Annotated in this window: 52 protein-coding genes and 1 tRNA gene (2 of these 53 running past the window's edge); 27 read left to right on the forward strand and 26 right to left on the reverse strand. The window is 39.1% G+C overall.

The genetic code is table 11. The features are described 5' to 3' along the window. The 4 genes in view from ABJG98_RS16705 to ABJG98_RS16720 are tightly spaced (at most 27 nt apart) and all read left to right on the forward strand, a layout consistent with a single transcriptional unit that may run on beyond the window. A protein-coding gene (locus ABJG98_RS16705; RefSeq protein WP_348280687.1) for a cellulose synthase family protein crosses the window boundary here: on the forward strand, positions 1–416 show its 3' portion. It extends 1045 nt beyond the left edge of the window; only the last 416 of its 1461 coding nucleotides appear in the window; its start codon lies beyond the left edge, outside the window; its stop codon occupies positions 414–416. A gap of 27 nt (positions 417–443) precedes the next feature. Continuing rightward, the gene (locus tag ABJG98_RS16710; protein WP_348280688.1) at positions 444–1739 is read left to right on the forward strand and encodes a glycosyltransferase 87 family protein; all 1296 of its coding nucleotides are present in this window, start codon (positions 444–446) and stop codon (positions 1737–1739) included. Next, positions 1736–2227 (forward strand): rhodanese-like domain-containing protein, encoded by a 492-nt coding sequence (locus ABJG98_RS16715; protein ID WP_348280689.1) that lies wholly within the window; start codon positions 1736–1738, stop codon positions 2225–2227. The genes ABJG98_RS16710 and ABJG98_RS16715 overlap by 4 nt, the downstream gene beginning before the upstream one ends. 16 nt (positions 2228–2243) lie before the next feature. After that, positions 2244–2882, forward strand: coding sequence for a TIGR04282 family arsenosugar biosynthesis glycosyltransferase (locus tag ABJG98_RS16720; RefSeq protein WP_348280690.1), 639 nt, complete (start codon positions 2244–2246; stop codon positions 2880–2882). A 20-nt stretch (positions 2883–2902) separates the two neighbouring features. On the opposite strand, the gene ABJG98_RS16725 is transcribed toward ABJG98_RS16720, so the two are convergent. The 5 genes from ABJG98_RS16725 to ABJG98_RS16745 all read right to left on the reverse strand — a co-directional run bounded on the left by ABJG98_RS16725 (position 2903) and on the right by ABJG98_RS16745 (position 8835). After that, the gene (locus ABJG98_RS16725; protein ID WP_348280691.1) at positions 2903–5554 is read right to left on the reverse strand and encodes an ABC transporter permease; all 2652 of its coding nucleotides are present in this window, start codon (positions 5552–5554) and stop codon (positions 2903–2905) included. Then, complete coding sequence (locus ABJG98_RS16730; protein ID WP_348280692.1) at positions 5551–5886, reverse strand: PadR family transcriptional regulator; 336 nt, start codon at positions 5884–5886, stop codon at positions 5551–5553. The genes ABJG98_RS16725 and ABJG98_RS16730 overlap by 4 nt, the downstream gene beginning before the upstream one ends. 77 nt (positions 5887–5963) lie before the next feature. Beyond that, positions 5964–7211, reverse strand: a complete 1248-nt coding sequence (locus ABJG98_RS16735) for a hypothetical protein (protein WP_348280693.1) — start codon at positions 7209–7211, stop codon at positions 5964–5966. Next, positions 7208–8053: a hypothetical protein gene (locus ABJG98_RS16740; RefSeq protein ID WP_348280694.1), complete on the reverse strand. Its 846-nt coding sequence runs from the start codon at positions 8051–8053 to the stop codon at positions 7208–7210. The genes ABJG98_RS16735 and ABJG98_RS16740 overlap by 4 nt, the downstream gene beginning before the upstream one ends. Positions 8054–8154: 101 nt before the next feature. Further along, positions 8155–8835 (reverse strand): Crp/Fnr family transcriptional regulator, encoded by a 681-nt coding sequence (locus ABJG98_RS16745; protein WP_348280695.1) that lies wholly within the window; start codon positions 8833–8835, stop codon positions 8155–8157. A 77-nt stretch (positions 8836–8912) separates the two neighbouring features. Here ABJG98_RS16745 and ABJG98_RS16750 point away from each other — a divergent pair, with 77 nt between their 5' ends. The 3 genes from ABJG98_RS16750 to ABJG98_RS16760 are packed head-to-tail and all read left to right on the forward strand — an operon-like array spanning position 8913 to position 10602. Further along, on the forward strand, positions 8913–9446 hold the full coding sequence (locus ABJG98_RS16750) for a CopD family protein (RefSeq protein WP_348280696.1): 534 nt from the start codon (positions 8913–8915) through the stop codon (positions 9444–9446). Between the two features lie 59 nt (positions 9447–9505). Beyond that, positions 9506–10135, forward strand: a complete 630-nt coding sequence (locus ABJG98_RS16755; RefSeq protein WP_348280697.1) for an SCO family protein — start codon at positions 9506–9508, stop codon at positions 10133–10135. A gap of 5 nt (positions 10136–10140) precedes the next feature. Then, the gene (locus ABJG98_RS16760) at positions 10141–10602 is read left to right on the forward strand and encodes a cytochrome c (protein WP_348280698.1); all 462 of its coding nucleotides are present in this window, start codon (positions 10141–10143) and stop codon (positions 10600–10602) included. Here ABJG98_RS16760 and ABJG98_RS16765 read toward each other — a convergent pair. The 5 genes from ABJG98_RS16765 to ABJG98_RS16785 are packed head-to-tail and all read right to left on the reverse strand — an operon-like array spanning position 10599 to position 13871. Further along, a complete protein-coding gene (locus ABJG98_RS16765) occupies positions 10599–11003 on the reverse strand; it encodes a hypothetical protein (RefSeq protein WP_348280699.1) in 405 nt (134 codons plus the stop codon). The two genes, ABJG98_RS16760 and ABJG98_RS16765, sit on opposite strands and share 4 nt — an antisense overlap. A gap of 33 nt (positions 11004–11036) precedes the next feature. Next, positions 11037–11474 (reverse strand): hypothetical protein, encoded by a 438-nt coding sequence (locus ABJG98_RS16770; protein WP_348280700.1) that lies wholly within the window; start codon positions 11472–11474, stop codon positions 11037–11039. A 5-nt stretch (positions 11475–11479) separates the two neighbouring features. Continuing rightward, positions 11480–12667, reverse strand: a complete 1188-nt coding sequence (locus ABJG98_RS16775) for an FtsX-like permease family protein (RefSeq protein ID WP_348280701.1) — start codon at positions 12665–12667, stop codon at positions 11480–11482. A gap of 53 nt (positions 12668–12720) precedes the next feature. Beyond that, positions 12721–13347 carry an ABC transporter ATP-binding protein gene (locus ABJG98_RS16780; protein WP_348280702.1) on the reverse strand — a complete coding sequence of 209 codons (627 nt, stop codon included), beginning with the start codon at positions 13345–13347 and terminating at the stop codon, positions 12721–12723. Further along, a complete protein-coding gene (locus tag ABJG98_RS16785; protein ID WP_348280703.1) occupies positions 13347–13871 on the reverse strand; it encodes a DinB family protein in 525 nt (174 codons plus the stop codon). The genes ABJG98_RS16780 and ABJG98_RS16785 overlap by 1 nt, the downstream gene beginning before the upstream one ends. Positions 13872–14142: 271 nt before the next feature. On the opposite strand from ABJG98_RS16785, the gene ABJG98_RS16790 reads away from it, so the two are divergent. From ABJG98_RS16790 to ABJG98_RS16800, 3 genes are read left to right on the forward strand one after another with little or no spacing between them, the layout of a single operon-like run. Continuing rightward, positions 14143–15387 (forward strand): sodium:proton antiporter, encoded by a 1245-nt coding sequence (locus tag ABJG98_RS16790; protein WP_348280704.1) that lies wholly within the window; start codon positions 14143–14145, stop codon positions 15385–15387. A 46-nt stretch (positions 15388–15433) separates the two neighbouring features. Further along, on the forward strand, positions 15434–16495 hold the full coding sequence (locus ABJG98_RS16795; protein WP_348280705.1) for a glutaminyl-peptide cyclotransferase: 1062 nt from the start codon (positions 15434–15436) through the stop codon (positions 16493–16495). A gap of 2 nt (positions 16496–16497) precedes the next feature. After that, positions 16498–16794 carry an SCP2 sterol-binding domain-containing protein gene (locus ABJG98_RS16800; RefSeq protein ID WP_348280706.1) on the forward strand — a complete coding sequence of 99 codons (297 nt, stop codon included), beginning with the start codon at positions 16498–16500 and terminating at the stop codon, positions 16792–16794. Between the two features lie 52 nt (positions 16795–16846). Here ABJG98_RS16800 and ABJG98_RS16805 read toward each other — a convergent pair whose 3' ends face one another. Genes ABJG98_RS16805 through ABJG98_RS16815 form a run of 3 tightly spaced genes read right to left on the reverse strand, consistent with a single transcriptional unit; the run spans position 16847 to position 23585 of the window. Continuing rightward, positions 16847–17527, reverse strand: a complete 681-nt coding sequence (locus tag ABJG98_RS16805) for a phosphatase PAP2 family protein (protein ID WP_348280707.1) — start codon at positions 17525–17527, stop codon at positions 16847–16849. Positions 17528–17533: 6 nt separating this feature from the next. Next, positions 17534–22504, reverse strand: a complete 4971-nt coding sequence (locus ABJG98_RS16810) for a C25 family cysteine peptidase (protein WP_348280708.1) — start codon at positions 22502–22504, stop codon at positions 17534–17536. Then, positions 22491–23585 (reverse strand): PorV/PorQ family protein, encoded by a 1095-nt coding sequence (locus ABJG98_RS16815; protein ID WP_348280709.1) that lies wholly within the window; start codon positions 23583–23585, stop codon positions 22491–22493. The genes ABJG98_RS16810 and ABJG98_RS16815 overlap by 14 nt, the downstream gene beginning before the upstream one ends. Before the next feature lie 320 nt (positions 23586–23905). Between ABJG98_RS16815 and ABJG98_RS16820 the strand changes: the two genes are divergently transcribed. Together ABJG98_RS16820 and ABJG98_RS16825 are read left to right on the forward strand one after the other, a co-directional pair. Then, entirely contained in the window at positions 23906–24253 is a 348-nt protein-coding gene (locus ABJG98_RS16820; protein ID WP_348280710.1) for a PadR family transcriptional regulator, read from the forward strand. A gap of 49 nt (positions 24254–24302) precedes the next feature. Next, positions 24303–26753, forward strand: a complete 2451-nt coding sequence (locus tag ABJG98_RS16825; protein WP_348280711.1) for a PspC domain-containing protein — start codon at positions 24303–24305, stop codon at positions 26751–26753. Between the two features lie 85 nt (positions 26754–26838). Here ABJG98_RS16825 and ABJG98_RS16830 read toward each other — a convergent pair whose 3' ends face one another. Both ABJG98_RS16830 and ABJG98_RS16835 read right to left on the reverse strand, forming a co-directional pair. Next, complete coding sequence (locus ABJG98_RS16830; RefSeq protein ID WP_348280712.1) at positions 26839–27123, reverse strand: antibiotic biosynthesis monooxygenase family protein; 285 nt, start codon at positions 27121–27123, stop codon at positions 26839–26841. A gap of 2 nt (positions 27124–27125) precedes the next feature. Then, complete coding sequence (locus ABJG98_RS16835; RefSeq protein WP_348280713.1) at positions 27126–27902, reverse strand: SAM-dependent chlorinase/fluorinase; 777 nt, start codon at positions 27900–27902, stop codon at positions 27126–27128. 75 nt (positions 27903–27977) lie between these two features. Here ABJG98_RS16835 and ABJG98_RS16840 point away from each other — a divergent pair, with 75 nt between their 5' ends. The 3 genes from ABJG98_RS16840 to ABJG98_RS16850 all read left to right on the forward strand — a co-directional run bounded on the left by ABJG98_RS16840 (position 27978) and on the right by ABJG98_RS16850 (position 31673). Beyond that, positions 27978–28940, forward strand: coding sequence for a PhoH family protein (locus ABJG98_RS16840; protein ID WP_348280714.1), 963 nt, complete (start codon positions 27978–27980; stop codon positions 28938–28940). After that, positions 28909–29346 (forward strand): GNAT family N-acetyltransferase, encoded by a 438-nt coding sequence (locus ABJG98_RS16845; RefSeq protein WP_348280715.1) that lies wholly within the window; start codon positions 28909–28911, stop codon positions 29344–29346. The genes ABJG98_RS16840 and ABJG98_RS16845 overlap by 32 nt, the downstream gene beginning before the upstream one ends. A gap of 248 nt (positions 29347–29594) precedes the next feature. After that, entirely contained in the window at positions 29595–31673 is a 2079-nt protein-coding gene (locus tag ABJG98_RS16850; protein WP_348280716.1) for a ComEC/Rec2 family competence protein, read from the forward strand. A 160-nt stretch (positions 31674–31833) separates the two neighbouring features. Here ABJG98_RS16850 and ABJG98_RS16855 read toward each other — a convergent pair whose 3' ends face one another. The 10 genes from ABJG98_RS16855 to ABJG98_RS16900 form a co-directional block, all read right to left on the reverse strand. After that, positions 31834–32796: a ketoacyl-ACP synthase III gene (locus ABJG98_RS16855; RefSeq protein WP_348280717.1), complete on the reverse strand. Its 963-nt coding sequence runs from the start codon at positions 32794–32796 to the stop codon at positions 31834–31836. Between the two features lie 100 nt (positions 32797–32896). Then, positions 32897–34918, reverse strand: a complete 2022-nt coding sequence (uvrB, locus tag ABJG98_RS16860) for an excinuclease ABC subunit UvrB (protein ID WP_348280718.1) — start codon at positions 34916–34918, stop codon at positions 32897–32899. Positions 34919–34921: 3 nt separating this feature from the next. Next, on the reverse strand, positions 34922–35662 hold the full coding sequence (gene aroE / locus ABJG98_RS16865) for a shikimate dehydrogenase (protein ID WP_348280719.1): 741 nt from the start codon (positions 35660–35662) through the stop codon (positions 34922–34924). Between the two features lie 37 nt (positions 35663–35699). Beyond that, positions 35700–36557: a DUF368 domain-containing protein gene (locus ABJG98_RS16870; protein WP_348280720.1), complete on the reverse strand. Its 858-nt coding sequence runs from the start codon at positions 36555–36557 to the stop codon at positions 35700–35702. 42 nt (positions 36558–36599) lie between these two features. Continuing rightward, positions 36600–37355, reverse strand: a complete 756-nt coding sequence (locus ABJG98_RS16875; protein WP_348280721.1) for a phosphosulfolactate synthase — start codon at positions 37353–37355, stop codon at positions 36600–36602. 67 nt (positions 37356–37422) lie between these two features. Beyond that, complete coding sequence (locus tag ABJG98_RS16880; RefSeq protein WP_348280722.1) at positions 37423–38826, reverse strand: tetratricopeptide repeat protein; 1404 nt, start codon at positions 38824–38826, stop codon at positions 37423–37425. Between the two features lie 96 nt (positions 38827–38922). Beyond that, positions 38923–39639 carry a CpsB/CapC family capsule biosynthesis tyrosine phosphatase gene (locus ABJG98_RS16885; protein ID WP_348280723.1) on the reverse strand — a complete coding sequence of 239 codons (717 nt, stop codon included), beginning with the start codon at positions 39637–39639 and terminating at the stop codon, positions 38923–38925. A 1-nt stretch (position 39640) separates the two neighbouring features. Then, on the reverse strand, positions 39641–42013 hold the full coding sequence (locus ABJG98_RS16890) for a polysaccharide biosynthesis tyrosine autokinase (RefSeq protein ID WP_348280724.1): 2373 nt from the start codon (positions 42011–42013) through the stop codon (positions 39641–39643). Then, positions 42013–42696, reverse strand: coding sequence for a polysaccharide biosynthesis/export family protein (locus ABJG98_RS16895; RefSeq protein ID WP_348280725.1), 684 nt, complete (start codon positions 42694–42696; stop codon positions 42013–42015). Before ABJG98_RS16895 ends, ABJG98_RS16890 begins: the two co-directional genes overlap by 1 nt. Positions 42697–42810: 114 nt before the next feature. Next, on the reverse strand, positions 42811–43914 hold the full coding sequence (locus tag ABJG98_RS16900; RefSeq protein WP_348280726.1) for a glycosyltransferase family 4 protein: 1104 nt from the start codon (positions 43912–43914) through the stop codon (positions 42811–42813). A 65-nt stretch (positions 43915–43979) separates the two neighbouring features. Between ABJG98_RS16900 and hflX the strand changes: the two genes are divergently transcribed. The 11 genes from hflX (at position 43980) to ABJG98_RS16955 (ending at position 55659) form a co-directional block, all read left to right on the forward strand. Continuing rightward, positions 43980–45104 (forward strand): GTPase HflX, encoded by a 1125-nt coding sequence (hflX, locus tag ABJG98_RS16905; protein ID WP_348280727.1) that lies wholly within the window; start codon positions 43980–43982, stop codon positions 45102–45104. Between the two features lie 23 nt (positions 45105–45127). Beyond that, positions 45128–45199 (forward strand) — tRNA-Arg (locus tag ABJG98_RS16910). A gap of 249 nt (positions 45200–45448) precedes the next feature. Further along, entirely contained in the window at positions 45449–46363 is a 915-nt protein-coding gene (locus tag ABJG98_RS16915) for a DUF4382 domain-containing protein (protein ID WP_348280728.1), read from the forward strand. A 76-nt stretch (positions 46364–46439) separates the two neighbouring features. Further along, positions 46440–48818: an ATP-binding protein gene (locus ABJG98_RS16920; protein ID WP_348280729.1), complete on the forward strand. Its 2379-nt coding sequence runs from the start codon at positions 46440–46442 to the stop codon at positions 48816–48818. After that, on the forward strand, positions 48815–50173 hold the full coding sequence (locus ABJG98_RS16925) for a sigma-54 dependent transcriptional regulator (protein ID WP_348280730.1): 1359 nt from the start codon (positions 48815–48817) through the stop codon (positions 50171–50173). The genes ABJG98_RS16920 and ABJG98_RS16925 overlap by 4 nt, the downstream gene beginning before the upstream one ends. A gap of 122 nt (positions 50174–50295) precedes the next feature. Further along, positions 50296–50799 carry a hypothetical protein gene (locus tag ABJG98_RS16930; protein WP_348280731.1) on the forward strand — a complete coding sequence of 168 codons (504 nt, stop codon included), beginning with the start codon at positions 50296–50298 and terminating at the stop codon, positions 50797–50799. Positions 50800–50801: 2 nt separating this feature from the next. Further along, complete coding sequence (locus tag ABJG98_RS16935) at positions 50802–50981, forward strand: hypothetical protein (protein ID WP_348280732.1); 180 nt, start codon at positions 50802–50804, stop codon at positions 50979–50981. 11 nt (positions 50982–50992) lie between these two features. Next, entirely contained in the window at positions 50993–51898 is a 906-nt protein-coding gene (locus ABJG98_RS16940; RefSeq protein WP_348280733.1) for a hypothetical protein, read from the forward strand. An 89-nt stretch (positions 51899–51987) separates the two neighbouring features. Further along, entirely contained in the window at positions 51988–52578 is a 591-nt protein-coding gene (locus ABJG98_RS16945; protein ID WP_348280734.1) for a porin family protein, read from the forward strand. 110 nt (positions 52579–52688) lie between these two features. Then, a complete protein-coding gene (locus ABJG98_RS16950; RefSeq protein WP_348280735.1) occupies positions 52689–53021 on the forward strand; it encodes a helix-turn-helix transcriptional regulator in 333 nt (110 codons plus the stop codon). Continuing rightward, on the forward strand, positions 53008–55659 hold the full coding sequence (locus ABJG98_RS16955) for an FtsX-like permease family protein (protein WP_348280736.1): 2652 nt from the start codon (positions 53008–53010) through the stop codon (positions 55657–55659). Before ABJG98_RS16950 ends, ABJG98_RS16955 begins: the two co-directional genes overlap by 14 nt. Here the strand turns inward: ABJG98_RS16955 and ABJG98_RS16960 are convergent, their stop codons facing one another. Further along, the gene (locus tag ABJG98_RS16960; protein ID WP_348280737.1) at positions 55660–56478 is read right to left on the reverse strand and encodes a sterol desaturase family protein; all 819 of its coding nucleotides are present in this window, start codon (positions 56476–56478) and stop codon (positions 55660–55662) included. A 72-nt stretch (positions 56479–56550) separates the two neighbouring features. Between ABJG98_RS16960 and ABJG98_RS16965 the strand changes: the two genes are divergently transcribed. Next, positions 56551–57671, forward strand: partial view of a hypothetical protein gene (locus tag ABJG98_RS16965; RefSeq protein WP_348280738.1) — the 5' portion only. It continues 181 nt past the right edge of the window; the window shows 1121 of its 1302 coding nt (coding positions 1–1121); the start codon lies at positions 56551–56553; its stop codon lies beyond the right edge, outside the window.

Raw genomic sequence — 57671 nt, forward strand, 5'->3', positions numbered from 1 at the left:
GCTTTCTGGCAATGGGCTTTTTCTATTGGGTGGCCGCTAAAGCCACGCATCCTGAGTATACTTTTAGATATTTTATTAAAAACTTTCCAATATTTCTAGCCTTTTCTATGGGTATGGCGTTGCACAATTCCATTGCAGTAGTGGAAGGATATTTAGGCATAAAAACCCCTTTTGTTCGAACACCTAAGTTCAATGTGCAATCAAAAGGAGATTCCTGGAAAGGCAATCAGTACCTGAGCCAAGTCCTAACTCCAGTCACATTCATGGAAGGTTTGTTGTCCATCTATTTCATTTATGGAATTTTTTCTGGCTTTAAGCTGGAAGATTATGGATTAATGCTTTTCCACGGAATGTTGGCCATAGGTTTTGCATACGTTTTTATCTTGTCAGTGAAACCAATGAAATATCCAAGCTAAAGCAGCTTATAAATAGAACCACTAAAAATGCCTAATCAGCACAAAACAGGTTACTACACCTTTCTGGCTGTATATATACTTGCCATTTTCTCTATAGGTAATTGGATTGAACGACACGAAACTCTTGCACTATTACTGGCATATTGCAGTGCATTTTTAGGCTACCTATTTCTTCTCCAAAAACAAGAAAACTTACGGCTACTTTTCAATACTGGTTTAATAATAAGAATACTACTTTTTCTAAGCTTACCACTCTTATCTGATGATCTGTATCGTTTTATCTGGGACGGGACCTTGCTCAAAAACGGCATCCATCCATTCGAAGAATTACCTGGAACATATTTAAATCAGCACATTGAAGGCATTAATCATGAGCTTTACGAGCGCCTCAATTCACGGAATTATTTTACCATTTATCCACCGCTTAACCAGTTCATTTTTTGGGTAAGCGTCACTGTAGGTCAAGGCGATTGGTTGGTTTCTGCAAACACTATTCGTCTAATCCTGTATGGTGCTGATGTAGGATCGTTTTTCTTTCTCAGACGATTACTTATCCATTATGACAAATCGCCAAACCTGGCCTATTGGTATTGGTTAAACCCACTCGTTATCCTAGAATTCACAGGCAATCTTCATTTCGAAGGTCTTGTGATCTTCTTTGTGTTGGCTGGTATTTACTATTATGAGAAAAATAAAAAATGGTTTTCCGCGGCTGGGTTTGGGCTCGCTATAGGAACTAAATTATTACCTCTGATTTACCTGCCATTCCTTTTCTTAAAAGGATTAAAAGAAAGGAAGTGGGTCATCTCTATCCTAGCTGGGATCATTGGTCTCATCACGCTACTTCCATTACTCAATGAGACATTCATCAGTGCCATGAGTGAAAGTCTCGATCTTTACTTCAGATCTTTTGAGTTCAACGCCAGCACTTATTTTATAGCCCGCGCTATCGGCTACTGGATTTACGGTTATAATAACATTGCTTTGATAGGTCCCCTTCTATCTGTTTTCTCAATCGTTTCAATCCTTGTCGTTTCGGCCGTTGGGGTTCGAAAAAATTGGTCCATTTCTAAGACATTATTATTCATCCTAACTATTTATCTCGTATTCGCTACTACTGTACACCCATGGTACATTATTCCGCTGATAGCACTTGGCTTATTATCAGGTTATTGGTATCCACTGATCTGGTCATTTTTAATCTTCCTGACTTACCTAGGATACATGCGCAGCGGATTTGAACTTCCGGTGTTCATTATTGTTATCGAATATGTCTTTACTGGCTTAGTTTTGCTGGTAGAAATGAGATCGAAGAAAAAATGAAAAAACTCATACCGCCGGTCATCTTGCTTTTGGTATCTACGCTCACATCGTGTGGGCAAAAATCATTCGATGAAAAGCTTGAAAGTCTGTATCGAAAAACAGTCCCTCTTATTAAAGCGGATTCTTTGAAACCTCGGATGTCTGAGGTGGTTATTTTAGATACACGTGCAAGGGAAGAATTTGACGTAAGTCACATCCGTGGCGCACGGTTTATAAATTATGATGAATTTGAAATTTTTCAAGTTAAGGACATTCCTAAGGATAAGGAAGTGATCGTTTACTGCTCTGTAGGATACCGTAGCGAGCGGGTTGGAGAGAAACTAAAGAAGGCTGGATACACCAACGTGAAGAATCTTTATGGAGGAATTTTCAGCTGGAAGAATGAAGGCTACGATGTAGTAAGCCATAAAAATATCCCAACTGACAGTGTGCATACGTACAATAAGTCGTGGGGTAAATGGCTGGTAAAAGGAATAAAAGTTTATTAAAAAAGTATAGAATAGAATGAGTGACAGTTTATTAATGATCTTTGTGAAAAACCTGATTCCAGGTATGGTCAAGACCCGTTTGGCTGCTGATATCGGAATAGATAAGGCTTTGGATGTGTATCAGGAATTGGTGCATCATACACACAAAATCACCAAAAAAATTGAAGTAGATAAAGCAGTCTACTATTCAGAATATGTAGAAATCGAAGACATCTGGGACAATGGTGATTACAAGCTCACCTCCCAAAAAGGATTTTCACTTGGGGAGAAAATGTCCAACGCCTTTGATGAAGCTTTTGACTCATACAATAAGGTAGTAATCATCGGAAGCGACTGCTATGATTTGAATTCCAAGATTATCCTATCCGCTTTTGAAATGCTTGAGGAGAATGATGTTGTGGTAGGGCCAGCTAAAGACGGTGGATATTACTTGCTCGGCATGAAAGAATACCTTCCTCAACTTTTTCAAGACAAAGTTTACAGTACTGATTCTGTTTTGAAAGAGCTCCTTGCCGAAGCTGAGGAGCTTGAACTATCTGTACATCAATTGCCTACTCTCAATGATATCGATACCGTTGATGATTTGAAAGAAACAGATATGGACTGGGAAAATCTAGGAGCGGATGCAGCAGAAGATGATGAGGGAGAAGTGTAATAAATCCTCTCCCTCATCATTCATTCATATCTCAAAGACTCAATCGGATTGGCACCCGAAGCTTTCCACACTTTGGCTCCAATAGAAGCAAGTGCTATGATAACTGATACACATCCTCCCAGGGCGTATATCCACCATGAAATATTGGTTTGATAGGCAAAGTCCTCCATCCATTTACTAATGATGTAATAAGAGATCGGTGTTGAAACCAGGAACGCTATCACTATCAATAAGATGAACTCTTTGCTTAGGATAGTTCCTATTTGGAGAATGGATGCTCCCAGCACTTTTCTTATCCCCAGTTCTTTGGACTTTTGAACGATAGTAAATGAAATCAGGCCAAATAGTCCAAGACATGAAATCAGAATTGCTATGCCTGTCGCAGTTGAGGCCAGCTTTGAGGCTTGACGTTCTGTTTTATAAAATTGCTCAATCGTTTCATCCATGAAGTATACCGTCAATGGATAGTCTGGATAGATTTCCGTCCACTTGTCTGTCAGCTTATCAATGGTTTGCTCTAGGTGTCCGCCTTCTACTTTCAGCGCAAAACATCTTGAATTTTCCTGATACCGATAAAGCATCGGTTCGATCGGATGATGCAAAGATCTAAAGTGAAAGTCCTTAATGACCCCAACAACTGTATGATCATCCGAATTGAAATCGAAGGAGGCTCCTAAAGCTTCTCTAGGGTCATCAAAACCAAGATCTTTCATGAATGTTTCATTAATCAAAAGCTCAGTGAGTGTATCATTTGGGAGTAGATTTCGCCCTGCCAGGAGCTTAATATCATAAAATCGCAAGTAAGTCGTATCCCCAGATTTATTGTGTGCGCTGGTTACTACCTCACCCTTTTCTGATTGATACTTTACCGTTGATGTGGAGTAACCTCTTTGTGCCGGAGGTGTATTTTGAAGTGCATACTCCATTACTTCAGGCATTTCATTCAAATAATTTTTGATCAATTCAGACTTACTGTATTGCTCATAATATGGGGTATAGAAGTAGATAATACCATCTTCTTTGAATCCCAGATCTTTATCCAGCATAAAGGAAATCTGCCATGCAATCGCAATTGTTCCCACAATAAGCAGTTGAGAGAACAAAAATTGAAAAAGAATGAGTGTTTTTCTAATAAATGAACCTCCCGGATTGTTTGAACTTGCTCCTGGACTTAAGGCTTTAATGGGTCGAAATGAAGATATAACCCAAGAAGGATAGATACCTGCAATCACTCCAACGATCAAGGTAAGGCCTATAATAACCATCCAAAATATTGGACTATCATATTCCAGAGCGACACCCGCTGGGATAAATTCTTCAAAGAAGACAAATCCATAATGAGCGATAGGAATCGCCAACAAAACTGCAAAAAAAGAAATGAGAACACTCTCAGTCAAGAATCTACCAACCAGATGTCTTTTAGGACTTCCCAGTACTTTCCGTACACCAACTTCTTTAGATTTTGTAGTGGATTGTGCTGTTTCCAGATTTACGAAGTTAAAAATGGCGATTAATAAAATAGCCAGGGCGACAATACCCAAAATGGTTAGAGTAGGTGCGTGAGCAGGATTCCTGCCATTGTCAAATATTCCGATATCCGGGCTGAAATGAACAGCTGATAACGGTTGCAGTTGATAACTTTGAATCCAATCAGCATCCTCAGTTTGCTCAGCTACATGCTCATCCAGTGCTTCCAACTGAAGCAAAATATCTGCCCTATTTACCTTGTCAGAAGTTTTAATCCACAGCTGCGAAGAGCTGTTGGTACTGCCCCAATCATCACTAAATCGATCCTTTAGCCATGAATTTTCAATGGTAGCGTAAGAAATGAAATCAGTGAAATCAAAATCTGTATTATAATCCGGCTGTCTGACAATCCCAGAAACTGAAACTTTAAGTGAGTCTTGATAAACAATCGTTCGATTGATCATGTCCAGCCAATCTTCGTTCCCGAAATATTTTAACGCCTGATCACTGGTCAAGACCACTTTGTTTGGCTCAGTCAATGCATTTTCAGCATTGCCCGCCAGCCACTTATATTGACCCACCAATTGGAAATAGGTGTTACCTGCCAATAATAAATTACTCTGTCGCTCAAAATCCTTCTTTCCTTCATCACCTTCTACTTCCACAGCAGCAGAATATGTATAAAAATAGGCAACAGCATCTACGCCTGAAAAATTCTCCTTTACATAGGGTCCAATTGGAGTTGCTACTCCCTTGTTGGTCTGTGTAAAAGAGCCCGTAAATGATGTAAAGATTCGATGGATATTTTCTTTCTCGGGAATCTCGGTGTTGAAGCTGAGTTCAAACCTTACAATGCTAAGAATAGCAAGAAAAGCGCCTACACCAATGGCTAAACCAAGTATATTAATTGCAGCCGTAGTTTTGTTTTTAAGCAGGTTCCGCCAGGCGATAACCAGATTGTGTCTTAAAAAAGTAAGTGACGTGTTAACCCTGTTGTTTTTCATTTTAGTCCTTTTAAGTGCATATGATCTAAAGCTTCTGATAACCAGCCACCAATAGAAGAGATTAGCAAATCTTACGCCTCGATCCTGTACAAACTCGGCATAAACTTCATGGAGATCGCCCTCCAGCTCTTCCAATCGCTCATCTGAGCAATAAAATTGAAAGATTCTCAAAGGAAGTTTCGGTGGTTGTTTTGGACTCATCCCAGATTCTCAAACGCGATTTTTGGTATTTGATTTCTCATTCTATTTCGGAGCTCATTTGCCGTTTCTAGCGCAACCTTTCCTGCATGGGAAATGCTAAACAGGCGTTTTCGTTTACCTCCTCGTTCACTCGACATTTCACCCATTCTGGATTTCAATAGTCCCTTTTCCTCCAGACGATAGACCGCAGCATGAACCGAACTTATGCTAACCTTACGATCAGTTTGCTTATTTAATTCACGCTGAATAGCAACACTGTAGGCATTGTCATACAAGATGCCAACTGTCAACAATACCAGCTCTTCAAACTCTCCAAGATTGGTTCCCTTCATTTTTTGAAATATTAATTTCGTAAATGTAAGTATTATACCCGAAAAGTAAATTTTGGTTACAAAATCTTTACTTTTTTTTAGAAATACTGGCCTATACCAAGCACAAATCCACTAATTGATGGCTCTTGTAGATTAACTCCATAATCTATTCTTAGAATGGCATTATAGATTCTTTTGTGAATGAATCTCAATCCTCCGCCGGCAAAAATTACGGCGTTACTCTTTTCAGCAAAATCAGAAAAATCTCCTCCAGGATTTCTCCAAGATCCGGAATCAGAGAACAAAACACCTTGTACAGCTACTTTTTCTAAGTGGATAAAAGAATGACGATATTCTGCATTAAAAATGATAGCCCCTGTGCCACGATCCACTCTATTTCCTACGCCACGAATGTTGAGGTAGCTGTCTAGCACGAATGGTGCAAATGGGCTTACCTCATTGGAACTTAGGCCCAAACGCAATCGGGTAGCGAAGTTTCCCTTGTCGCCACTTCTCCAAAATTTTTTTAGATCATTGAAGACAATGTAAAATGCCGGATCATCATTCAGAGATTGCACAGTTTGAATGTTTAGCTGATTGTGCAATCCCTCTTGATAAAAGAAAAAATAGTTGACTCTATTCCAGACAAATGTTGCCTTGCCTAGAAGTTTCTTCTTGCTGACTTTTTCAGGAGCTCCTTCAAAACTTCCGTTGGTGAATTTTCGATAATCTTCGGTGAAAAATGCACCGCCAATTTCCACCCGATCTTTAAAATTAAAATGCCGTATCACGTCGGCGCCAAACGTGTAATTATCATACTCGTACTCTACAGTTTGTCCACCAAAGAAAAGTGGCTCTAGGGTAGACCATTTGATCAGGTTTACATTGACTCCCCAATTGGATTGCTTGATGCGATCAAAAGTTAGATGCGCGGCAAAAGAGCTACGATCATAGTATTGATAGTAAGAAGTAAGCTTATTTCCCTTCCCTGCAAGATTTGCTTCTGATGCTCCTATCTGAATCCAAAAATTTTCCTCTATTCCTCCAAAACTAAAGATCGGCAAGAGCGTGAATAGCTCTTGAAATACAAAAGTCACTTCAACACCGCTTCCAACATTACTGATACTAAATTGTACATCTGAAAACATTTCCAGATTTACCAGTTGCTGACGGGTAGCTTCGAGTTTTACGGAATCTAGTCTATCACCAATCCTGAAAGAGAGAAATTGATCGACAAATACTGTCTTTGTTTTATTTAATCCTTCATAGTTTATTGCAACAATTTCCTGTGAAAAACACTGGACGGCTAGGCATAAGGTGCATATGATCAATAGATTTTTTTTCACTTCTGGCGAATCACTCGGATACCCAAATTTATGGTTTCTCCTGCTCCTGCTCCTTCACTACCTAACCAAAAGTTGGTATAGAGAAACTCGAGTTCGATGAAGTTGGGTATCAGCTGATATTTAGTTCCAATACCAGATTGCACGAAGTAAGAGAAAAATGCTTCTCCTGTTTGACGCTGATCATTGTAATGAGTTGGGAAATATTCCGACATCCCATATATGGTCCATCTTGTATTCGGAAAGTAGCTAAAGAATATACTGGTTTGCGTTTGGAGGTAATTGTTTTCGCGAAAGGAATCGCGTGTCAGATTATACCAAAATGCTTGCTGGAAGAATAGTTGCGTTTTTTCAGATAATGGAAGGTCATAAAAGATTTGATTCAGCCACAGGCTGCCATCCGGATGCAGAAAGGCGTCTGACGATGTTTGATTTTCTAAATCTTCTGCAAGTGGAAAAAGAAATGTAGACTGAATAGAAAGCTTTTTCAAATCATTGAAGGGGGCAATCTTTATTTTCGGTCCAAATCCAACTACAGCTGTCCGTGATCCTTGATCATCACTCGTGTTTACATTTTTTATCCATACATCTGCCCCAACATTGATCTTATCGTTTAGTCCAAAGAGGAATTGATTAATGGAAGTGAAATAGTTTTCCCTCCTTCCATTGTCTACTTTTCCTCCACTCCCATCAAACGATTTTGTTTGGGTATATAAATTTTGAAAACTTTTAATCTCCCAGTCACCTTTTCCAAAGAGAATAGATGGTGTGTAGTTCTGGAGATTGTTTTGTGCTGAGCTTAAGAAAAAAGCTGAAACAAATATGGTAAATACTACGATCCTCATGTTTTTCATTTTCATCAAAGAACGCAGATCAATCATCAAATGACGGTCAATCAAGAGACAATTTAGATTTTGTGATAAATTGATTAACTCCTCGTGATAAATCAGGCCAGTTTATCCAAATCTCGAATCAAAATTCTCCGTCTGTCAAAATTGATTAGGTTCTTTTCTCTCAGTTCATTCATTACAGTAGTCACTGTCTGTCTGGATGTGCCAGTCAGCGAGGCGATATCCTTGTGAGTGAGGTGATTTTTTATCATCATTTCAAATCCTACTTTCTGTCCTTTCTCTTCTGCCATCTCTCTCAGAAAGTCTACGATGCGCGTACGAGCATCTTTAAAAACCAGTGATTCAATCTTTCGCTCAGTTTTTCTCAAACGAAACCCAACGATCTTCAATATTTTCAAATTAAGATCTTTATTATCCACCATTAGGTTTTGAAGATCCTCAATCGTCATAGAGCATACATGCGTATCATTGTCCATAGCTTGAGCAAAATCCTGGCGTTTTTCTTCACCTGCCAGAGCTAGCTCACCAAATATTTCACCGCGTGTAAGGATTGCTTTTACAATCTCTTTGCCATCCGGACCGTACGTTCCAATTTTCACTCGACCACTGGAGACCATATAAATATTCTCGGAGGACTGATCTTTGAAATAGATAAAGTCATCTTTCTTATATACTCCAGGCAAGTGTCTCTCTTCTAAATAAGGAGTCTTTTTGGGACATAATACTTCGAAGAGATCTGTGTCTTCAAAGTACCATAAATTTCTTTCTTCGCTCATGATCTTAGGATGTATGGATTTAATGCAAATTTGCAAACAACCACGGTTAACAACAATTATAACTAAAAAGCTCCTTCATGGATTATTTATATCTGAAAGCTCTACATATCATATTCGTAATTACCTGGTTTGCCGGATTGTTTTATATCGTAAGACTTTTTATTTATCATACTGAAGCGTTGGAAAAAACTGAGCCAGAGCGGACCATTCTTTCAAGCCAACTTGCTGTAATGAGTAAGAAACTTTGGTACATCATCACCTGGCCCTCGGCGGTTATAACAATCGCGATAGGAACGTCCCTCCTAATAAGCCAGCCATCATGGCTTAAAATGCCTTTTATGCACATAAAGCTAGGTTTTGTTGTTTTGCTCCTTCTCTATCATGTGGGCTGTCATAAGATTTTCCGACAGCTTCAAAAAGGAAAGGCTCAATATTCTTCTATCCAACTTCGCGTGTTCAATGAAGTGGCAACAGTCCTTCTTTTTGCGATTGTTTTTCTAATCGTATTAAAGAATGAACTGAGTTGGATATGGGGAACCATCGGACTTGTTAGCTTTGCCGTGATCCTTATGATCGCTACAAAACTTTATAAAAAATTTAGAAAAATGTGATAATTACTACTCCGCTGAACGTGATTATTGGCGGCAGTGTTAATATTGAAGTTTAGACTATGAAAAACCTCACCTTACTCTTTTCTGTTTTGATCTTTATTGCATGTGATCAACAGAAATCTTCAGAAAGACTGCCCTTTCTGGGCAATACGATTTATGAAGAAAATGATACGACTTACCACACCATTCAAGACTTTCAGTTGGTAGACCAGGACAGTAGCATTGTTACCAATGAGACATTTGCAGATAAGGTATATGTCGCTGATTTTTTCTTTACCTCTTGCCCGACCATCTGCCCTAAGATGAAAGCACAGATGTTGCGCGTCTATGAAAAATTTGAGAATAACGATCAGGTGGCAATTTTGTCTCATACCATTGATCCAACCTATGATACGGTAGCGTTACTAAAAGACTATGCGGACCGTTTGGGTGTAAAATCTTTTAAATGGAAATTCGTAACAGGCGATCAAGATTATATTTATGACTTGGCCGAGAAAAGCTACATATCTCTGGCCGATGAAGATGGAAATGCACCGGGCGGATTTGTACATTCTGGAGCGTTTTTATTGGTAGATAAAGGTCGTAGGATCAGAGGCTTTTATGATGGGACCGTCCCAGAACAAGTGGATGTGCTGATGAACGATATTGAAAAACTATTAAAGGAATATCAGCCAAGTGCTGGAAAGTAGAAATTATGAAAAAACTAACCTATCTCTTCTTTGCTGCTACTCTTATTGTCGCATGTAGCAGTGGCTCAGGTGAAAAGTCTCAGACTGAAGAATCCTCTATGAGTTCTCGAGATGAGATCCGGCTGAAGCAATATCAGGTGCAAGGTGCTAAAGTGTATGCAACCTACTGCGCCAATTGTCACCAGCAGGATGGCAAAGGACTTGCTTCACTTTATCCACCGCTTGCCGAATCAGATTACCTTTTGGAAGACATGGCTCGCGCGGCATGTATAGTAAAAAATGGACAAAGCAAAGAGATTGTTGTGAACGGCGTGACTTATAATCAGATGATGCCTGGCAACCCCATTACTAATTTGGAGATTGCTGAAGTGCTTACCTTCATAGGTAATGCCTGGGGCAATGAAGCAGGTCTTATTGGTGTGAAAGACGTGGATAAGTGGATTAGTGAGTGTGGGGAGGGATATTAATCCTTTAAAGCTTCTTTCCCTTTAGCAAGGGATCCATTCATATCTTCTTTCACTTTCTGAACGGCTACTTTTTGTTCTTTAAAGTATTTCATGCGCTCTTCCTCAGTGCCTTCGAATTCAGGTTCAAATGCACGCATCCACTGCCTCATGCCTTCATTGGCATTGGAGATATCTGATGCCAATGAACCGAACATTGTCGCACGTGTACTATCTGATTCCATCAAAGAATCAGCAAGTGCTTCCAGGGTCATTCGGGTTTTACGCAGTTCGCCCATTTTAGGCATAACCTCATCATGAATTGCGATTACTTCATCTTTGAGTGTTTGCAGTTCTGCTTTTTTTGAAGGCTCACAGGCCAAAAGCGTAGCAATGAGGCCAGTTAATAGAATAAAATTCTTCATAGATATAATCAATAATTACATCCCCAGAGGGGATTAGTCAATTTTTACCTCAGCATCTTTCAGGACATACATGAGCTGATCATAATCGGTATCGTTCAATTCCAATCGTCCCGTTACTGTTACTGGCTTTGCCGTATATTTTACTTCCTCCTTTAGATAAGCTTCAGCCACCGTTTCTGGTCCGCTTCCTCCACAGAAAAAACATGCAGCAATCGGCAATGAAGAAATGATTATATGTTTCGGCTCAAACATACCTTCAAAGGGAATTATGAATCCCTTGAGGGAAACTACTTTCCCATTCATTTTTTGCACATCATCTCCAAACTTAGGAACGTAGATTTCTCCATATTCATCCTGAGATTTTTCATACTTCACGTCGGCCATGGTTTCCCAGTTTTTGCCGGAATCTGTAAACTGAGCAGAAGCTCCGAATGAAAGTGTTAATGCAAGAAGAACGTATGTGTGTTTCATGTCTATTAAGCTTTTGAAAGCGTTTCCGAAATATCTGACTTATACGCAAGAAATGCCGGAATGATTGAGGCAAAAATACCCACTGCAAGGCTTCCAAGCATTACGTAATATTCATCAGGCACAAAAAACATTCCGCTTGCTTGAATTTGTTCCATCGTGCCAACTAAAATTACAAATCCCATGTGCGCCAATCCAAAACCACACATACTCCCAATGATGGTTAAGACGATTCCCTCTGTCATGATTAGCAAGAAAATCTTAACCTGACTTGCTCCCATCGATCGCATGATTGCCAGTTCATATTTGCGCTCCTTCAAAGAGTTAATCAAAGCGATGAATACACTAGTGGCACTGAGAATAATGATGACCAGTCCCAATACGTTTACCACATCTACACCAACTCCAATAATATTAAATAATCGAGCCGTCTCATAGGGTGGGGAAGCAGCCTGTAGATTGCTCGTTCCATTTACAATGCGAGGTAGCTGTACTGCTGCCATTGGCGAGCGATACTTAAGAAGCAGTGAGGTGATATCTTCGGTAGCCAATTGCTCTTTCGTCACTTCAATACCCAAGCGCTCCAAAGCGATTGTTTCATGCATATCACTGTTTTCATCGTGATTGTGCTCCTCATGGCCAGCATGAACCTCCCACACGCTTTGGATAGAAACCAAAATAAGCTGATCTAATACCGAGCCAGTCTGCTCCATGATCCCAACCACCTTAAACGGATGCTCTTCGTGGCCACCTGCACCTTCAGCAAGACCATGTGCACTTTCTAGTTCATCACCTAGAGATATCCCTAAGTTCTTTGCTACAGTAGCTCCTGCTGTTGCAGTCATTTCATCACTAAACCATTCCCCTGACAATAATTGTGCTCCGTAAAGATCTGCATACCCCGAGGATGTACCTACTATTCTGTAACCCTGATAACTGTCGCCCAAAGACAATGGAATTGCCGACTTCACTAATCTATTCTTAGTCAGATTATTAGCGTCTTCCAAGGATATGTTCCCTGTGGGAAAATCAATATGGAATATACTAGCCAGAATGATCTGCAGCGGACTTCCTTTTGCTCCCACTACTAAATCAACTCCCTGAGCGTTCTTGCTGATTTCGCCCTTCAGGAATGTACTGGTAAGTAATATGGCTACAATAATAGCAACACCAAATCCAAATAGTAGGACGCTCAAAATTGAGCTCAGTGGTTTAGCAAATACATTTTTGATACTTAGAGAAAATAAATTCATAGTGCTAGCTGGTTTTTGAATTCATTTTTTACCCGATGATCATGTGTCGCAACAATTAATGTCGCTCCGGTTTCTTCTGCTTGAGATTTAAGTAAATCAATTACTTTTTTACAGTTATCATCATCCAAACTTGCGGTAGGCTCATCAGCTAAAAGTAGCTTAGGAGAGTTAATTACCGCCCGGGCAATAGATACTCGCTGTGCCTGTCCCTGACTGATTTGATGTACTTTCCGATTCGCCAATTCTTCAATTCCAAGGCGTGAAAGAACCTCATCTACGCGTTTACTATCTGTTTGCTTGTGACTGAGATATTGAGATAAATAAAGATTTTCCTTCACCGTAAGTGATCGAACCAAATGTGGTTTTTGAAATACGATTCCTATATTTTCACCACGAAAACGATCCAATTTAGCATTGCTCTTTGCACTTAAGTCTTCGCCTGCAACTTTAAGTATGCCTTCCTTTGGCGCCATCAATCCACCAATAAGGTGCAGAAGTGTGGTTTTGCCGCTGCCCGAATTGCCTAGAATAATTGCATGATTACCCTTCTCTACAGTCCAGTCTGGATAGGTTATAGTCATCTGTCCATCATAGGAATGCCTTAGTGCCTTAATGTTTAACATTAAACTCCCAGTTGTTTTCTAATTCTATTGATTTGATGGATGTGATGAATCTGATCATACACAAATGAATCAACAGCTCGATCAAGATTTTGTCGTCCACCAAGTGGATGTTTATAAACCAGCTTGTTTAGCCATTGTTCAGGATAATCCATTACAAACTTTTCAATATCGTTACGTGTGGCTGCCCAAAGTGACTTCATTTCTTCATATTCAAAGGTTGCCGGATTTGATATATAAGAAGGAGCTTTCCACTTCAGTGAGCTTTTTAGAGCTCCATTACATAAGTACATCCGTAGCGCATTGACGGGACCATAATTCTCCATTTTATCCCCTGCTTGTACTTTCTTTTGCATGTATTTCAATGACGCTGTTTCAGCAGAATTTAGATGCGAAAGCACTTGAATGATACTCCATCCGTAGCTTGGATCACCCAATTTTTCGACCGGAATTCCCTCCAGGGAATCATAAATTTCCTGCGTGTCTGCTTTTAGCCTTTTCAGCTTTTCGAGTATCTCCTTTTTCACCAGTATTAATTTTTTGCTAAAAAATATAAAAAAAGTTATCTTCGTTCCTGTAAATCAGCCTTTTATAAAGGTATAACCCACCACTTAGACCCGATAAAACGGGTTAGGTACTTAAAGAGGTACCAAATTATAAAGTATTTGCACAACAGCCTGATGTATTCAGGCAATGGATCAAATACGAAAAATGCACTCTCATACGCTTGTAATATTAGTTCGTACTGTTAGTTTTTAAAATTAATATTGCGTAAGATCACCCTTAAATTACACTGAAGTGAGTATTCTTGACATCATCGCCTTGTTTATCTTCCTTTCAGGAGCGTTTATTTTCATAAACACATTCTACCTAAAGTTGCCCTCATCCATTGGATTGATGATAATGGCACTTGTACTCTCCTTCTTCGTGTTAATCATAGGAAATGTTTTCCCTGAGTTGCACCTGGCCGAGCATGTGAAGGAATATGAATTTGAAGAGGTTCTGTATCAGATTGTACTGAGCTTTATGCTCTTTTCAGGAGCATTAAATATCGATTTTAGAAAATTAAGTAGTCAGCGAAGTTCTGTTTTGGTTTTAGCGATTGTTGGGGTAATCATCTCTACGTTGGTCATAGGTACTGGGGTCTACTATATGCTAGACTTGATGAGTATTCATCTCGAGTATTTATACTGCTTAGTATTCGGTGCCCTCATTTCTCCTACTGATCCAATTGCAGTAACAAAGACAATCAAACGATTTAATCTTTCTAAAGAGCTTGAAATTAAGATTGCTGGTGAATCCCTCTTTAATGATGGAATAGCGGTAGTTCTCGCACTGACATTATTGGATATCGCCCACGCAGGTGAAGATCATACACTTACCTTTTTTGAGACGATATACATTGTAGTAGCAGACATTGGGGGCGGTATTTTCATTGGTCTATTGCTTGGCTACCTGGGCTATCGCTTATTGAAATATGTAGACAATGACGCGGTTGAAGTTGAGGTTTTAATAACCCTCGCTCTGGTCCTTGTAGGATCGCAACTTGCAGACTTTATTCATGTTTCTGCTAAACAGGCTGCAGTTGTAATGGGGCTCGTCGTAGGCAATGAAGGAAAAAGTACACATGTCGCGGGAGCAGCAGGTGATTATGTTTTTAAATTTTGGAAACTTCTGGAAGAAACCTTTAGTGCAATGCTATTCGTGCTTATCGGTCTCGAAATGCTCGTACTTGATCTAAGATTGGATTTTATTTCCGCTGGATTCTTTGCGGTCTGTATTGTACTCTTTGGCCGATGGATGAGTGTATTTGTACCAATAAAGATGATGTCCGTAAAGAATCATTTTGCTCCAAATACCATTTCCGTATTGACCTGGGGTGCGTTGAGAGGAGGTTTACCTATTGCTCTTTCGCTTTCGCTCACAGACTTTACCGGTAAAGATGTGATCGTGACCATGACATACATTGTAGTGGTCTGCTCGGTGCTATATCAGGGACTGACAGTGCCTACCTTGATGAGATCAAGTACGTCAGATTCATAACATTCAAATACAGTTCGTTTTAAGGGTATCTTGCTAAATTTATGGCATGATTAGACTAAGCTATGTGTTTCTCGCCGTGCTACTTCTCGTTTCATGCGGAGATAGTAAGGAAGAAACTGAAAAACCTACCTCACCACGAATTCGGAAGAAAACGAGTATTGCTAATCCTTCTCAGAATCAAAACTTTGTGCGAGGAGCCAAAATATCGGTGACCATCCAGGCATCTGAAGATTTCACCATAGACTCGGTACAATTATCCATAGATGATCAAACCAACACATATTATGAATCGTCTTTCGATGTGACCATTCCTTCACGCCGAGTGGGTTCGTGGAGATTGCTTGCTAAAGTTTTCGATGGAGAAAACTCTGAAACTCACTATCGGACTATTATTGTTTTACCTGAAAATGAGCCAATCGCATATGGCTATGACATTAAAAACACTTATCCCCATAACACGGATGATTACACGCAAGGATTGCTAATAAATGACGGAAGCATGTATGAAAGTAGCGGTCAACGAGGCAAATCCACACTCAAAAAGAAAAGTATTACAACCGGAGAAACCGAAAAAGTTGTTAATCTGTCCGCTGATCTCTTTGGTGAAGGACTAGCCTTGTTCAATGATGAGTTTTATCAACTTACATGGACTTCAGGAATTGGCTTTGTTTATAATGCTCAAATGGAGCAAGTGCGCACCTTCAACTATCAGCTGCAGGGATGGGGATTAACCACTCTTGACAATACTTTGGTCCTTACAGATGAGAGTGAAAAACTTTACTTCGTAGAGCCAACAAGCTTTACCATTCTACGTGAAATAGAGGTCTATGATAACAATGGAAAGGTTGATGCTCTAAATGAGCTAGAGGTTATCGATGGGATGATTTATGCAAATGTTTACCTCGAAGACTACATTGTAGTTATTGATCCAGAAACCGGAGAGGTATTGAGAAAAATCGATTGTACTGGCTTACTCACTGAGCAGGAAGCTCAAGCAGCTGATGTCTTAAATGGCATTGCATACGATGAGACAACTGGCAGCATTTACATCACTGGTAAATGGTGGCCCAAATTATTTGAAGTAACATTTCAACCAAAAACTATATAACAATGACTTTAGAGGAAATAACCGGCAAAATTCAAAAGCTTGCTGATAAGCATAGTGGTCAATTTGCAGGAAAAGCAAATTTCAAATTCGACGAAGGTGTCGTTCACTTGGACGATACAGTTTCGCCAACGGTAGTGGTAAACGAAGAGCGCGAGGCGCCTTTTGCTATTAAAATGTCTGCTGACAATTTCAACAAAATCTTAACCGGTGATTTAAATGTGATGATGGCATTTATGTCTGGAAAGCTAAAAATTGAAGGTGATAAAGGTGCAGCAATGAAGTTGACAGCACTTTTCTAAAAGAATTTTGCTCACAAAATGAGAGCCTCTTTCTGTTTAGGTAGAGGCTTTTTCATTCAATATCTTCCTCCAGATTCATTTCTTCCAAATCTTGGTCCGGCGTATTGACTGACCCAGTTGATTCTTCATTGAGGTACTTTTCGAATGACATATAGAATATGGTCCCGATTGTGACTCCAATCAATGAGCCTGCCATGATGTCGATTAGAAAATGCTGTAATAAATAGACTCGTGATATAGCTGTGAATGTGGCTCCAATAAAGAGAATAGAAGAGTAATTGTTATTCTGTAGCATTAAAGCTACGAAGGAAGTCAACGCAAAAATTGCCATTGAGTGGCCTGAAGGAAAAGAATATTGACTTAGTATAGTTACACCATCTACAAAGTCCAGAACTTCGTATCCTTTGAAATAGATAATTGGGCGCTGTGCTTCAGGAAACAATACATACTTAAAAAAAAGAGAGATCGCTGCTACGCCAATTCCTGACATGCCAAGAATAAGACCAAATCTTCGTTTGAAAATGATCAGCATGATTGCAACAACCCCAAAAAATATCGCATCACCTGTGTGCGTCCAATATTTGAAAAAAAAATCCCAAGCTGGATTGTGTAGGCTATTTAGCCACAAAACAAATTCTCCATGGCTTCTATATAAAAAGAATACTACCGAAAGCGTAAATAGGCACAGGTAGGGAATAAAGAAAAGACTTGTGTTCCTTAAACGATTAATCATGCTGGATTAACGCAAGATATACAGTTTCCCGAATCCGTTTTTGAATGCTCGATCAGCTGAGGTTGACCGTTGTTGCATTGAATTCCCATTGGAATTGATAAATACTTTATAGAAGTAAACGCCATTGGCCAACTGATCTCCATACTCATCTCTACCATCCCATGCATAATTGGTTATGTTATTACCGATTCGAATGGATCCAATTTCATCTTGGGTAATCTCTCTAACTACTCTTCCTGACACAGTCAAAATTTGAATTTTAATCTGATCTGGAATTTCCGTGCCAGTCAATGTAAATACAAATCGACACCTGGTTGAGAAAGGATTAGGGTATGGATAGAAATGCGTAATAGTAGATTCATTTATTACTTCAAAATTGATCTCATACGGCTCTGAACCGGCTTCATTGCCAGATTCATCCTCTGCTTGCACACGTATCGCATGTATTCCATCTTCCAGCGGACCAGGCTGATATTCTACCTGAAAATCCTGACTTTCGGTAGCAGGAGTATACGTCAAACGAGGGTCAGAGAAATTGATTCGCTGAAATTGGCTTTCTTCACCTGGAAGTTTTAATGAAAGATTAACTCCTGTCGTATCCGATTTAGATGCAAATGGGTTGTCATCTCTCATCTTCACGATGATATTTGGGGTTGGTGAGACAATATCTCCATCAAGTATATGATAGCCATCAAATGTCACATCCAATATGGGATTCGTTTCATCTGCTTGAACACTGATAATACCCGTTTGAGTTATTCGATTATTTGATGCATACACTTCATTTTCATTTGCTGAAACTTCAATAATCAAGCTATTCGCCCCATCCATATTGAAAGAAGAAAATGAGGTCTCAATTACAGCAGTATCTCCTGCTAGTGGTGGTGCAATTTTGAAACTCGATTCTGAAATTGTTCCAAAACTTTGGTTGATCAAAGTTGTCATTACGCTCAATGAATCAGTGAAATCAACATCTGAAATATTATAGAAATAATAGTTCCTCGTAATCTGAGCCCCTTCTAGAACTGACGTAACTGATTTGCTTTCTGGAAGAATCAAGCCTTCTGGGGGATATTCATAGTTGAGTTCCCAGAAATTCAATTGAGCAGGCGTCTGATCAGTTTCGTCATCAAAAGAAAATGAAAGCTCAATTTGAGGATATAAAACAGGATCTACTGATGTAACATCAATTGTTTCTGCGCGCGCTCGGGATTCAAGAGTGGAAAGGTTGCCATCCTTGTCTACACCAAATACTTCAATTCCAATGTTATCATTGACCTCTTCTGTGATATTATAAGAGAATGCTTCCCAACTTTTTACTGGTCCAATTCGCCTACTTCTTAGTTCTCCGCTTACAAATTTCCCAATGACATCATCTTGAAAATCGATGCTCTGCTCAGTCACTGGTGTAGCCGACCCATTATTAATAATTGTAGTGGCAGTACCGGGTGCATCTCCTTTTCTTCCAAAGAAAATAATAGGTTGTCCATCAGTTAGGGAATTAATTGTTGCTGTACTTACACCCAATGAGTTCAAGGTAGCCTCGACATCTGTGTCCCAATTCGAATACAAAACATTGCCAATGTTGAACATGACAATCATATCGCCATCTCGCATATTATCCACCAAGACTTGAAATCGCCTATCTACTCCTATCATATCTTGCTCTCTAAACTGATAGATCCGCTGTGGAAGCCTACCACAAACTTCACGATTGAAAACATCTATTTCAGTTGTTACTATTGGCCGATAAGGATCTCCGCTTTCTTTATCAAATGCAATGGCGTTGAACACATCCATCTCACAGACTGGATCAATCGTATTGGAAGTCACAAAAAAGTTGAGCCCACCTATAATTGCCTCCATATCACTGTATGTAAATGTTGGATTATCAGTACCAAAAGTGAAAATATCAATTGGCGTGGTTGTTTCAATAAACTCCCACGTATTGGTCAGCTGATTGTATTGGACACCAGTTACTTTTTCATTTTCAACTTGTTCCGGATCGTATTGACCCCATCCGTCACCAACATTTGTAATGATAGTGAAGCTGCTTTGAACCCATTCATTAGTTTCATCCGGCTCAGGGTTTGAATATCTCGTCCGCCAATAGATGGTAGATGAATCTGGCAGCGAGAATGTCGAAAAATCAAATGATTGCGTTCCCAGAACTTCTGCTGAAACAGTGAACTGTCTGTTGTTAGGCCCTCCAAAATCTGGTTGAGTATCTAACTCCAATGTATAATTTCTTTCATCCTCCAAGAGGTTACTCGATTGCCACATAAATTCAACTTGCGGGCTTGAAACTGTAGCATTATTTAGCGGGTATAAATTGACTGTGTTGCCACTAAAAATGGATACTTCAAGTGTTGCAGAATTATTTGTTTCATTCAGCTCTGCTGTTGAATTGACCGGATCTAGAATAACATTAAACAAGTTCAATCCATCATTATTCTGAATTGGATCATTTGGTATATAAAATGCCAATGTATCTTGCCTTAAAGGCCTTAAAAACTCTCGTGTATATACTTCCTGTCCACCGTCAGGATACGTTCTGTTTATTTGGACGACTAGCGAATCTTGAACAGTTCTTCCAAAGTTTTTTACAATGACATCTATTCGGAATGAATCCTGACTTGACAATATTTCTTCAGCACCTATAGCAGATGCACTGAGTGAATTATTATCAATTTGATAATCTGGACTGTCAGCGCCAAATACACGATAAGCAGGATCACCTTGTAAGGTCATTTGCTGTACTTGAGTCAAATTAATGTCACTGGTACCATATTGACTTATGTATCTGGTGGATACTTCAAGCATGACGTTTCCAATAGTTTCTCCGATGAAAACATCATCTCCAAAACCCAACTCGTAAAATAAATCGCTCCATCTTCTAAGGGTAGTTGAAAGTGCCACATCAGAATGCGCGATAAATCCAACAGCACCTAAATTTGGTGTGGATAGCCAATCTTCCCCAAAAGTAAAGTTGTTTCCAAAAATCTCTCCTGCCTTACATCCGTTCACCAGAAACACGGGATACTTACCTTTATTGGAGAAGCCAAATGAAGGATTACTTACCCTTCCTATCTCAATGTCTGTGACGGTACCACTGGAGTGACCAAAGAATGTAATATAACCGACTCCCTGATTCACCCGATCCGTAACATCTACAAATTCCACCGCATCACCCGTTTCCTTTCCGGTGTTAAATGCTCGTCCACCAATGAAGTCCGTTTCCAAAACTTCCGTGAAGTCTTGAACGATTCCTATGAAATTTGAAATCTCTGATTTGTTGATACCACCGCTTAATTGTAGAAAATCTTTCCTAAATAAATTATCGTATGGCAGAGATTCCATCTCAATGATTTTGTTCAAATATGCTGTAACATCATCAGTATCAAAAGCGTTAAGTCTGCCGATTGCAATTCCAGGAACTTCTGGGTCTGAGCCAATCCCAAAAGTGAATGCTAAATCACTCCCAGGGACACCATAGGTTGGTACATTGATGTCAGTCTGCACACTTCGGTAATAATTAAAATTGGTCGTGAATCCTTTTCCAATAATGAATACATTCTCTATTGGATTTTGATTGTTTGCATCGATAATGAAATTTTTAATAGCCAGTGGAGATGGATCACCGTAACTATACAGGTTGTATAGGTCATCAATATTTGCCGTTTGTACGTTAAAGCTACCTCCCGCTACAGATTCACGATAATTCTCATAATCTGCAACTGGATCTTCCGGGCTTCTTAAATCACTATGAGATATAATAAGGTAGGTTTTATCACTGAGATTGAAATTGGGTAAGTTGATTTGTTCAATTGAACTTACAGCTAAGGTGTTGGTTACAGCTAAGACCTTGTGTCCATCTACAAAATCAGGTATCACTGCTTCAACTCGATCACTAAAGTTTGTAGTAGAAATTCTGATCCCATTGAGAGGATCAGTGACATCAAATATTCGAGTTCCGGTAGCATTTGTGGTTGCTATCTGCATCCATGCTTTTGCTGCACCCGGGTTGTCCAATGTAAATACCTTGTTCTCATCCACACCTAACTCGATCGTTTGTGGGTATTCCACTTTCACGTACGCCACTGAAATACGCTCTGAGGTTTCGGGGAATCCTTCAGCAGTTATTCGAACAACAAATTCTCCGGCAGCTCCTACATTAGCACTTGTAAAAGATCCTGAGAATAATTGCTTTCCCCATCCATCAAACTCAACATTATCCATCAGGCCAAGAGAACCCACATTTTGTCCAATCTGGACGGCTGCCTTATGGTTCAGGCTATTTCCACCAACGATGACAGTTTCTAAGACAGGATTAACTGCAGAAGACTCAAAGTCTATAAGCGTGAAATCAAAATCCTTGAAAGCATTCTTTGACTGAAAACTACCGGTCCATCCTTCTCCATCATCGTATTTACTGAGGCTAAATGCTGACCCAGTTCCAAATCTGCGCCCCGATGCATAATCAGTAGTAAATAGCTGAATGGTATCAGCCATGTGATAGGCTTCAGGTGTCAGCCCGGTGGCATTTTTGTCGGAAGAAAAAGCCATCCTCTTCACAGTATCAGTACCTAATTTATACGTAAGAAAGTAGGTGGCTGTATCAGAAAATAAATTATATAGTGTATGCGGTTGATCACCTGCATCGTACAATGGAATATCACTTTCTCCATTATTTCTTTTCCCATAAAACTCAAGATAATTAAGCGTACCATCCCCATTCGTATTGACATTTAATGCGACTTCCTGACCTCTACGAAAAAGCTGAATTCTACTGGCTGGTACACTACCTATTGGAAATCCAATGGCAGAAAGCTGATCTTGTGTTACGCGATAAAAACCATCTTCAGCTACTTTTATTTTGTAATAAGATTGGGTGAAATCAATCCATTCATTTCCAACCTGACCGAATGCGCCAACGCTGATTAATATTAGAAGGCCAATAAGTTTATTCCTCCACATTGAAATCTACTTTAATTGAGAAAACATGCGAAAACAATCCTGGTGCCAGGTCTCCAATATCAGTAAGCGCGTAATCCACAGTAAGTTCTTTAATATTGACGCCCACACCGAAATTTGGCTGAAATGTCCACGAAGTAGCGCCATCAAAATCTTTGATCTGCTGAAATTGGTTTATCCCCAACCTAAGAAATGCAAGCTTCTTGTAATCCAATTCAACTCCAGCTTTAGGATCTATTGAAATCAAACTTGTTTTGATTAGCGTATTTCTTTTTCCATCAAATGTCATATCCAGATCAAGTGATGCCATAGCGCCAAATTTTTCTGTGATCGTAAAATCCCTTGATCCACCAAGTATCAATCGTGGTAGTGTTACTTCTACTGAATTAACAGGCACGTCATTACCGGTTAGCGCATAAACCTCCTCCACTTCTGATGTGTTGTGAGACCATGCATTGAACGTTCCCAGCATGTCTCGAGCCACCAAACCAAGTTTCCATTTATTGATTTGCTTCTGCGCTCCAAAGTCAAATCCAAAGCCCCAGGCCTTTGAAAAGCTACCCACAGTCCTGTGAATAACTTTAAGATTACCTCCAGCATCAATTCCGCCAAGAATAGGAAGTTTTCGAGCATACGAAACTAGAAATCCATAATCTGCTGAGGAGAAAAATTGGATGTTATCATAGTTAATCGAACCATTCACATCCACAAGAAACCTAGTGTCAGGAATGTCATCCACAGCAAATCGAATAATGGAAATGGCTATTTTACTTTCATCATCCACCGATGTGGCAAACGCCGCATAGTCGTAATTTGCTAATCCTCCAAAATAGGATGAGTGCATAAGCGCAAGCTGATGATCTGAGCCTAGTTTGTTAAGGCCCGCTGGATTCCAATATCCTGCTGTCACATCATCCACAAATGAGACCGCAGTAAATCCCATTCCAAAAGAACGAGCGCTCACACCAATGTTCATGAATTCGTTGCTATACTTGGGCGTATTGTCACGTGAAGCTGACTCGTCCTGAGCCATTAACCCGATACTCACCCCAAACATTAATACGCCAACAACTATGTACTTCATATAGAATAAATCATAGGCAATTTAGCCATAGCCAACGGATTGGAATAACGAACATCGTCGAATAATAGCTTATATACGACAAAGTGTAAATAATTGCATTTAAATGATTAATCTAATATTTAATGTAACTATTTAAAGAATATTGCATTATCAGTACATTTTTTCATAAAGTACTTGGCCATGCCAAGTACCTTTACGTATATAGCACCGAAACCTATCCATGTTATAATGAAAAGTTTGACCGGAAATGAGAGCTAAAATGAAAATGAGCATGCACAAATGCACGTTGCATCTGGCCTTCAAAAAACATAGCAAGACATATGAATATTGAAAACACACAAGTTCAGATGAGAAAGGGGATTTTGGAGTTTTGTATTTTACATATAATCTCCAGGGGAGAAGTTTACGCTTCCGATATGCTGGAAGAGCTGACCTCTGCAAAAATCATGGTAGTAGAAGGGACATTATATCCGCTGTTAACCAGACTAAGAAAAGCTGGCCTGGTTGACTATAAGTGGGTAGAATCGAAATCAGGACCACCACGCAAATACTATACGCTAACTAAGGATGGTGATAAATTCCTCAAAGGATTAAACCAGACTTGGACTGAATTAGTAGGCTCAACTAAAAAAATCATCGCGAATAAAAACACGAAGAAGAAAGCATGAAAAGGCCTGACAACCAACTACATGCGACCTCAATAAAAAGACATAACACATGAAAAAGAATATAAGTATCAACATTGGCGGTATCATATTCCACATCGAAGAAGATGGATATGATAAACTGAAAAGCTACCTCGATTCAGTCAATAAATACTTTTCCTCTTTTGAAGATAGCAAGGAAATCATTGCTGATATAGAAGGACGAATTGCCGAAATATTCCTTTCTAAATTGGATGAAGGAAAGCAAATCATCAATCATGAGGACGTGAATGACCTGATCGCTACTATGGGTACGACCAAGGATTTTGAAGCGACCATCGAAAATGAACCTGAAGAAAAAAGTGAGGAAAAGGTTCATGAAAAAACTGAAGAGCAGAAGGATGATAAAAAAGAAGAAGAGCCAAAAAGTTCTAATGAAAAGTCGAAAAGACTCTATCGCGATTCGAAGCGAAAAGTAATTGGTGGTGTTGCATCTGGTATTGCTAACTACTTCAATATGGATCCTATCTGGATTCGTTTGCTCATGCTAGCTTTCCTTTTCAATATCTTTTTTTGGGGATTAAGTGGTTTCATCTTCCTTACATATATCATCCTATGGATAGCCGTTCCAGCTAGCGATCAACTAGATGATGATAAAGCTGTGAAAAAACTCTTCCGTAGCACAGATGATCGGGTCTTAGGTGGTGTATCAGGAGGAATCGCGTCTTACTTTGGAACTGATCCTGTAGTGATTAGAGTGCTATTCGTAATCTCTATTTTTCTTGGCGGAGCTGGCCTTCTGGTCTATTTAATCCTTTGGATAATCACGCCTGAAGCCAAATCCATAACTGAGAAAATGCAAATGCAGGGCGAACCTGTTACCATTAGCAATATCGAGGAGAATCTGAAAAAGAATCTCAATGTGAAAGAAGGGGAAGAAAATGTGTTTGTGAAAATTCTTTTGTTCCCTTTCAGACTCATCGCCATGATCTTCAAGGCACTTGGAGAGGTGTTAGGCCCACTATTGAAAGTAGGTGTAGAAGTATTAAGAATAGCTGTAGGTGTATTCTTAGTATTCCTTGGCTTTGTTCTAATGATCTGCTTCACAATAACGCTGGCCGTATTACTTGGTGTAGGTGGGGCAATGGACACCTGGGTTCACTTTGGTGAGTTCCCAGCTGAGGAAATATTTGGTTCCTTAAGTACAATCGCTATTATCTCTTGCTACATCGTATCAATGATACCTTCACTGGCAGTCCTTATGCTTGGTTTGGTCATCATTCTTAAGAAAAAAGTGACCAGTGCATTTGTTGCATGGAGCATGTTTGGACTATGGTTACTCGGCATGATAGGACTGGCAATTTCAGTTCCTACAATTATTAGAGACTATAGCACAGAAAGTACATTTAAAGAAGAACGTACCTACCAGGTTTATGATGGAATTGCTCAACTCAAACTCAATGAGTTGGATTGGGACAGGTATAATAGTGTTGATCTGAAAATCCGTGGACATGAAGATTCAACAGCCTACTTATTGGAAATGGATTTCGACTCTCGGGGATACTCCAGAAGCAATGCAAGAGATAATGGTGAAGCGGTAGACTATGTGGTCACTCAAGAGGGCAACACTTTCCTTTTTGATTCTGAAATTGACTTTGGAAATGCACCCTTCCGGTTCCAGGAAGTCTCTGCCACTTTCTATATCCCTTATGGTAAAGTTTTCACTATGGATTATGACTTGAGAAAGATCTTAAGAAATACACTTTGGATACATGACTTCAACTCAAGAGACCTTGGAGACAATGAGTGGATATTTGAGAAAACCGGATTGAAATGTTTGACATGTAATGATTCGGATAGAGGGTATGATAATAGAAACAGTTCGAACGGGTCCGATACTCAAGAATACCAATTTCGAGATTTTGATGAAGTAGAACTTATTTCCCTTTTTGATTTTGAAATTATTCAGGATGATGACTACTCAGTGAGACTTGAAGGCGATGAAGATGATCTGGATGATGTTTATATAAGTCAAAGTGGAGACGAGCTGGAGATTAGATATGGTAGAAATAAAGATTGGTGGAAAAGGCGTAATCGGCGAGATAAAATCAAAGTATTTATTCGAATGCCTGAGCTCGAGTACCTGAGAGCTACAGGAGCATGTGATGGTGAAATTCGCGACTTCAGAAGCGCTGATCTCTCTTTGGATATTGAAGGAGCTTCGAAAGTGTGGGCAAATGTAAACGCAAAGTACCTCCAAGCTGATTTGGCTGGTGCTTCTGAATTGGTTTTGGTAGGTAGTGGCGAAGATCTGGAGGTGGATCTGGTAGGTGCCTCAGAGCTCAATGCATTTAATTATGAAGTTGATGATGCCGACATCAATGCCGTTGGCGCATCTTCCGCAAAAGTTTACGCAAGTAACGAATTACAAGCTTCTGCTACAGGAGCGAGCAAAATTCGCTACCGTGGTAATGCCAGAGTATCATCTAATAGTGCCGGATTGAGCTCCGTTAAAAAAGATTAAAAACATCTAACTGGTCCAGAGCTGACTAAAAGGCTCAGTCATTTAGGTTTTGGTATCCCTTGCTTTTGGTCGAGCAGGGGATTTTTTATTGAGGCAGCAACGAATAAGCCAACGGCTTTCCACCGAAAAGTACCTTTGTCTTGGTCCAGGTGTCACTAAAAAGTTCTGAATTCCGATAGGCCTCCAGATTGCCCTCACTCTCCCATTTACTGAAGGTGTAATAGACATGATCCAACTTGGCGTCTTTGCACAATTCCAAATGTGCGCAACCAGGAAAAGTTGTAATCTTCTCTTTTACTGTTTCAAACAGTGCTAAAAAGTCTTCGACTTTCCCAGGATCAAAATCCATTCGTACAATGCGTATTAACATAATTATCTGGATATAAATTCTATAAGTACTGGCGAGTCAACCGACAAACCCAATAGTTCTGAGGCATTTCCTTTATTAATACCAATTTGTAGCTGACCGGATGAATTGAACAAAACATAGCAATCTCCAGACTCCACATCGCTAAAGAAAGCATGCAACTGCTGAAACTGTTCGCGCCCAAATCGAATGGCGTATTGAACACCCGCTCCGTTGATTTCCAAAATCTTCTCAAATTCTAATTTCTGAATATTGGTAATTAGGTTTCCATACCGGTCCACCGCGATCACATTACCAGCAATCTCACGCTTAGTTACCTTCAATTGGCGCGCATATAGTTCCGTCATCCCATCTACTATGGTGCCCACATCCTTTAAAGGCTTCCCATTTGCAAGCTGCAGAGCAGTTTTCGCCAATACATCTTTTGCTGGAAATGTAGACTTGCCATTCTCCAATACTACAATTTGATCTGGTTTTTTCTCGGTAATCAAGCTGAAGATTCCGGAATCAAAACCTACAAACATATGTCCATCCAATTCAATTGCCAGTGCTTTTGACTTTTCTCGCATCGCATCCACTGCTACGATATGAACCGTTTTTACAGGAAAGTCCTTGTATACATTACGAAGAACATTGGCTGCATGAGAAATATCAAATGGCCTGATATCGTGGGAAATATCCGTTATGGGTTGTGTGGGAGCTTCCGATACAATGGCAGCCTTCACAGCAGCCACGTAATGGTCTACCGTCCCGAAATCAGACATGAAGGTGATTAACGCCATTTTGGGGGAATTCAGCTTACATTTGTTCTTACAAAGCTATATATTTTACCTACTAAGCATTAACTGAAATATCGATTGCTGGAAAAAATAATTACACTCGAAAATGTTTCTCTGGTTGACTTCCTTGGAATAGAAAACCAAAACATCAAAACGATCGCTACGGCCTTCCCTGATAGTCAAATTGTTAGCCGTGGAAATGAGATCAGAATTAAAGGTTCTGCACCACAGATTCTGAAGATCAATGAAATCCTGAATTCATTGCTGACGCACTACCATGAGTATGGAAAGGTCACCGCAGAAAACGTAAAGGACTTTGTGGACAATGAGGAAAACACCATCGATGCAGGTCCAAACGCCAGCGCCCTTGTTCACGGCACACGAGGCAATCGCATCGTCCCTAAGACGATCAACCAGAAGAAACTTGTAACGGCAGTAGAAAAAAATGATCTGGTGTTTGCCATCGGTCCAGCCGGGACAGGTAAAACCTATATCTCTGTTGCTCTTGCCGTACGTGCTTTGAAAAACAAAGAAGTAAAAAAGATTATCATCACCCGACCAGCCGTGGAAGCTGGAGAAAATCTGGGATTCCTTCCGGGTGATTTGAAAGAGAAAATTGATCCGTACCTGCGACCGATCTACGATGCACTGAGTGATATGATTCCGGCGGAAAAACTTCGCTATTACAAGGAGAATGGTATTGTCGAGATTGCACCTTTGGCATACATGCGCGGACGAACGCTCAATGATGCTTACGTCCTTTTGGATGAGGCACAAAATACCACACCTATGCAGATTAAAATGTTTCTGACACGGATGGGGCCGCAATCCAAAGTGATCATCACTGGTGATCAATCGCAGATAGACTTGCCGAAAAAGCAAATCTCTGGCTTGATAGAGACCATGCAAGTACTCAAGGGTGTGAAGGGCATTGGCTTTGTAAACCTGGACGAGCGCGACGTGGTTCGACACAAACTGGTGAAAGCAATTATTAAAGCATATAACAAGTATGACCTACAGAGTACTGGCGGCAACAAGTGAGGAGCTGAGAAAGAAGGCCTTTCAGATTCGTGAGGAAGTGTTTGTGGTGGAGCAAGAAGTAACCTCAGACGAAGAGTTTGATGAATTTGAAGACGAATCTCACCACTATGTAGCCCTGAATGAAAACGATGTACCGATTGGCTCTGCACGCTGGAGATACACAGAAAAAGGAATAAAGCTTGAACGATTCACTGCGAAGAAAACCATGCGTGGCAAAGGGCTAGGCACGGCCATTGTGCAAGCTGTGCTGGACGACATTGCCGAAAAGGCCAGTCCAGGCACCTACCTCTACATGCATGCGCAGCTATCGGCTGTTCCGCTTTACTTAAAGTTTGGTTTCCAAGCGAAAGGCGACCAGTTTGATGAGTGTGGGATTATGCATTATTTGATGTGGAGGGAGTTGTAGTAAATTTTAATATCTACATGAATTTAATATAGGCCTGTTCTTGTATTTGCTTTTCTAAAAACATTCTACACTTTTAGCTTCTAGTCACTTAAATTCATCTCTATATTTTTCTGAAAATTCGTTATCCCTTTCAAACAGGTATACAAATCGTAAACTGAGACCAACAATTAGCTAAAAGTCCATTTGACATCAATACTAGCACCTAGAATGCATGGGTGTTCTTCTGGAATTCATATCCTTTTGTGCGTTTGAGTATCGTTCTAATTCTTGGAGTTGTTTGCTTTGATCAGCTTCCTGAATTGTGGACCTATCCAATTTGGAGCTTCTGCCTCAGTCTAATCTTGTACTCCATCTTTTTAATCATTTCGGAGCGTTCCAGTTTTTATAAGCTTCGCCACCTAAACGGGATACAGGCCTTACTCATCATCTTTTTTGTTGGTGGCTATTTGACAAAACTCAAATATCATGACCAAAAGGAATCTCATTATACAAATTTGAGCGCCAAAATCAGCGGGTTTTCAGGAGTGATTGTTAGCCCCGTCAATGAACGAACGAATCATTTTAGGTACGAGCTTGAATTAACTCAAATAGTGGCTAATGATTCATTGTTACCTACCGAAGGTAAAATTCATTTATATGTGCAAAAAGATACATTGCAAGCTTCATTACGTTATGGTGATCATGTAAATGTATTCGGTAGATTTTATTCCATACCTAAACCAGGAAACCCGGGTGAATTCAATTACAAGCAATACCTGGCCAGGCAAAACATTTATGGACAATCATTTGTAAAAAAAAGAGATTTAGAAATCCGTCAAAATACATCTCTCAATAGAATTCTTGAATGGGCTTATAAGCTTAGAGCGAATGCAAACGCCATCATTGACAAGCACATACCTCAGCCTCGTGAAAATGGCATAGCCAAGGCTCTCCTTCTAGGCATCAAGGATCACCTGGATAACGATCTGAAGGAGGCCTACTCTGCGGCGGGAGCCATGCATGTACTTGCAGTTTCGGGCTTGCATGTCGGAATAGTCTTCTTGATTATCAAACTGATTTTCGGAAGACTTCAAGAAATGGGGAAATGGGGGAAATTCTTTTTTGGAGCCCTTAGTGTAAGTGTCATCTGGCTTTATGCATGTGTGACCGGGCTAAGTCCCTCAGTATTAAGAGCTGCCACCATGTTCTCACTTGTAGCGCTAAGTGAAGCATCTGTTCGCGAAACGAATATTTATAATTCACTGGGGCTTGCTGCTTTCATTCTGCTATTATTTGACCCATATCTGATTTATTCTGTTGGTTTCCAATTGTCATTTTCCGCTGTGATTGGGATTGTTTATCTCCAGCCAAAAATCCTCCAATTGTTAGAATTTCGATTCCTAATTCTTGACAAAGCATGGTCAATTACTTGTGTTTCAATTGCTGCCCAAATAGCAACTTTTCCGCTAACCGCTTATTATTTTCATCAGTTTCCAACTTATTTTCTTGTTTCGAATTTGATAGTAATCCCAGCTTCATTTCTAATGCTTTCGGGAGGATTGACAATGCTCTTGACAGACATTGTTTCTACCACCATTAGCGGATTTGTTGGGTTTCTACTTCAAAAAGCTATATGGCTGCTTAATGAGTTGATCAGTTATGTTCACATTCTACCCAATAGCATGATAGAATGGATCTATATGGATAGGATACAACTAATGTTCACTTATGGCATTGTGTTCACCTTTATCGTTGGCTTACACTACGGAGCATTCCGGACTCTTAAAGTTTCTGGATTTCTAATCTTACTGCTTTTGGTGTGGACGCTGAAGCGCAATGAAACGCAATTCCAAAAGCATGAATTAATTTTCTATGAAATTAAAGGCAAACTAGCAATTGACCACATCCAAGGCTACAGCGCCAAGTTGCATATTGAATCATTAAAAGAGGATGAAGCTGAGTTACTTGCTTATCAAATAAATCCTTATCGGTTATCATCGGGCCTACGACCAATAAGCGAAGGCATAATGACCTTGAAGCGCGCAAACTTTGAAAAAAAGGATGTCATTAGCTTAGGGGTAATTGGAAACAAGAAAATCATAATATTAGACTCAACAACTTTCCATTTAGATTTCAAAAACAGAATTGCTATTGATTATGTGATAGTCAATAAAGGAGCAGTTAAAAGTCTGGAATGGCTAAAGAATAATTTCAGTTTTGATATGATAATAATCGGCAATAGCAACTCGATTTATTATTCAAAAAAAATGAAAAAGCAAGCGGCTAAACTTAATTTGAAAATTCATTCACTTAAAGAGGATGGGGCACTTCGAATTTTATTGGAATAAACAAAAAAAGAGCGGACAATGTAGCCCGCTCTGTTCACCACCAATCCCGACTAGCATCGGGAAAAAACTTACTACCGCCTAGTAGTATCACAAATGTAATACATATAGTGGTTCACCAAAGCAAATTTTAAAAAAACAGCTATCGTGCAAACGACATTTTTCACCACTTTACAATTGCACCTGCAAAAGTTAGCCCTCCGCCAAACCCAATCAATAATAGTGTATCGCCTTTTTTGATACCACCGTTAGCTTCAGACTTAGCAATTGCTAATGGAATAGAGGCAGAAGACGTGTTCCCAAACTCCGTTACACTTTCTGGGATTTTCGTCATTGGGAAGTCCAAATTTTTAGCAATTGCCTCAATAATGCGGAGATTTGCACTATGTGGTACGATGTAATCCAGATCGTCCAATGTCATGCCTGCTTTACCAACAAGCTCTTGGATCTTGATTGGAATGTTTCCCACTGCCCATTTAAATACTGACCGCCCATTCTGCACAATTTTTCCATGTGGGTTGATCCCCACTCCATTGATGCTATTCTTCTTGTGGCTTAAGTATAAATCATGACCTAAATCACCACTTGTGCCTGAATTAAACGCAAGAAAGTGTTCTTCTTCGCTAGGTTCCACTAACGCTGCCCCAGCTGCATCACCAAACAAAATGCAGGAAGTACGATCTTCCATGTCCATAATTTTACTTAAGGTCTCGCTACCAATCACCAACACTTTTTTATAAACTCCCGCGTTTACAAAGCCATGCGCCATCTGAAGCCCATATACAAAGCCAGCGCAAGCAGCATAGATGTCATTGCATCCTGCATTTTCTATACCTAACTTATATTGAACACGTGATGCTGTATTTGGCATCAATTGATCTGGTGATGTGGTGCAGACCACAATAAAGTCAACATCAGAAATATCTGCGCCACTATTTGCAACCAAGTTCTCAACTGCTTTTACTGAGAGGTCACTTGCAAACTCGCCATCTTTTGCAAATCGCCTGGTTTTAATTCCGGTTCGGGAAATAACCCACTCGTCATTCGTATCTATAAACTCCTCGAAGTAATGGTTGTCGACGATCTTTTCGGGTACATAAGTACCAAATGCGGTAATTTTTGACATAATAAGATTTGGGGGGATTTTATTGAAAAAGATTAATCTTTTGGGATGATTGTCTATTTCAAAAGCAAGTTGAATGAGGATATTGGTAAATCCAAAGAAGCTACTTATTTTCTTTCAGCATTTTTTCTACTTCCTGTAGCTCGTCTCTCAATCTGGCCGCTTCCATGAAGTCCAGGTCTTTAGCTGCTTTTTCCATTTTTCTTCTGGTTTCATTCGCTAGTTTGGCCAGTTGCTCATTAGACATATACGAAACCACAGGATCTGCCGCCAAGGATTGTTCCTCCTCGATGTAGTATTTTTTCGCTCCTTTTTTCTTGTCCGCGACACCTGTCTGACGCAGGATTTCTTCCCTATTCTTTTTCAAGGAAACGGGTGTAATCCCATGTTTTTCATTGTATTCCATTTGAATACCTCTTCTGCGGTTGGTTTCATCAATTGCGAGTTTCATTGATCCTGTAACCTTATCGGCATACATAATTACTTTACCATGATCATTTCGAGCAGCTCTACCAATGGTCTGGACCAAAGAACGTTCGTTTCTAAGAAATCCTTCTTTATCTGCATCTAAAATAGCAACCAATGATACTTCGGGCAGATCAAGTCCCTCTCTGAGTAGATTCACTCCAACCAATACGTCAAAGACTCCCAGTCTTAGTTCCCTTAAAATTTCAACACGATCAAGCGTATCAACCTCCGAATGGATATATCTGGTCTTTACTCCGGCATTGAGCAAATACTTGGTGAGTTCTTCTGCCATTCGCTTGGTCAATGTTGTCACCAATATTCGGTCTTCCATTTCAATACGCTGCTGAATTTCCTCCATCAAATCATCGACTTGATTTTGACTTGGACGCACATCTATCACAGGATCGAGCAGTCCGGTTGGCCGGATTAATTGCTCTATAATCACGCCCTCAGATTTTCTCAACTCATAATCACTCGGTGTTGCACTCACAAACACTACCTGATTTAGCATATCCTCAAACTCATTGAAAGTTAATGGACGATTATCCATAGCAGATGGCAGCCTGAAACCGTAATCTACCAGATTCACTTTTCGAGCTCGATCTCCTCCCCACATGCCTCTGACCTGCGGGACTGTCACGTGACTCTCGTCAATAATCATCAGGAAATCATCTGGAAAATAGTCGAGAAGACAGAATGGTCTGCTTCCGGGAGATCGACGATCGAAATACCTGGAATAGTTTTCCACACCTGAGCAATATCCGATCTCACGGATCATTTCGATATCGAATTCGGTTCGTTCTTTCAATCTTTTGGCTTCTAAAAACCTTCTCTCATCTTCAAAAAACTGAACCTGCTCCACCATATCATCTTGAATTTCCTTGATTGCAACTTGCAGTTGATCCTTGTCTGTCACGAATAGGTTTGCTGGAAAAATTGAGATAATACGCTCGTCAGATTGTTTCTCCCCTGTTATCGGATCAATGCGCTGGATCGATTCAATCTCATCGCCCCAGAAAATAAAACGATAGGCAAAATCGGCATATGCTACAAAAACATCGACCGTATCTCCCTTTACACGAAAGGTGCCTCGTTTAAATTCAGCTTCCGTCCTGCTGTAGAGAATATCGACCAGGTTAAAAAGAAACTTATTCCTTGAAACTACATCTCCTTCCTGGACCTTAATGACATTTTTGCCAAACTCTTCAGGGTTGCCTATTCCATAGATGCACGAGACAGAAGCTACAACAATTACGTCTCTTCTACCCGAAAGCAAAGCTGATGACGCACTCAATCTTAATTTTTCGATTTCATCGTTTATTGAAAGATCTTTTTCTATGTACACATTGCTGGTAGGTATATAGGCTTCTGGCTGATAGTAATCGTAATATGAAATGAAATACTCAACAGCATTCTCAGGAAAAAAGCGTTTAAACTCGCCGTAAAGCTGCGCAGCTAGTGTTTTGTTGTGGCTTAAGACAAGTGTTGGCTTTTGAACCTGTTCTACCGCATTAGCCATGGTGAAGGTCTTTCCCGAACCCGTCACTCCAAGAAGTGTTTGAGCAGCTTCGCCACTATTGATCCCTTCTACAATTTGTCGGATGGCTTCTGGCTGATCGCCTGTTGGGCTGTATTCTGAAACGAGTTTAAAATCCATTGACTAGCTATTCCAAATATCCCAGGATCTTTCTGCTTGCAGCTCCAACATCTCCAGGCCATTTTTTATTTCTGCTCCGTACTTCTTCCCCTCTTTCATGAATGCCGTTTCTTCTGGATTATATATCAAATCATAAAAATATGTTCCCTTTTTTATTTGATTATACGGTAAATCGGGAATTGACTCATTATTAGGATACATACCAAGTGGCGTAGTGTTAACAATAAGTTTGAATCGAGTAATGATCTCCGGGTTGGCTTTGATTTGATCGTACGTATAATCACCACCTTTGTTTGTTCTGCTCACTTGGTTGTAAGGGATGTCTAAGTCAGTAAGGCCTGCTTGTACGGCCTTAGATGCTCCTCCAGACCCTAGGATTAAAGCTTCTCCTTTGAAACCATCACCAATCCATGCTTTAAGTGATTCTCGGAAGGCCATGTAGTCTGTATTATATCCAATAAGCTGACCTCCCGTTTTGTAGATAACATTCGCAGCTCCCACCTTGATGGCACTTGCATCTTGCTTATCTAGATACTTTACCACTTTTTCTTTATGCGGAACTGTCACATTTAAGCCATGAAGGTCTGAGTGCTTCAGCCAAAGAGCTGGAAATTCATTCAAGAATTCCATTTCAAACAAATCATAAACATGATCCTTGAGTTTAAGCTTTTTGAATTTCTTGGTGAAGAAATTCTGAGAGTAGCTGTGTCCTACAGGATAACCGATTAATCCAAAGCGCGTCATATTGATTAAAGTTATATCAAGTACTTAACCCAGCCTACTACTTTTCGGAAGTTGATGATTTTCGTTCCATCCAAATGACTAACAAAAAACCGATAATAATGAAGATCAATGAATAGAGAAATTCTATATTTAGTTCAGGTAATTTCCATTTATATCCGACAGCTTTTTCCACTCCACCAAACACTTCTATCAATGTCGCTTTCCATGGCCAAATAATTAATAATGATCCGGCTACAAATCCACTAAGAATCGCAACGGTTACATCTTTAAATTTGCTAAATAGAAAAGATAAAAGCCGGGATAAGACTACCAACCCCAGCACACATCCTATGGCAATGGGAGCAATGATTCTTATTTCTAAGCTAGAAATCGCCTTTAAAACAAGTAAATAGTTGCCCATTAATAATAAAATATAGGACCCTGATAAACCAGGAAGGATCATACTACAAACAGCTGCAACGCCGCATAATATTAAGTAAACAAATGACTCATTGGGTTGTGCTGGTGGCAAGAATGCTATTCCTATCGCAATTGCTGAACCTACGATGAATGAAATTATTACAGCCAGGGAGATTTGACTTATTTGACGAGAAACTGCCAACACCGATGCGACTATCAAACCAAAGAAAAAAGATAGTGTGAGCGTTTCATATTGATCAAATGCAATCTCTAAAAGTTTTGCTAAGCTTAAAATACTTACAAAAACTCCGAGAAAGAGGACAACCAAAAAATAGAAATCTACTTTTTTAGCAAATTCACGGAATCGGCCGCTAAAGAAGAACTTTAAAGCTGCAAGATCAATATTTTTTAAGGCGTTGATCAGGCGCTCGTATATTCCTGTGATAAAAGCAACTGTTCCTCCAGAAACGCCAGGGATTACATTAGCAGCTCCCATAGCCAGTCCTTTCAGGAAAAGTTTGAAATTGATCATTTAGATCTACAAAAAGTGGCTAAATGTATCTCCTCTTAGTCCCAACCTAATAGTTTCTAAAGGTATTACTTCATTTGGAGCAATATTTCCAAGGTTTACGTTAGATCCGCAAAGCTTAATAAACCACACTTGTTGGGCCTTTTGTGGTGCTTCCCATAAGATCTTTTCTGTGGGAATCTGAGTTAAAATCTCCTCTACCAGTCCTTGCCTTACTTCTCCAGAATCTCTAAAAAGACCAACATTTCCACTTTCTCTTGCCTCGCCGATTACTTTCCATGCGCCTGCTTCCAACTCAGTGCTCATTTGCTCGATCCACTTATAAGGAGGAATAATCTTTGCAGCATCTTTCGAACCAACTTCGCTCAAAACAGTTACCTGCTCTGCCAACGTCCTAATGTATTCGCATTTTGTGTCATGATCCATTACTAATGAGCCATCAGAAACCTCAGCATATTCCATTCCATACTTGTCAAGCACTTTTCGATAATCTTCAAATTGTTCTCTGACAATAAATGCTTCAAATAGGGTTCCACCAAAGTAGGTAGGTATTCCTGCTTCTTTATACAAGGCTATTTTTTCTTTCAACTTTGGATAAACAAAGGATGTAGCCCAACCGAATTTTACAATATCGATATACGCTTCACTTGATTCAATCAGGTCTTCAACTTCCCGCAAGCTGAGTCCTTTGTCCATGACCATGGTATAGCCTTCTGTCCTTGGCTTATTCGTTCGTTCGGGTAGGTTGTTTAGATGATAATTCATTTAGGATTTTTGTCGCTCTGAAAAAACAAGCCTCAAAAATCACAAATTATCCTTAGACCGTCAAAGATTATTTTTTATCCTGACGAAACTGATCGATAATTCTATACAAAGCCTTCTGAGTAGGTAGGTTAGGAAAGAAATCAAAAAGCACTTCATGAGCGTCAAAATCAAGTATAAGAGCTGTCTCTAGTCGATTGATTGCATTTTTATAGCTCCCCGATCCAATTAAGTAAACGACACCACGATAATACATTTCTGCATTATCTGGACATTCATCTAATCCTCGCTCCAAAACTGCAATTGCTTCCTCGTAGTTACCTTGCTCATAGTAAACCATTGACCAATCCAGCCAAACTTTTGCATCTTCTGAATCCATCTCACTGGCTTCTCTGTAGGCTTCTATTGAAGATACTAGATTTCCTGTTTTATATTCGGCATCTGCTACTGCTTTCCAGTAGAGGACATTTTCAGCATCAATTTTCAGTGCTTTATTTAAAAAATGAATTGCTTCGTACCACTTTTCCTGAAGTGCTAAGCAAACACCTACTCCATACCAAGCTTCATGATATAGTTGATCTAGTTTGGTTGCTTTCTGATAGTATTTAATTGCCAACTCATGCTGCAGAAGCTTTTCGTACGCAGCTCCTATATGACAATAGGTCTCTGGGGAAGCCCCTTCTTGATCATACGTTTTTAGATAAGCTGCAAGCGCTTGATCATATTTTCCAAGATTCATAAGTGCATTACCCATATTAAACCAGGCACTACTAAATTCTTCGTCAATCGCAGTTGCATATTCATAGGCATCAATAGCTTCATCAAACCGTGAAAGTTTGTTGTAAACTATACCTAGATTATACCAAGCGTATTCTGAATATGGATCCTGGTCAATAAATTTCTGATAATATGAAAGACTACTTTCAAGTTCTCCTGAGACATCTAAACAATAAGCCAGTTCATATAATGCATTTTCATTAAGCATATTAATCTCAATCGCAAGCTTGTATTGCTCTGCTGCTTCTTTGTATTTCGCCATGCCTTGATATGCCATGCCCATGCTGAAATACACTTCATCTTTCTCCTCTACATTCATCAATGCATTTGCGTAGGCTTCAATAGCTTCTTCAAATTCTGATAGGAGACAATGAATAGCTCCTTTTTGAAGAAGTAGTTCTGGATCATTGGGTTGAATATTTAAAGTCTCATCAAGTAGATCTATGGCCTCATCTGACTTTTCCATCTTCACCAGCACATCTGATTTTTCAATCGTCACATCAATGGAATAAGGAAATTGGCCCAAAGCAATATTGGCCGCTTTTAATGCTTGATTCAATTTGTCATGAACGCTATAATAGCATATGATTTGAATCATTGCTTCCTCATCAAAAAAATGATTCTCCCTGTTTTTAAGGAATGCTTCAAACTTTCGAATCAACTCTCTCTCTTCCTTACGTTTATGTTCTTCTGCCATCGTGAAAGATTAATTTGGGCGGTAATTGCTAAAAGGAATTTAGGTGAAAATGTATTTAAATCCTTTGGGATAGGAGCTAAAAAGTTTTCCACACCCTCATAAAAATTGATGATTTTTTATCTTATCTCCATTCAAACTCTTTTGTACTTCTTTGGATTTTAATCCTTTTTCTAGAAAAGTTAAATGTGTGTCTCGATGAAGGTCTGACCCTAAGAAATCAACCATTTCATTCTTTAAGAGAAGCTTTCCAATTTGCTCTGGTTTATTTCCATAGTATCCTCCAATTGATCCCAATGTCACTTGCAACATCACACCCATACTTTTAAGTTCCTCAAGCCACTCAATACTGCCTTCTAAGAAATTATATCGTTCGGGATGAGCCAATACAGGAATATATCCTGCTGACTGAAGGTCAAACATGACTGACTCGAAGAACACAGGCTTATTTAAAAACGATGATTCGACAAGAACATGTTTACCTCCAAATGAAAGGATAAGTCGTTTGCTTTTTACTTGTTGATGGAACCCTTCATCCACAAAGTATTCGGCAGCTGCTTCGATTTCGATTTCAAAGTTATTTTTCGCTATTTCTTTTTGCAAACCTTCCAATCCAGCTAAAATTACTTCAGGCCTGTTTGGATAATTTGGATGAATGTGAGGGGTTGTTATGATTTTCCTGAATCCTAGCACCATCAATTCCTCAATCATCTCAATGCTTTGCTTCATTGATTGAGAGCCGTCATCAATATTGGGAATAAGATGTGAATGAATGTCTACATCCAGTGTAGTGATCTTCCTACTAAAAAAGCTCATCTCAGAAAAGGTTCTTAATCGATGAAGTCACTTTATGCACCTTGGATTCATCATCCGTATAATATCCATATCCATATCCATATCCATATCCATAACCTGGAGTGGAATCTATGGAGTTCAAAATAGTGGTGAGGTTTGAAAATTGACCCGTTGTTTTTAGATCATTCAAAACCTTGATAAAGCTTCTCTTAGAATAGTCTGCCCGAACAATGTAAAGCTGTATATCACAATACTTCATTACCAGTCTTCCATCTGTCACCAATCCGACCGGTGGCGTGTCTAGTATGACAATGTCAAATTTCTTATTCAAGTCGTCCAGCATTTCCTTAAAGGAACTTTGCAGTAATAGCTCAGATGGATTTGGAGGAGTTGGTCCGGCTGCTACAAAGTTCAACCCATCTATAGGAGTTTTTTGAATACTATCCTTAACGGTGCTTTTGCCGGAAAGAATCGTGCTTACTCCATTTGTACTACTTACACCTCCAAATGCCAGGTGGACTTTTGGCTTACGCATGTCTATATCTACTACACAGACCTTTTGACCGGTCATCGCCATAATGGCACCAAGATTAGAGGCTACAAATGTTTTTCCCTCTCCAGAAATAGTAGATGTAACGCTTATGGTAGAATCTGAATTTGAGCTTATAAAATCCATATTGGTTCGTATGGTTCGTAAAGCCTCGCTCAAAGAGCTTTTAGAATCTTTTTTAACCACCAGAGATGTCTGATTCAATGGTTCTTTTTTATACTGTGGAATTGCTCCCAGTACGGGTACAGTCGCAAGTTTTTCCAATTCTCTAACTCCTGCAATCTTGTTATGGGCCAAATATCTTATGAGAAGGAAGGCAATACTCATAATCATTCCGACCATAAAACCAGCTCCCATTATTAACGCTTTTTGTGGCTTAATTGCGTTTTTCGGCAATGATGCAGGAGATAGGATTACATTTTTTGTAACTGTTCCGGCTCTGGTTATCTCTAATTCCATCTTAGAGGTCTGAAGTGAAAGCATAAATTCCTCTTGCAATCCATAAAGCCGTCTGTTTTTGCCATACTCTGTACCCATGGATGGCATTTGAGAGAGGTTGTTTTCAAGAATACTTCTTCTCCTATCTACTTGCGACAGTTGTCCGTCGAGCGTTGCTTCGTATGATTGAAGTAAATCAATCAGTAATGTTTTGGATTTATCAAGCTGGTTATCTAATTGTTCAATGATGTAAGAGGTTTCATTGTAGGAAACCAATTTCAATTCGCGCTGCTGCTGAAGTTTTGAATATTCTGTAATTGACTCACTTAAGGCTTTAGGAAGTTGTTCAAGTAACAGTGGATTGATGGCGATTGCTCCCTTTTTGCTCGCTTTCTTTTGAATTAATTCAAGATCACTGATATTCTTCTTAATACTGTATCGTTGCGAATCCAGTATTGCTAATTGCTCAATGGTGCGATTCAAATCCTCACTTAGATTTGTAGTTCTATTTTCTATCGTGAAATCCTCAAAATAGTCTTCATATTCAGATAATTTTTCTTCCGTGTTCAGAATCTGATTATCCAAAAACTTAATCTTTTGCTCTATGGCTACATTTTTTACTTCACGTGTGTAGTCGAGGTAAAGTGAGTCTATAAGGTTTACCAAGTCACGTGCCTTATACTTGTTAAAATCTAAATATGAGATCTTTATTGTTTTTGCATTGAAATTTTCCGGGACAACTTCCAAATTGGTTTGAATTTCATTTATCAAGGCATCTCGGCTACTGATAATGAAAAAATATTTATTCTCATCTTCTGGAGAATAATTCGTTGTCCTCTCTACAAGCAGATTGAAATCTTCTGTTTTTATTTCCTCTCCAAAGTTGAAGGTCTTTCTCACCTCATTTCCATCTTTATTATAGGAAAGTATAAATGAATCCTCCGCTCCGAATTCCACATCAAATGGGACATCATAGTAGATACTATTAAGTACTTTATATGAAACAATAAAGGGAGAGTTAAGGTAGCGCTCATCTGTCAAATACCGTCCATAAACATGATATGACACATCCATTTTTGCTGCATCAGCTACTTTGGATAAAAATAGTTTGGATTTTATGAGTTCAATTTCTCCTGAAATTTCATTACGCTCTTGAGTGTTTACTACTTCTACAAGCCCTAAAACGTTGGCTTCACTTTCAAACTCTAGCTTTATGATTGATTCAGAGTTGTAAACAGGCTTTGTATATCTAACATATACATACGATAGGGTCGTTAATAATATGACAAATCCAAACAACCAGAATTTGCTTCTTTTGAGGACGTACCAAAATCGTTCGACATCAAAGGACTCTAAGAAATCTTTTTCACTTTCCGTATTTTGTTGTGGTGGTAAGTTTTCTTCCATTACAAATTCTGAACTACTACAATTAGCGTAAGTACACTTGATACAATACTTAATGCTGGCGATATATCACGAAGTGTTTCTAACCACGGTCTCCTCCAAGGTTCGACATAAATAACGTCTCCTGGCTCAACTGACATATTCGTTTCTTTCATACCACTGATAGTACTGAGATTGATTCTATAAACACTTTCTCCACGAATAACTTTAATATTTTGTGCTTTAGCTCCTAGATCAAGTCCTTCTGAAGATGCCAACACCTCTATTAGACTGGTCTTTTCATTTGGAAGCGGAACTACTTTTCCACCAGGAGCACCCAAAACAAAGACGCGTCTATTGGTAATTCTTAGTTTTATGAATGATCCTTTATAAATCTGATCAAACTTTTTTGCGATCGCTTTTTCTGCTTCAAACAAAGTCATTTCAGCAAGTTTCATGTCACCGATCATCGGAAATGTGACCATCCCATCTGATTGAATAATGTATTGGAAGTTGTCTTTAAAGAGCTGCTGCTGCTGACCTGGATTACTTACCATTTCAAGATTTGGGTCAACCAAGCGTTCTCCGTTATTAGTAAAAACATCCAAGAGTAAGGCATCATTTGGCCTAAGTGAGTAATTACTTTCCACGGCTTCAGTGACCTTTGACAAATCTTCTTCAGTAAATTTATCATCAAGCTTAAACATGATGTCCTGTTTGTAGGCTTTACAACTACTTAAAACAGCGATTAAAACAATTAATACTAAACGGTTCACAGATAAGTGTTTATATGTCGTAAAAATAGACGAAATAATTTGGGATCAATGGATGATTCGACGTATAACATCATCGTACATGTTAATTACAATTCTTTCATCATAGGTCTTCTCAACCAATGTACGCGAGTTAACTGCAAGTTCTTTTCTTTCTTGTTTACTCAATGAAAGAAACAACTTTAGCTTACCTAAGAGACTGTTGGCACTTTTTACATCGCATAAAAACCCATTATATCCATCCTTTACTACCTCACGACATCCGGGCACATTTGTAGCGATAAGTGGCCTACCCAAGGCAGCCCCTTCCAATAAAGTCCTTGACATGCCTTCTCTATAAGATGGCAAGACAACTGCATCATGCTTATTGATAACCTGAATTATATCATCGGTATGATCCAGGTATTTAATCCATCCAGATTCGATCCAGCGATTTAGTTCTCTTTTATCAATTGACCTGGAATGTTCCTCATCGAATTTTCCAATGAGAGTAAAAGTCACATTTTTATCAGATTTAAAAAATGATGCGGCCTCCGCATATTCACGCACTCCTTTCTCAATAATAACTCTTGATATCATTACGAAACTGGTCGTCGCCTTTTCCTCAAAAGGTACAGGTTTATATAGCTCTAAATCAATTCCAGATCCAGGAAGAATTCCTGTGTTGGCATTTTCTACTTTTACAATTGATGTAAATAGCTTTTTATCGTCCTCATTTTGAAAAAAAATATGCTTACTAAATCGAAATGCTAGCTTATAAAGCAATAGAGCTATTTTTCCCTTCACCCCCTCGACAAGAAATACAGTACCTAAACCGCTGACATTGCATATTACAGGCACATGATGGAATTTTCCTGCCAAGGATGAATAGATATTAGCTTTTATGGTATAAGCAAGTATTACTTCTGGTTTTTCAGAACTGAAGATTTTACTAAGTTTCCTGAGATAATTTAAATCGCTAAATGGGTTAGCTCCAGTTCCTTGCAACGGAGTATCAATCCATCGAACTCCCCAATCACAAATCTTCCTTGAATACTCGTCCTCTGGAGCAAGAACTAATACATCATCACCATTTGTAAGAAAGTGGTGAACAAGACCTTTCCGAAAATTGTAGATATTCCAACAAGTATTAGCAACAAAAGCAATCTTCACATTGTAAACTCTTTGAGTAGCAAACTTTTGTAAGCTATTGTTAATTCGCAAACTTTGCGAAGAATATGATTGAAACTGCGAAAAAGAACGAACGAGGAATACTTGTAGCTTTAGGCAACAAGTCAGAGTCAGATGAACGTCTAGAGGAAATGATGGATGAGTTAGAATTTCTTTCACAAACACTCAGCATAGATGTCATTGGGAAGTTTACTCAGAAATTGGACCATCCAGATTCGAAAACATTTGTTGGTAAAGGAAAAGTTGAAGAAATAAACACTTTCTGTAAAGTAGAAAAAGTGGATGTTGTGGTTTTCGATGATGACCTTTCACCCTCTCAGTTACGAAACCTGGAAAAGGAACTAAAAGTAAAAATCTATGACAGAAGCTTATTGATATTAGACATATTCTTAAAGCGTGCAAAAACAGCTCAAGCCAAAACCCAGGTAGAACTTGCTCGGTTTCAATATCTTTTACCAAGATTGACCAGAATGTGGACTCACCTGGAGCGGCAAAGAGGGGGCACCGGAACACGAGGTGGCGCAGGAGAAAAAGAGATAGAGACTGATAGAAGGATCATTCGTGATCAAATCAATGTCTTAAAAAAGAAGCTTGAGAAAATAGAAAAGCAATCCAACACTCAGAGAAAATCCAGAGGAGGTATAGTCCGTGTGGCATTGGTAGGTTATACAAATGCTGGTAAATCAACTTTAATGAAAATTTTGAGTAAGGAGAAAGTCTACGCTAAAGATGAATTATTTGCAACAGTAGATTCTACCGTCAGAAAAGTTGTATTGAATAATTTGCCCTTTCTTCTCTCAGATACGGTTGGGTTCATTCGTAAGTTACCACACTCACTGATCGAATCTTTTAAGTCAACATTGGCAGAAGTTATGGAGGCAGATATCTTACTTCATGTAGTTGACGCCTCTAACCCATCTTATGAAGATCACATTCGAGTTGTAGATGAAACCTTAGCTGAAATAGGTGCTGCTGAGATTACAACAATTAAAATTTTTAACAAAATTGACAAAATTGAAGAAGCTCCACCTAAGAATGGAAAAGGCAATTCCATTCAGATCAGTGCAAAAACAGGTATTGGGATTCCTGAACTTAGAGAACTTCTTTCGGAAGAAGTAAAAAAAGTTCATATGAAGATCTATCCTAATTATATGCATCCAGAGGTGTACTAAGTTTTTTAAATTAGCTTTTTTTTGGCCTCTTAGTTCAAGGGATAGAATAGGAGTTTCCTAAACTCTAGATCCAGGTTCGAGTCCTGGAGAGGCCACTATTTTCTGCTTTTTTTGATTCTAAACAAAGATCAAGCATATACTTCATGCCTGATAGACTGATCGTCATCAAAATCCAAGAGTGATTCTCAGAAAAATTTGAAATTTCTCATTTTGAGAATTTTCATATGGCTTTCGATTTCAATAATTAACTGATTATCACATATATACATGTTTTAATATCGTCGTGGCACAACCTTGGCACATCCAAGAGTGAAAATTTATGTTGAATTAAAATTTTACTCGTAATGAAAAAACTAAGTATAGCATCAAAACTTTTAAGCATCGCATTATTAACAGGTTTACTTGCATGCAGTGAAGGAGACTCAGATGTGAGCTCTAATGGGAAAGCTCGAATTTCCGCTACAGATGCGGCAGTCGATGCAGAAAATGTTAGCAAAGTAATGCTATCAGTAAGTGAAGTTAGAGCCACTTCAAATGGTGAAACCCGCACCGTAGCTTCATTCGATACGCCTAAAGAGTTTAACCTGATGGCATATCAGAATGGTGAAACCTATTTCCTTGGTGAAGGAGACCTTGAAGCAGGAACATATTCTGACATTAGATTTATCATTTCTGGAGCCTCTGACGCATATATAGAAATGAAGGATGGCACTAAAGAAGATCTTGAAATCCCAAGCGGAACTACTTCAGGTTATAAAATCAATGGAGTATTTGATGTAGCGGCGAATTCTACAACCGACATTGTAGCAGATGTAGATCTCAGAAAAGCACTGGTGGTGACAGGAAACGGTGATTTTAAATTAAGACCAACTGCACGTCTTGTCGTATCAGACGCAACTGGTGAAATAAAAGGGGAAGTAGAAGGTCAAATAGACGCATCAGAGAGAATTGTAGTTTATGCATATGAAAAAGGAAGCTTCTCAGCCTCAGAAGAAAATGAACCAGCTGAAGGTAGTACGAGGTATGAAGGATCGATTAACTCCGCAATTGTTGCTGAAGATGGATCATACACTCTCGCTTTTATGGAAGAAGGTGAGTATGAAATAATTGTTGCAAAGTATTCAAACCAAGACGCTGATGAAGATCTTGAGTTCGAAGGAAGAGTAGATGCGGATCTAATGATTGATGGTTCATTATTCAATACAATTAATGTGACATCAAATACAACAGTATCAGCAGACATTGTGCTTAACTTATAATACCATCCAAAAAAGGGGCTTGGTGCCCCTTTTTTTGTTACCACAAACTCTTCCAACTTTGCACAAAAAAAAATCGTTGAAAAGAAGTCGATTTCCCTACATTCTGGGTACATCACTTTTGGTCCTTACCATTGGTGCATCGTTCCTGGGTTTTTTTGCTTATAAAAACCTTAACCAAATTATTGGGTCGCTTGAGGATGAAGTAACACCAAATGTCAATCTATTGCTGATAAATAACATCGCAATAGAATTACAAAATGTAGAGTACGCTATGGAGCGATACGTCTATACAAATGAAGAGTCTAATCTCGATGAATTTAGAGATCTCATCGCATCTTCCATAAGGACACTAGATACATTAAGAGACCAGAACAATAATCCAGAGATGATTGCTCGCTTGGATACGCTACAAAATCTTATCCTGAACAAGGGGACAGTCCTTAGTCAGGTTTCGGATCTTGACTATGAATCGATGGAGGAAACATTTGCAAACCTGAAACTTAATCTGAACAATCTTCAAACTAAACAAATATTAGAAGATACAATCCTTCGTAAGAAGAGAGGATTCATCCAAAAACTCTTTGGCCCTAAAGAAGAAGTAATTACCTCAGACACCATAGATATTTACGCTTCAGAGGAATATCAAGGCATTATCAATTCGCGGCTTGATTCAATTGCAAATCAATCCAAGCAACAGGCCTATAGTCAGAAACTCAAGGAATATACTCTTCAGCGAGATCATCAGGACATTCAGGCCAACATTTCAGCACTACTCGTTCGGATGGAAAAAAACGAACTTGATCGTATCAGGAATAGAGCATCTACGGCTAAAAACATTGCTGAAAGTACTAGTAGGTATATCTCAATGTTTAGTGTAGTGATACCAATTTTACTGCTGATCACTTTATCTGTACTTATAATCTATATCCTAAGGACAAAAAAGCACCAGGAAGCACTCGATTCATCCAGAAGAAACGCACTTAAGCTGGCTAAAGAAAAGGAGCAATTCCTGGCCAACATGAGCCATGAAATAAGAACGCCAATGAATGCAATTGGTGGTTTCGCCAAAATTCTTTTAAAAGGGAAGTTGAACAATGAGCAAGTTGAATACCTCAGAATAATTGATAAATCCACTGAACATCTAACACATATACTTAATGATGTCTTGGACTTTTCCAAACTCCAAAGTGGCAAGATAAAGCTGGAGCAAAAAACCTTTAAGCCATACGAACTTATCGCTGACACTATTAAACTATTGGCTGATAAGGCACAGGAAAAAAATTTACACCTGGATTTCGAAGCACCCGATCTCCCTGAGGTTATTTCTGGCGATCCATATCGTCTCCGTCAAATATTGCTTAATCTTATTCATAACGGCATAAAGTTTACAGATAAAGGTGGGGTTTACCTAACTGCCAAACTCGGCAAGAAGACTTCAAGTGGAGTGCAATTAATCTTTGAAGTAATGGACACAGGACACGGAATACCACAAAATAGACAGAAGCATATTTTTAATGAATTCGAACAAATAAACAGAGAAGACAAGAGAAAAGGAACCGGCCTTGGACTATCTATCACTAAAAAATTGGTAACTATTCATAAAGGGTCGATTGCAGTGAAGAGCACCCCAGGCAAAGGGTCAATATTTTCAGTAAAGCTCCCTTATCAACTATCCGATGTAGCCGTCTCAGAAGCTGTCTCCGAATTCGAGAGAGAGCATCGACTTGAACAGATGCATGTCCTCATTGCAGATGATGAGGAATTTAATCGTAAACTTCTTATTGCTATACTGAAGGAACACGATGTAACATTTGATGTTGCTATAGACGGTGCAGAAGCCTACGAGCATTTATCAAAAACTGCATACGACATTGTTCTTCTAGATTTCCGGATGCCCGAAATGGATGGACCAGAAGTTGCTGAAAAAATCAAAAATGAGAATGGAATCAATGCTAATACACCAATAATTGGCCTTACTGCGACTGTCTCTGATCAGGATATGGAAATGGCAAAAAATTCAGGCATACAGCATGTATTAAGAAAACCTTTTGACACAAATGAACTTTTACTACTTATGAACACTGAAAAAGACGCCCAAAATGAAACCTCTATAAATCAATTATTCAGTTTGGAAGGTTTGAAAAAGATGGGCGATAATAATTTTGTGACAGACATGGTAGAAACATTTATTTCAAGTACAAAAGAAAACTTAAGGCAATTAGATGCACTTGTTGAGAATGAAAATTGGAATGAAGTTGGCGAAGTACTTCATAAAATAATAGCACCAGCCAGGCATCTAAAAGCGGACAGTTTGGTCGCACTTTTGAAGGAACATGAACGTAGTGCTCGAACAGGAATACCCATTCCTAAAGAAGCATATAAAAACATCAAATTCTTAACGCTAAATTTGGTCGAATCACTTGAATTACATCTACAGAAAAACGGAATACAATGAGTGAGAAATCCTTTAAAATCTTTGTTGTAGAGGACGATGAATGGTACCGAAAACTACTCGTTCACACCCTGAGCTTAAATCCAGATCATTCCGTCAAGGCTTTCTCAAATGGTGAATCGATGTTGAAAGAATTGAGACATAAACCACAATTGGTAACCCTTGATTTCAGACTCCCGGATTATAACGGCTCAGAGCTTTTCGATAAGATAAAAACAATCAATCCTTCAATTGAAGTAATCATCATATCAGAGCAGCAGGATATAGAAACCGCCATAAATCTGCTGAAGAAAGGAGCTTATGATTACTTGACCAAGACTGATGACATTAGGGATCGTTTGATTCATGTCTTAAATAAACTGGGTAAGAACAAGGAACTTGAAGCTCGCGTAGAAAACCTGCAACAGGAGGTAGAAAAGAAATATGACTTTCAAAACAACATCATCGGCCAAAGCGCTAGCATAAAACGCATATTTAAGCTAATAGACAAAGCCATATCTACCAACATTACAGTAATGATAAATGGCGAAACTGGTACCGGAAAAGAAGTTGTTGCCAAGTCCATACACTACAATGGGAAGCAAAAGACAAAACCATTTGTTCCTGTAAATATGAGTGCAATTCCAAAAGATCTAGCGGAAAGTGAGTTATTCGGCCATGAGAAAGGAGCATTTACAGGAGCAACAGGAAAACATATTGGGAAGTTTGAACAAGCCAATGGAGGTACGCTATTTCTGGATGAAATTGGAGAAATGGACATTTCTCTGCAGGCCAAACTTCTTAGAGCATTGCAAGAAAAAGAAATTACACGCGTAGGTGGCTCTTCTACAATAAAAATAGCTTGTAGAGTAGTAGCAGCAACACATAGGAATCTTCAACAAGAAGTAAAAAATGGCAATTTTAGAGAAGACCTCTATTACAGACTTTTCGGTCTTCCTATTGAACTTCCACCTCTTCGCGAAAGAGACAAAGACGTAATTATTCTGGCTAAGCATTTTGCCTTAGTGTTTGCAAAAGAAAATGATCAGGAGGCAAAAACTTTTACTAAAGAGGCATTACAAAAACTCATGAATTATTCCTTCCCAGGGAATATTCGAGAATTGAAATCCATTGTGGAATTGGCTATAGTAATGGCCGATGAAAATGAAATTGGCCCTGATGATATCACTTTTGCACAGAAAGATGTTTTAGCTGATGTTCTCACGGAAGAGATGAGTATGAAAGATTACCAAATGCGCATAATACATCTCTACTTGAAAAGATATAATGACGATATCAAGCTCGTTTCAGAAAAATTGGGAATCGGTCAATCAACCATTTATAGACTTCTAAAAGAAGAAAAAGAATCCTCTCAGTAAGAGATAATTTCTCATAATGAGAAATTATCATTCCCCTAATAAATTATAACTAATTGATTTTCAATTGAATAGATAAAAGGCACGCCAATTGGGTATCTCTAGTCGAATTAAAAATTACGACTATGAGAATACTGAAATCAATAGCAATCCTTTCGATGACTGCTCTACTGTCAACGCCCATTTTAGGACAGCAGCTGCAAACAGGTACTTCATACAAAACGGCTATTGGAGTACGAGGATTAGGAACATCAGGTTTAGCAGTTAAGCATTTTACTAAATCAAATACAGCGCTAGAAGGAATTGTTGGGTTTTATCCAAATGCCTTCTCTGCCACGCTATTGGTAGAACGATACGCACCCGCTTTTTCAGAACCAGGACTCAATTGGTATTACGGTATCGGTGGTCATGTTGCCACACAATCAGATGTGGTAAAAAATGACGGTCTCTATAGACGTGAAACTTCTGAAGTAGGCTTGGGAATTGATGGAATCTTCGGTATTGAATATAAAATACAAGAAGTACCAATCGCAGTAAGTCTTGATTTCAAGCCATTTTTTGAGGTTGCAACAGACGGAAACGCATTTATCGCACTGGACCCGGGATTGAGTATTAAAGTAACATTTTAATCATGGAAATATCAATCGCAGAAATAGTAGGACTTATCTACATCCTGATGGGAATTGCAGTGTGCTGCATGGCTCATATCAAATCTTATGGAGATGCCTACGAAGAACATGTGCCAGTCATATTCAGATTGACAATTCTTAAAAGGTGGATCCAATCATTAATAGAACAAGTAAAAATTTAAACTAAATCATTATGAAAACGCAAACAAAAAACATACTTGCTGTCGTGATTGGTCTGACCATCACAATAGCAATTGCAATTGCCTTTACTGGCATGCAAGAAGAAAAAAAAGAGCTCCTAGTACAATCCATTCAGCTTGAAGAAGAACTACAGGAACGCGATTCAGCTTACAATGAAATCATAGATATCATGTACGGCGTTGAGAATAAAATTGAGAGAATTAAGCAGCGCGAAAATCTTATCGCAGATGTCAGCACCAACAAAGATTTCACTAAAGCTGACAAGCAGCAAATGGTGAATGACATGGGTAAGATTGATAGTCTTATTATTCAGACCAATGAAACTGTAGCGCGATTAGTGGCAAAACTTGATAACACTAACATCAATCTCAACTCGTTCAAAAACCGCGTAAATCAGCTTTCAAATGAACTAAAAGAACGCAAAATCTCAATTGCTGCTCTACGTGAAGAGCTGAAGAAGAAAGATGTTGCAATAGAAGAAATGACAGCAGACATTAAATCACTTGAATATAGAGTAGATACTCAGGAAGCTACTTTGGATACGCAAATGGCCAAAATCAATATGCAACAAGAAGAGCTTAACAAAGCATTTTTTGCTATTGGTTCTGAAAAGTCACTTGTAGAAGATGGACTTGTCTCTAAAGAAGGAGGATTCCTATGGTTTGGCAAAACCAATGAGCTAGATCCTGATGCATCAAAAGAAAAATTCAGTGAAATCGATATTCGAACTACTAATAGGGTAATTGTAGATGCTCAAAAAGTAGACCTGATTACAGAACACCCTTCAGAGTCTTATGAAATAGTAAAAGAAGGTAACGTAATCAAGTACATAGACATTAAGAACCCAGACAAATTCTGGGAAGTATCAAAATACCTGGTTGTGGCTGTAAAAAGCTAGGATCAGTTATGGGTTGTGGTGACTCAAGGGTTCGCGTTCTGCGGACCCTTCTTTAAAAAGAAATTTTCAGGAAACTAAAACATAAAATCATGAAAACTAAAGCACTATTATTAAGCATACTATTTCTTACCTCTGGCCTATTGATGGCACAGCGTAGTGGTATCAAAGGAGGAGCAAACTTTTCAAATCTTTACATTGATGATGTGAGCAACGAAAATATGAAAATAGGACTCAATCTTGGTTTATGGCATCAGAATATCGATGGTACTTTCCAAACGGAACTGACATATACGAGTAAAGGTGCGGAAGTAGTATATAGCGGAGCTTTGGGTAGTGGGAAATACAGATTCAACTTAAACTATATTGAGCTTCCGATCTTGTTTGTTGGTCATGTTGGGAATTTCAATTTCCATGCTGGTCCGTATGCTGCTTTTTTGGTAGGAGCTAATGTAAAAGATGTGAATTCTGATGGATCTGTCAATGGAGTAACTTCGTTGGACAGAGACGATTTCAATACGTTTGACTATGGGCTCTCTGGTGGTATTGGTATTGACTTTGACGCCAGTCAGGTCGGTCTAAGATATAACTATGGATTAAGAGAAATAGGCAAGTCAGGTTCATTTGCAGGTGAAGCGGCAAAGAATTCTGTGCTCCAGCTATATGTTGCGCTAGACTTCTAGCATTTGACATTACGCATCCAATGCCCGTCCTATCTCAAGGATGGGCTTTTCTTTTCATAATTTGTTATACGATTAGGAAACTAATATAAATTTCTTTCGTATCATCATCTATGAAGCATACACAGCTTGGTGAATTTGAAGAATTGGTCCTGCTTGTAGTCGGCTCACTTCATGACAATGCCTACAGTATTTCAATCAAAGCAGAGCTAAAAGAAAAAACCAAAAGAAACCCCAGCATCGGGGCATTGCACTCCGCTCTCAATAGATTGGAGAAGAAAGGATTTATTACGTCGCATGAAGGTGGAGCCACTGCAGAGAGAGGTGGAAGAAGAAAACGATTCTATCAAATCACCGCATTTGGCAGAAAAGCTCTAGATCAATCGTATGAATTAAGATCTTCATTGTATCACACGCTACCCAAAATAAGTTATGCAGGGAAGTGACAATGTAAAGTCTGGGATTCCCCCCAAGTGGCCGGACAAATTCCTCAGTTGGTTTTGTCATGAAGATCACCTGGAAATACTAAGAGGAGATGTGTATGAGCTTTATAAAGAGCGCCTCGAAACCATGAGTAAATGGAAAGTAGATATACTCTTCTTAATTGACATAGTCGGACTTTGTCGACCATTTGCATTTAAAAAGAAAAGTCAAAATTCAACTCAAATAGCCATGTTCAAAAACTACTTTAAAGTCACTTATAGAAACTTCATCAAACAAAAAGTTTATTCGGCACTCAACATCAGCGGATTGGCAATAGGGCTGGCATGTACCATTCTGATATTCATCTATATTAATGATGAGCTTAGTTACGATAAATTTCATTCTAAATCTGATCGTATTTATCGGGTTCTGGAAAAATTTGAGAGTGAAGGAGTAGGTGAACACTCAGCCAGCCTTCCCTTCCCAACTGGACCGGCATTAAAAAATGATTTTAGCAGACAAGTCGAACATTCGGTACGGTTTTTCAATTTCCAATCACCTTCACTAGCGCTCGCCAATAAAGCAGCAGACAAAGGCTTTAACGAATCAAATATCTTTTTTGCAGACTCTACATTTTTCAATGTTTTCGATTTTGAATTATTAGCAGGAGATAAAGAAACCGCCTTGAACGAGCCAAACTCTATTTTAATTACTCGCTCAATGGCAAAAAAATATTTTATCGGTGAAGATCCTATGGGTAAAACTCTTGAATTTCAAGGGAATCAGAATCTAATGGTTACAGGAGTTCTTGAGGACGTTCCAAAAAATGCTCATTTCACAATTGACTTTATTGTGTCTTTTTCCAGCCTTAAAACAAACTTCGGAGGAGGATATCCTACTACCTGGTATTGGAATCCATGCTGGACCTATATTGTCTTGGAGGAAAACACAAGAGCAGAAGATTTAGCTGGACTTTTTCCAGATTTTGTGCAAAAGTACTTCCCGGATTTCATCAAAGATGATATTGAACTTCAGCTTCAGCCAATAGAAGATATCCATCTTAAAAGTAAGTTGGATTATGAAATTGCAGCTAATAGCGACATTAAAAATGTCTATATATTTGGTCTTGTTGCAGTATTTGTTCTTATCATAGCAGCTATCAATTTCATCAATCTAAGCACTGCCAGGGCAAACAAAAGAGCTAAGGAAGTAGGTGTTCGAAAATCTTTGGGTAGTGATAAAGCCCAGCTGATTAAGCAATTCATTTTCGAGTCAGTCTTATTAACATTCACCGCTCTAATTATCGGAGTGCTTATTGTCATGCTCATCCTCCCAGCCTTCAATGTACTGACGGAAAAATCAGTACCTATTTCTATACTCCTAGAACCCACATTCTTTTTTGGAATTATAGGATCGGGCTTGGCTATAGGGCTGCTTTCTGGCTTCTATCCTGCTTTCGTTCTATCGTCATTCAAAACTGTATCGGTTTTGAAAGGCAGTCACCTTAAGACCAGTGGTATGAATTTCAGAAAGATATTGGTGACTTCCCAATTTGTCATTTCTATCATGCTGATCATAGGTACCTTCATTGTATTGAGACAACTCAATTTTCTGCAAAACCAGGAATCAGGTTTTGATGATGAAAACATCGTAATGGTCCCGGTGATCCAATCACCAATGGGCAATCATTATGAAAATTTTAAAACATCTGCTTTACAGAGTCCGCACATTATTTCAATGACGGCAGTTGAAGAAATAGTTGGTTCAAAGTTCCAGGTTGGAAACTATCAGTTTGAAGGCATGGAACAATCCAAACCTTTCCCACGATTCAATGTGAGGCATGATTTTATTGCAACAATGAATATTCCTATCGCTGCAGGGCGTGCATATGATCAAACCATTCAAACTGACGACTCATTAGCACTCATAATCAATGAAACAATGGTTGAGACAATGGGCTGGAAAAGTTCCGAAGAAGCCATCGGTAAACGATTCAACTATCGTGGAGAAATGAAAGGAAGAGTCGTTGGAGTAGTAGAAGATTACAACTTTGCTTCTAAGCACTACCCGATCGCACCATTGGTCATTACTTTGAATAGCCATCCGGGAGCATTTAATCTATTCATAAAATACGTTGCAGTAAAAATTGAGGGAAACCAGATGCAAGATGCAATTACGGATCTGGAAAAGGCGTGGGTATCAGTACTTCCTGAACGACCATTTGATTTCTTCTTTCTTGATGATCGCATTAACGACTCATACAAGACGGAGCAAAAACTCAGCGATATCACACTTATTTTTTCTGGATTGGCAATACTAGTAGCCTGTCTTGGTCTGTTTGGACTTGCTACCTTTAGTGTGGAACAGCGCACAAAAGAGATCGGAGTCAGGAAGGTGTTGGGGATTAACACTTCGCAGATTATGGTGCTACTTTCCAGAGAGTTTATGCTTCTAATCGGTATAGCCTTTTTGGTCGCTATTCCTCTTTCATACTATTCATTGAATCAATGGCTTGAGGGGTTTGCTTTTAGAATTGATATTCAAGTTTGGCCGTTCATCATCGCTGGAATTCTAACCTTTTTGATTTCGTCAATCACTGTTGCTTATCATGCGCTCAAGGCCTCATACATTAATCCTGTGGATACGCTAAAATGCGAGTAACTAATAATCGGTTTTGATGGTTTTGTTTAATGGCAAGCCAAGCTGGTACTTGATGCTTTCATCTTTGGTTTCGTCTGTCACATCCAATCCATATTTTATTTTAAGTGGATTATCATACACGTAAGTTCCAAAGATCCGATCCCAAAGGGAGAAGATATTCCCGAAGTTGGTATCCGTCCATGGACGCTCGAAATGATGGTGAAACTTGTGGACATTTGGCGTGATGAATATATAGCTCAGCGGCTTGTCCAGCCAGTTCGGTAATGAAATATTGGCGTGAGAAGTGTAGGTAAAGAAAACGGTGCAAATTCGGTAGAACACATAGAATGATACAGGAATTCCGAAAATTATTACCGTTGCAATAGCAAAACACTCTCGCAGCAGATAGTCACCCGGATGGTGTCTTGTGCCGGTAGTTGCGTCTACTTTGGTATCACTATGATGTACCATGTGAAATTTCCACATCCACTTGACACGATGTAGCATATAGTGCACCACATATTGAGCGATAAAATCTAATGCCATCACAGCTAGTAGGAGCTCCACTATAAACGGAAGATCTACTAGTTGAAGGAGTCCAATATTAGATTCACTAATCCAAAAGAAAACCCCGACAGTGGCTAATCCAACCATCACATTGATAATTAATGAAAAGGAGAAAAACACCAAGTTGATGCCATCATGTCTCCATTTTTTGTAGTTGTGATGGACTAATGGAATGGCTGCTTCTAATATCCATACAAAAAGCAAACATGCTATCACCCACATTAATTTTTGAATTGCAGGTAAATCCTCAAAAATTCCAACAAAGTCCTCCATACTAGTAAAAATACACTAAGCACTTTTTGTTTGAAAATTCAGGTTCACATAGATTTTAATTGTTGTGATGGCATGAAAGCAATCATCTTAACCCTATTCATTGTGATGTGTTCAACGCTAATAGCACAAACTCCTGGTCAAGTAATAGATACAGTAGCATCTGAGCACGATAAAAGTCAATCGTATGCAGTATATCTACCATCAAACTATACTGCAGATAAAAAATGGCCCATTATATACTTTTTTGAGCCCGCTGCAAGGGGCTCTCTGCCAGTTGTACTTTATGCTAAAGTTGCCGAGGAGCTCGGATACATACTTGCTTGTACTCATAACTCGAGAAACGGCAGCTACGACAATAGCTTTAAGGCGGCAGATGCACTTTTTTTAGATACAGAAAAAAGGCTTTCGATAGATTTCGATAGGGTAATCCTAAGTGGCTTTTCCGGTGGCTCGAGATTGGCCTTATCAATAGCAGTTATTTCAAAGGCGGCATATGGAGTAATTGGTGTGGGGGCCGCACAACCTGCCGTACCTGCATATATGGTCTTAAAGAAAAAAGATTTCAAATACGCTGGGTTGGTTGGGGCTCGTGACATGAATTATCTGGAGCATAAAATTTTTCAATCTCAAATGAATACTCTGGAGATGGATAATTTGTTGCTCATTAGCAATTTCACCCATAAATGGGCAGATCCAATTGACTTGCGAATTGCACTGCTATGGATGGAGGGCGATTCGATAAAATTTCAAGAAGCTGTAAAAGCTAAAATAATTGCTGAACGTGATTCAATTCCGCTCTCCGATATTATTGCTCTGGATCAGTTACTCAAAAATGAAACTTTTGTCATCACTGATTCTAAGCAAGTAAAAAAAACATTGAAAGAAGAATCAAAAGTTATCAAAAGGGAACAACTTCTTAAAAAAATAATATCAGATTCAATAAACTCCGCTTTTGACCTTAGTAGTCTTAACAATCCAAGTATTAACTGGGTGACCAGACGAGCAGAAAAACTAAAAACTCAAAGAGCTAAATCCGAAAATATTCAGGAAAAAATGATGATAGATAGGTTGCTCAATTACATGAGTGCTGCATGCTATGAAACATCGCTTCAGATGAAATCTCAAGGATTTACTAAGAAAGCCCTTGTCGGAATTACAATTTGGGAATCTGTATCTGGATTCCCGATATATGG

The sequence above is a fragment of the Ekhidna sp. genome (genome assembly GCF_039960695.1).
GTDB lineage: Bacteria > Bacteroidota > Bacteroidia > Cytophagales > Cyclobacteriaceae > Ekhidna.

Excerpts from the sequence above, each read along its gene's own strand:
- ABJG98_RS16885 (WP_348280723.1), bottom strand. The coding sequence starts at position 39,639 with ATGAGCTTTTTTAGTAGGAAGATCACTACACTGGATGTAGACATTCAT.
- ABJG98_RS16800 (WP_348280706.1), top strand. The coding sequence starts at position 16,498 with ATGACTTTAGAGGAAATAACCGGCAAAATTCAAAAGCTTGCTGATAAG.
- ABJG98_RS16835 (WP_348280713.1), bottom strand. The coding sequence starts at position 27,902 with ATGGCGTTAATCACCTTCATGTCTGATTTCGGGACGGTAGACCATTAC.
- ABJG98_RS16715 (WP_348280689.1), top strand. The coding sequence starts at position 1,736 with ATGAAAAAACTCATACCGCCGGTCATCTTGCTTTTGGTATCTACGCTC.
- ABJG98_RS16820 (WP_348280710.1), top strand. The coding sequence starts at position 23,906 with ATGAATATTGAAAACACACAAGTTCAGATGAGAAAGGGGATTTTGGAG.
- hflX (WP_348280727.1), top strand. The coding sequence starts at position 43,980 with ATGATTGAAACTGCGAAAAAGAACGAACGAGGAATACTTGTAGCTTTA.
- ABJG98_RS16755 (WP_348280697.1), top strand. The coding sequence starts at position 9,506 with ATGAAAAACCTCACCTTACTCTTTTCTGTTTTGATCTTTATTGCATGT.
- ABJG98_RS16895 (WP_348280725.1), bottom strand. The coding sequence starts at position 42,696 with ATGTTTAAGCTTGATGATAAATTTACTGAAGAAGATTTGTCAAAGGTC.
- uvrB (WP_348280718.1), bottom strand. The coding sequence starts at position 34,918 with ATGGATTTTAAACTCGTTTCAGAATACAGCCCAACAGGCGATCAGCCA.
- ABJG98_RS16815 (WP_348280709.1), bottom strand. The coding sequence starts at position 23,585 with ATGAAGTACATAGTTGTTGGCGTATTAATGTTTGGGGTGAGTATCGGG.
- ABJG98_RS16870 (WP_348280720.1), bottom strand. The coding sequence starts at position 36,557 with ATGGGAGCTGCTAATGTAATCCCTGGCGTTTCTGGAGGAACAGTTGCT.
- ABJG98_RS16950 (WP_348280735.1), top strand. The coding sequence starts at position 52,689 with ATGAAGCATACACAGCTTGGTGAATTTGAAGAATTGGTCCTGCTTGTA.
- ABJG98_RS16875 (WP_348280721.1), bottom strand. The coding sequence starts at position 37,355 with ATGAATTATCATCTAAACAACCTACCCGAACGAACGAATAAGCCAAGG.
- ABJG98_RS16710 (WP_348280688.1), top strand. The coding sequence starts at position 444 with ATGCCTAATCAGCACAAAACAGGTTACTACACCTTTCTGGCTGTATAT.
- ABJG98_RS16740 (WP_348280694.1), bottom strand. The coding sequence starts at position 8,053 with ATGAGGATCGTAGTATTTACCATATTTGTTTCAGCTTTTTTCTTAAGC.
- ABJG98_RS16770 (WP_348280700.1), bottom strand. The coding sequence starts at position 11,474 with ATGAAACACACATACGTTCTTCTTGCATTAACACTTTCATTCGGAGCT.
- ABJG98_RS16805 (WP_348280707.1), bottom strand. The coding sequence starts at position 17,527 with ATGATTAATCGTTTAAGGAACACAAGTCTTTTCTTTATTCCCTACCTG.
- ABJG98_RS16930 (WP_348280731.1), top strand. The coding sequence starts at position 50,296 with ATGAGAATACTGAAATCAATAGCAATCCTTTCGATGACTGCTCTACTG.
- ABJG98_RS16730 (WP_348280692.1), bottom strand. The coding sequence starts at position 5,886 with ATGAAGGGAACCAATCTTGGAGAGTTTGAAGAGCTGGTATTGTTGACA.
- ABJG98_RS16760 (WP_348280698.1), top strand. The coding sequence starts at position 10,141 with ATGAAAAAACTAACCTATCTCTTCTTTGCTGCTACTCTTATTGTCGCA.
- ABJG98_RS16935 (WP_348280732.1), top strand. The coding sequence starts at position 50,802 with ATGGAAATATCAATCGCAGAAATAGTAGGACTTATCTACATCCTGATG.
- ABJG98_RS16780 (WP_348280702.1), bottom strand. The coding sequence starts at position 13,347 with ATGTTAAACATTAAGGCACTAAGGCATTCCTATGATGGACAGATGACT.
- ABJG98_RS16745 (WP_348280695.1), bottom strand. The coding sequence starts at position 8,835 with ATGAGCGAAGAAAGAAATTTATGGTACTTTGAAGACACAGATCTCTTC.
- ABJG98_RS16810 (WP_348280708.1), bottom strand. The coding sequence starts at position 22,504 with ATGTGGAGGAATAAACTTATTGGCCTTCTAATATTAATCAGCGTTGGC.
- ABJG98_RS16890 (WP_348280724.1), bottom strand. The coding sequence starts at position 42,013 with ATGGAAGAAAACTTACCACCACAACAAAATACGGAAAGTGAAAAAGAT.
- ABJG98_RS16720 (WP_348280690.1), top strand. The coding sequence starts at position 2,244 with ATGAGTGACAGTTTATTAATGATCTTTGTGAAAAACCTGATTCCAGGT.
- ABJG98_RS16960 (WP_348280737.1), bottom strand. The coding sequence starts at position 56,478 with ATGGAGGACTTTGTTGGAATTTTTGAGGATTTACCTGCAATTCAAAAA.
- ABJG98_RS16925 (WP_348280730.1), top strand. The coding sequence starts at position 48,815 with ATGAGTGAGAAATCCTTTAAAATCTTTGTTGTAGAGGACGATGAATGG.
- ABJG98_RS16765 (WP_348280699.1), bottom strand. The coding sequence starts at position 11,003 with ATGAAGAATTTTATTCTATTAACTGGCCTCATTGCTACGCTTTTGGCC.
- ABJG98_RS16750 (WP_348280696.1), top strand. The coding sequence starts at position 8,913 with ATGGATTATTTATATCTGAAAGCTCTACATATCATATTCGTAATTACC.
- ABJG98_RS16915 (WP_348280728.1), top strand. The coding sequence starts at position 45,449 with ATGAAAAAACTAAGTATAGCATCAAAACTTTTAAGCATCGCATTATTA.
- ABJG98_RS16855 (WP_348280717.1), bottom strand. The coding sequence starts at position 32,796 with ATGTCAAAAATTACCGCATTTGGTACTTATGTACCCGAAAAGATCGTC.
- ABJG98_RS16845 (WP_348280715.1), top strand. The coding sequence starts at position 28,909 with ATGACCTACAGAGTACTGGCGGCAACAAGTGAGGAGCTGAGAAAGAAG.
- ABJG98_RS16795 (WP_348280705.1), top strand. The coding sequence starts at position 15,434 with ATGATTAGACTAAGCTATGTGTTTCTCGCCGTGCTACTTCTCGTTTCA.
- aroE (WP_348280719.1), bottom strand. The coding sequence starts at position 35,662 with ATGACGCGCTTTGGATTAATCGGTTATCCTGTAGGACACAGCTACTCT.
- ABJG98_RS16830 (WP_348280712.1), bottom strand. The coding sequence starts at position 27,123 with ATGTTAATACGCATTGTACGAATGGATTTTGATCCTGGGAAAGTCGAA.
- ABJG98_RS16880 (WP_348280722.1), bottom strand. The coding sequence starts at position 38,826 with ATGGCAGAAGAACATAAACGTAAGGAAGAGAGAGAGTTGATTCGAAAG.
- ABJG98_RS16940 (WP_348280733.1), top strand. The coding sequence starts at position 50,993 with ATGAAAACGCAAACAAAAAACATACTTGCTGTCGTGATTGGTCTGACC.
- ABJG98_RS16945 (WP_348280734.1), top strand. The coding sequence starts at position 51,988 with ATGAAAACTAAAGCACTATTATTAAGCATACTATTTCTTACCTCTGGC.
- ABJG98_RS16955 (WP_348280736.1), top strand. The coding sequence starts at position 53,008 with ATGCAGGGAAGTGACAATGTAAAGTCTGGGATTCCCCCCAAGTGGCCG.
- ABJG98_RS16825 (WP_348280711.1), top strand. The coding sequence starts at position 24,303 with ATGAAAAAGAATATAAGTATCAACATTGGCGGTATCATATTCCACATC.
- ABJG98_RS16725 (WP_348280691.1), bottom strand. The coding sequence starts at position 5,554 with ATGAGTCCAAAACAACCACCGAAACTTCCTTTGAGAATCTTTCAATTT.